The organism is Asaccharospora irregularis DSM 2635 (assembly GCF_900129815.1).
Classification (GTDB): domain Bacteria; phylum Bacillota; class Clostridia; order Peptostreptococcales; family Peptostreptococcaceae; genus Asaccharospora; species Asaccharospora irregularis.
Genome location: NZ_FQWX01000013.1, coordinates 1 through 57,671, shown reverse-complemented (window position 1 = coordinate 57,671; position 57,671 = coordinate 1). Strand labels below are relative to the sequence as shown.

At 30.2% G+C, this 57,671-nt stretch carries 53 protein-coding genes, 1 tRNA gene and 1 pseudogene (1 of these 55 running past the window's edge); 46 read left to right on the top strand and 9 right to left on the bottom strand.

Annotated elements, in window-relative coordinates; all coding sequences use genetic code 11:
• Positions 1-244: the 5' end (the start) of a hypothetical protein gene (locus BUB34_RS07075; protein WP_073125937.1), read on the bottom strand. Its footprint begins 770 nt before the window's first position; only the first 244 of its 1,014 coding nucleotides appear in the window; it begins with the start codon at positions 242-244; the stop codon falls past the left edge of the window.
• Between the two features lie 172 nt (positions 245-416).
• Between BUB34_RS07075 and BUB34_RS07070 the strand changes: the two genes are divergently transcribed.
• Complete coding sequence (locus BUB34_RS07070) at positions 417-1,646, top strand: exosporium morphogenetic protein CdeC (RefSeq protein ID WP_073125904.1); 1,230 nt, start codon at positions 417-419, stop codon at positions 1,644-1,646.
• Positions 1,647-1,735: 89 nt separating this feature from the next.
• Here the strand turns inward: BUB34_RS07070 and BUB34_RS07065 are convergent, their stop codons facing one another.
• From BUB34_RS07065 to BUB34_RS07055, 3 genes are read right to left on the bottom strand one after another with little or no spacing between them, the layout of a single operon-like run.
• Positions 1,736-2,392, bottom strand: coding sequence for a hypothetical protein (locus BUB34_RS07065; RefSeq protein ID WP_073125903.1), 657 nt, complete (start codon positions 2,390-2,392; stop codon positions 1,736-1,738).
• 9 nt (positions 2,393-2,401) lie between these two features.
• Positions 2,402-3,727 carry a polysaccharide biosynthesis protein gene (locus tag BUB34_RS07060; RefSeq protein ID WP_073125901.1) on the bottom strand — a complete coding sequence of 442 codons (1,326 nt, stop codon included), beginning with the start codon at positions 3,725-3,727 and terminating at the stop codon, positions 2,402-2,404.
• A 51-nt stretch (positions 3,728-3,778) separates the two neighbouring features.
• A complete protein-coding gene (locus BUB34_RS07055) occupies positions 3,779-4,573 on the bottom strand; it encodes a histidinol-phosphatase HisJ family protein (RefSeq protein WP_073125899.1) in 795 nt (264 codons plus the stop codon).
• 110 nt (positions 4,574-4,683) lie between these two features.
• Between BUB34_RS07055 and pdxR the strand changes: the two genes are divergently transcribed.
• The 3 genes from pdxR to BUB34_RS07040 all read left to right on the top strand — a co-directional run bounded on the left by pdxR (position 4,684) and on the right by BUB34_RS07040 (position 8,192).
• Positions 4,684-6,105 carry a MocR-like pyridoxine biosynthesis transcription factor PdxR gene (gene pdxR / locus BUB34_RS07050; RefSeq protein ID WP_084120264.1) on the top strand — a complete coding sequence of 474 codons (1,422 nt, stop codon included), beginning with the start codon at positions 4,684-4,686 and terminating at the stop codon, positions 6,103-6,105.
• A gap of 23 nt (positions 6,106-6,128) precedes the next feature.
• On the top strand, positions 6,129-6,338 hold the full coding sequence (locus BUB34_RS07045; RefSeq protein WP_073125898.1) for a DUF896 domain-containing protein: 210 nt from the start codon (positions 6,129-6,131) through the stop codon (positions 6,336-6,338).
• Positions 6,339-6,797: 459 nt separating this feature from the next.
• On the top strand, positions 6,798-8,192 hold the full coding sequence (locus tag BUB34_RS07040) for an aminopeptidase (protein ID WP_073125896.1): 1,395 nt from the start codon (positions 6,798-6,800) through the stop codon (positions 8,190-8,192).
• A gap of 85 nt (positions 8,193-8,277) precedes the next feature.
• Here the strand turns inward: BUB34_RS07040 and BUB34_RS07035 are convergent, their stop codons facing one another.
• The gene (locus BUB34_RS07035) at positions 8,278-9,183 is read right to left on the bottom strand and encodes a selenium metabolism-associated LysR family transcriptional regulator (RefSeq protein ID WP_073125894.1); all 906 of its coding nucleotides are present in this window, start codon (positions 9,181-9,183) and stop codon (positions 8,278-8,280) included.
• A gap of 358 nt (positions 9,184-9,541) precedes the next feature.
• On the opposite strand from BUB34_RS07035, the gene BUB34_RS07030 reads away from it, so the two are divergent.
• The 8 genes from BUB34_RS07030 to BUB34_RS06995 all read left to right on the top strand — a co-directional run bounded on the left by BUB34_RS07030 (position 9,542) and on the right by BUB34_RS06995 (position 20,511).
• Positions 9,542-10,270: a hypothetical protein gene (locus BUB34_RS07030; RefSeq protein WP_073125888.1), complete on the top strand. Its 729-nt coding sequence runs from the start codon at positions 9,542-9,544 to the stop codon at positions 10,268-10,270.
• A 241-nt stretch (positions 10,271-10,511) separates the two neighbouring features.
• The gene (locus BUB34_RS07025; RefSeq protein WP_073125886.1) at positions 10,512-12,212 is read left to right on the top strand and encodes an ABC transporter ATP-binding protein; all 1,701 of its coding nucleotides are present in this window, start codon (positions 10,512-10,514) and stop codon (positions 12,210-12,212) included.
• A gap of 74 nt (positions 12,213-12,286) precedes the next feature.
• The gene (locus BUB34_RS07020; protein ID WP_073125885.1) at positions 12,287-12,469 is read left to right on the top strand and encodes a hypothetical protein; all 183 of its coding nucleotides are present in this window, start codon (positions 12,287-12,289) and stop codon (positions 12,467-12,469) included.
• Between the two features lie 160 nt (positions 12,470-12,629).
• Positions 12,630-13,292 (top strand): TetR/AcrR family transcriptional regulator, encoded by a 663-nt coding sequence (locus BUB34_RS07015; RefSeq protein ID WP_073125883.1) that lies wholly within the window; start codon positions 12,630-12,632, stop codon positions 13,290-13,292.
• 128 nt (positions 13,293-13,420) lie between these two features.
• A complete protein-coding gene (locus BUB34_RS07010) occupies positions 13,421-15,502 on the top strand; it encodes an efflux RND transporter permease subunit (RefSeq protein ID WP_073125881.1) in 2,082 nt (693 codons plus the stop codon).
• 30 nt (positions 15,503-15,532) lie between these two features.
• Positions 15,533-17,479 carry a hypothetical protein gene (locus BUB34_RS07005; RefSeq protein ID WP_073125879.1) on the top strand — a complete coding sequence of 649 codons (1,947 nt, stop codon included), beginning with the start codon at positions 15,533-15,535 and terminating at the stop codon, positions 17,477-17,479.
• Positions 17,480-17,725: 246 nt separating this feature from the next.
• On the top strand, positions 17,726-18,853 hold the full coding sequence (locus BUB34_RS07000; RefSeq protein WP_073125877.1) for an SPASM domain-containing protein: 1,128 nt from the start codon (positions 17,726-17,728) through the stop codon (positions 18,851-18,853).
• Positions 18,854-19,206: 353 nt separating this feature from the next.
• Positions 19,207-20,511 (top strand): MATE family efflux transporter, encoded by a 1,305-nt coding sequence (locus tag BUB34_RS06995; RefSeq protein WP_073125876.1) that lies wholly within the window; start codon positions 19,207-19,209, stop codon positions 20,509-20,511.
• Between the two features lie 69 nt (positions 20,512-20,580).
• Here BUB34_RS06995 and BUB34_RS06990 read toward each other — a convergent pair.
• Positions 20,581-20,666, bottom strand: a tRNA-Leu gene (locus BUB34_RS06990).
• 260 nt (positions 20,667-20,926) lie between these two features.
• On the opposite strand from BUB34_RS06990, the gene polA reads away from it, so the two are divergent.
• The 26 genes from polA (at position 20,927) to rodA (ending at position 46,992) form a co-directional block, all read left to right on the top strand.
• The gene (gene polA, locus BUB34_RS06985) at positions 20,927-23,575 is read left to right on the top strand and encodes a DNA polymerase I (RefSeq protein WP_073125874.1); all 2,649 of its coding nucleotides are present in this window, start codon (positions 20,927-20,929) and stop codon (positions 23,573-23,575) included.
• Positions 23,576-23,583: 8 nt separating this feature from the next.
• On the top strand, positions 23,584-24,186 hold the full coding sequence (coaE, locus tag BUB34_RS06980; protein WP_073125872.1) for a dephospho-CoA kinase: 603 nt from the start codon (positions 23,584-23,586) through the stop codon (positions 24,184-24,186).
• Entirely contained in the window at positions 24,179-24,727 is a 549-nt protein-coding gene (locus BUB34_RS06975) for a lytic transglycosylase domain-containing protein (RefSeq protein WP_073125870.1), read from the top strand. The genes coaE and BUB34_RS06975 overlap by 8 nt, the downstream gene beginning before the upstream one ends.
• Before the next feature lie 4 nt (positions 24,728-24,731).
• Positions 24,732-26,441, top strand: coding sequence for an ABC transporter substrate-binding protein (locus tag BUB34_RS06970; protein ID WP_073125868.1), 1,710 nt, complete (start codon positions 24,732-24,734; stop codon positions 26,439-26,441).
• A gap of 32 nt (positions 26,442-26,473) precedes the next feature.
• A complete protein-coding gene (locus BUB34_RS06965) occupies positions 26,474-26,686 on the top strand; it encodes a heavy-metal-associated domain-containing protein (protein ID WP_073125866.1) in 213 nt (70 codons plus the stop codon).
• A 381-nt stretch (positions 26,687-27,067) separates the two neighbouring features.
• Positions 27,068-27,676, top strand: coding sequence for a hypothetical protein (locus BUB34_RS06960; RefSeq protein ID WP_073125864.1), 609 nt, complete (start codon positions 27,068-27,070; stop codon positions 27,674-27,676).
• Between the two features lie 103 nt (positions 27,677-27,779).
• Complete coding sequence (locus tag BUB34_RS06955; protein WP_330392760.1) at positions 27,780-28,535, top strand: endonuclease/exonuclease/phosphatase family protein; 756 nt, start codon at positions 27,780-27,782, stop codon at positions 28,533-28,535.
• A gap of 35 nt (positions 28,536-28,570) precedes the next feature.
• Positions 28,571-28,948 (top strand): VOC family protein, encoded by a 378-nt coding sequence (locus BUB34_RS06950; RefSeq protein WP_073125860.1) that lies wholly within the window; start codon positions 28,571-28,573, stop codon positions 28,946-28,948.
• 200 nt (positions 28,949-29,148) lie between these two features.
• A complete protein-coding gene (locus BUB34_RS06945) occupies positions 29,149-30,372 on the top strand; it encodes a C40 family peptidase (protein WP_073125859.1) in 1,224 nt (407 codons plus the stop codon).
• A gap of 134 nt (positions 30,373-30,506) precedes the next feature.
• Entirely contained in the window at positions 30,507-31,451 is a 945-nt protein-coding gene (locus BUB34_RS06940; RefSeq protein WP_073125857.1) for a hypothetical protein, read from the top strand.
• A 169-nt stretch (positions 31,452-31,620) separates the two neighbouring features.
• On the top strand, positions 31,621-32,958 hold the full coding sequence (gene rsxC, locus BUB34_RS06935; protein WP_073125855.1) for an electron transport complex subunit RsxC: 1,338 nt from the start codon (positions 31,621-31,623) through the stop codon (positions 32,956-32,958).
• A 20-nt stretch (positions 32,959-32,978) separates the two neighbouring features.
• Positions 32,979-33,959, top strand: coding sequence for an RnfABCDGE type electron transport complex subunit D (locus BUB34_RS06930; RefSeq protein ID WP_073125854.1), 981 nt, complete (start codon positions 32,979-32,981; stop codon positions 33,957-33,959).
• The gene (locus tag BUB34_RS06925) at positions 33,959-34,537 is read left to right on the top strand and encodes an RnfABCDGE type electron transport complex subunit G (protein ID WP_073125852.1); all 579 of its coding nucleotides are present in this window, start codon (positions 33,959-33,961) and stop codon (positions 34,535-34,537) included. The genes BUB34_RS06930 and BUB34_RS06925 overlap by 1 nt, the downstream gene beginning before the upstream one ends.
• Before the next feature lie 15 nt (positions 34,538-34,552).
• Positions 34,553-35,146, top strand: a complete 594-nt coding sequence (gene rsxE / locus BUB34_RS06920) for an electron transport complex subunit RsxE (protein WP_073125850.1) — start codon at positions 34,553-34,555, stop codon at positions 35,144-35,146.
• Between the two features lie 14 nt (positions 35,147-35,160).
• Positions 35,161-35,736, top strand: a complete 576-nt coding sequence (gene rsxA, locus BUB34_RS06915; RefSeq protein ID WP_073125848.1) for an electron transport complex subunit RsxA — start codon at positions 35,161-35,163, stop codon at positions 35,734-35,736.
• A gap of 19 nt (positions 35,737-35,755) precedes the next feature.
• Positions 35,756-36,727 carry an RnfABCDGE type electron transport complex subunit B gene (locus tag BUB34_RS06910; protein WP_073125846.1) on the top strand — a complete coding sequence of 324 codons (972 nt, stop codon included), beginning with the start codon at positions 35,756-35,758 and terminating at the stop codon, positions 36,725-36,727.
• Between the two features lie 249 nt (positions 36,728-36,976).
• The gene (locus BUB34_RS06905) at positions 36,977-37,591 is read left to right on the top strand and encodes a Maf family protein (RefSeq protein ID WP_073125844.1); all 615 of its coding nucleotides are present in this window, start codon (positions 36,977-36,979) and stop codon (positions 37,589-37,591) included.
• A 13-nt stretch (positions 37,592-37,604) separates the two neighbouring features.
• Positions 37,605-38,264 (top strand): RadC family protein, encoded by a 660-nt coding sequence (gene radC, locus BUB34_RS06900; RefSeq protein WP_073125843.1) that lies wholly within the window; start codon positions 37,605-37,607, stop codon positions 38,262-38,264.
• Positions 38,265-38,398: 134 nt separating this feature from the next.
• Positions 38,399-39,466 (top strand): rod shape-determining protein, encoded by a 1,068-nt coding sequence (locus tag BUB34_RS06895; RefSeq protein ID WP_073125841.1) that lies wholly within the window; start codon positions 38,399-38,401, stop codon positions 39,464-39,466.
• A gap of 6 nt (positions 39,467-39,472) precedes the next feature.
• The gene (gene mreC, locus BUB34_RS06890) at positions 39,473-40,369 is read left to right on the top strand and encodes a rod shape-determining protein MreC (RefSeq protein WP_242948847.1); all 897 of its coding nucleotides are present in this window, start codon (positions 39,473-39,475) and stop codon (positions 40,367-40,369) included.
• A 14-nt stretch (positions 40,370-40,383) separates the two neighbouring features.
• The gene (gene mreD / locus BUB34_RS06885) at positions 40,384-40,872 is read left to right on the top strand and encodes a rod shape-determining protein MreD (protein ID WP_073125840.1); all 489 of its coding nucleotides are present in this window, start codon (positions 40,384-40,386) and stop codon (positions 40,870-40,872) included.
• 11 nt (positions 40,873-40,883) lie between these two features.
• Positions 40,884-43,877 (top strand): penicillin-binding transpeptidase domain-containing protein, encoded by a 2,994-nt coding sequence (locus tag BUB34_RS06880; protein WP_073125838.1) that lies wholly within the window; start codon positions 40,884-40,886, stop codon positions 43,875-43,877.
• Between the two features lie 58 nt (positions 43,878-43,935).
• Positions 43,936-44,625: a septum site-determining protein MinC gene (locus BUB34_RS06875; protein WP_073125836.1), complete on the top strand. Its 690-nt coding sequence runs from the start codon at positions 43,936-43,938 to the stop codon at positions 44,623-44,625.
• A gap of 45 nt (positions 44,626-44,670) precedes the next feature.
• A complete protein-coding gene (minD, locus tag BUB34_RS06870; RefSeq protein ID WP_073125834.1) occupies positions 44,671-45,468 on the top strand; it encodes a septum site-determining protein MinD in 798 nt (265 codons plus the stop codon).
• A gap of 19 nt (positions 45,469-45,487) precedes the next feature.
• Positions 45,488-45,772, top strand: a complete 285-nt coding sequence (minE, locus tag BUB34_RS06865; RefSeq protein ID WP_073125832.1) for a cell division topological specificity factor MinE — start codon at positions 45,488-45,490, stop codon at positions 45,770-45,772.
• Positions 45,773-45,873: 101 nt separating this feature from the next.
• On the top strand, positions 45,874-46,992 hold the full coding sequence (gene rodA / locus BUB34_RS06860; RefSeq protein ID WP_073125831.1) for a rod shape-determining protein RodA: 1,119 nt from the start codon (positions 45,874-45,876) through the stop codon (positions 46,990-46,992).
• Positions 46,993-47,189: 197 nt separating this feature from the next.
• On the opposite strand, the gene BUB34_RS06855 is transcribed toward rodA, so the two are convergent.
• Entirely contained in the window at positions 47,190-48,383 is a 1,194-nt protein-coding gene (locus BUB34_RS06855; RefSeq protein WP_073125829.1) for an FprA family A-type flavoprotein, read from the bottom strand.
• A gap of 438 nt (positions 48,384-48,821) precedes the next feature.
• Between BUB34_RS06855 and BUB34_RS06850 the strand changes: the two genes are divergently transcribed.
• The 8 genes from BUB34_RS06850 (at position 48,822) to BUB34_RS06815 (ending at position 55,828) form a co-directional block, all read left to right on the top strand.
• A complete protein-coding gene (locus BUB34_RS06850; RefSeq protein WP_073125822.1) occupies positions 48,822-50,666 on the top strand; it encodes a TIGR03960 family B12-binding radical SAM protein in 1,845 nt (614 codons plus the stop codon).
• A 2-nt stretch (positions 50,667-50,668) separates the two neighbouring features.
• A complete protein-coding gene (locus BUB34_RS06845; RefSeq protein WP_073125820.1) occupies positions 50,669-51,367 on the top strand; it encodes a TIGR03936 family radical SAM-associated protein in 699 nt (232 codons plus the stop codon).
• 40 nt (positions 51,368-51,407) lie between these two features.
• Entirely contained in the window at positions 51,408-52,811 is a 1,404-nt protein-coding gene (locus tag BUB34_RS06840; RefSeq protein ID WP_073125819.1) for an Rne/Rng family ribonuclease, read from the top strand.
• 230 nt (positions 52,812-53,041) lie between these two features.
• A complete protein-coding gene (gene rplU / locus BUB34_RS06835) occupies positions 53,042-53,353 on the top strand; it encodes a 50S ribosomal protein L21 (protein WP_073125817.1) in 312 nt (103 codons plus the stop codon).
• Between the two features lie 13 nt (positions 53,354-53,366).
• On the top strand, positions 53,367-53,684 hold the full coding sequence (locus tag BUB34_RS06830) for a ribosomal-processing cysteine protease Prp (protein ID WP_073125815.1): 318 nt from the start codon (positions 53,367-53,369) through the stop codon (positions 53,682-53,684).
• Positions 53,685-53,697: 13 nt separating this feature from the next.
• On the top strand, positions 53,698-53,988 hold the full coding sequence (gene rpmA, locus BUB34_RS06825; RefSeq protein ID WP_073125814.1) for a 50S ribosomal protein L27: 291 nt from the start codon (positions 53,698-53,700) through the stop codon (positions 53,986-53,988).
• 155 nt (positions 53,989-54,143) lie between these two features.
• Positions 54,144-55,427 (top strand): GTPase ObgE, encoded by a 1,284-nt coding sequence (gene obgE / locus BUB34_RS06820; protein ID WP_073125812.1) that lies wholly within the window; start codon positions 54,144-54,146, stop codon positions 55,425-55,427.
• Between the two features lie 32 nt (positions 55,428-55,459).
• Entirely contained in the window at positions 55,460-55,828 is a 369-nt protein-coding gene (locus BUB34_RS06815) for a YhbY family RNA-binding protein (protein ID WP_073125810.1), read from the top strand.
• 226 nt (positions 55,829-56,054) lie between these two features.
• Here BUB34_RS06815 and BUB34_RS06810 read toward each other — a convergent pair whose 3' ends face one another.
• Complete coding sequence (locus BUB34_RS06810; protein WP_073125809.1) at positions 56,055-56,972, bottom strand: ribonuclease Z; 918 nt, start codon at positions 56,970-56,972, stop codon at positions 56,055-56,057.
• A gap of 512 nt (positions 56,973-57,484) precedes the next feature.
• Positions 57,485-57,671 (bottom strand): annotated as a pseudogene (locus BUB34_RS13405) (hypothetical protein); the annotation flags it as partial.

The following is a 57,671-nucleotide window of genomic DNA, read 5'->3' as shown; positions in this document are numbered from 1 at the left end:
CTTTAGGAATTTCAATCATAAAAAGAGATTCATCGTTATATATACCGTATATATTATCATCTTTATCTAATGATATGTAAAAATTTGTAAAATCAATATTTGTCTTTGGAAAAATTTTTTGGGATGATACCAACTCATTTTCACAGTTAAAATAATCAAACGTTATGCCATCTTCTAATCTTATGAAAAACATATCTTTGTTTGAACGTCTTATAATAGTTGAGCAATTATTAAAAAAACTCATATAGGTCCCCCTTACTAAGTATTTACATTATATGTATATTTAAGTAAAAAATATTTATTCTATTTTTAAGTAATTGCAGGTAAGTAACAAATATAAAGAAAAACGCATATTATTAATTAGGCAAGAAAAAGCCAGATAGTTAATAATTCGTTTAAGGGGAGGACAATATAAAATGCAAGATCTTAAAAAAAATAGAAGAAAAGTTATGAACAAACAAGTTGAACCAGTTGAAGATAGTGTTAGTACTGAAGAAGTATTAGAAGAAGTATTAGAAGAAGATATGTCAAGAGGAGTAAATAAATCCAAACATCACCATGGAGATAGTTGTGAATGCAATCATGAACATCATCATCACCATGATAATTGTGGTTGTGATCATGGGCATAGTGATTGCCAAGTTTATGAATGTACAATATGCAACTGCAAACCTAAACATGATGACTGTGAACCATGTGGAGTAGAATCAGCAGAGAATTGTTTTGATAATAAGTGTGGTCCAGAATGTTGTAGCCCTATAACTCCTCAAAAGCTATCAACATCTAATAGCATACCATATGCAATCGAGACAAACAGAGTTTTTGACACTATGGCATTCCAAGTATTTACTGATGCAACAGCTCCAAATGGAGAGCCATTAACTTTTGATATAGAAGTAGTAGAAGTTAATGGACCTGTTCCAAAATCAGGTCAAGTTAATGTAACTATAGAAAAAGTATGTGTAAATAGTACAGGTACAATAATAAATACAGGGGTAACAAGTTTAGAAGATTTTGATATAGATCCATCAACACCAATGGTTGGAGGAAACTGTGAAACTGTATTTGAATATGATGTATGTGGAGAAAGAAACAGCGAATGCTGCAGAAGAGGAAAAGGAACTTCAGTTTCTTACAAACAAAAAGGATTGACAATAACAGTAGAAGATTTAGTATTAGAATTAAGAGGTAAATGTGGATGTACAAAATTTGTTGCATTAGCATACCCAGCAGTTAAGGAAAGATCACATGGATGCTGTAAATGTAGAGTTGATGATGTTGAATTTACATTCAATACATTATCAGCACCAATATGCTTACCTTCTGATGGAAGATCAGTAGTTTTAAGACAAGAGTACAAAACTAACCTAACAGTAGATTGTATAGGTAAGGCATTCTTAAGTTGCAATTGTGATTGTGAATACGAACTATGTATACCAAATGATATAGACGTAGTGCTTTGTGTACAGGAAGTTGTTAGTACACTTATAAGTGAACAAATAGTTGTTCTAGGAGCTGCAAACCCAATTGAACCAAGAGTAGTAGATACTTTCTCTCAAATATGTGATTTCCCAATATGTGGACCTAATAGTAGAGAAGAAGGAAGAGAAAGAAAAAATTGTAGAGACAAACATTGTGATTGCTAAATTTAAGTAATCTATAAATATAGAATTTATATACAAAATGGTGTATTCATATGAATACACCATTTTAATTTAAACTATAAAATAGGCAACTATAATTTATAACTCAAACTATAACAATATTCAAATAAATCGTGCTTTATATTAGGTTTGTCGGAGCACGGTATATCTGATATTTCACTTGTTCTAAATAGTCTATTAGGTTTAATCCATGATCTAGATTCACTATTAAATACTATGAGGTGGTTATTTAAATCTTTAGTAGAGTAATCTAAAGAGTTATATTCAAAAATAATGTTAGATAAACTATCTATTTCTAATTTATAGATAGATTCATCGTATTTGTAGATGCTATTTATATTGTGTCTAGATACACTATAGTTTTTGTAATTGAAGTTTAAGTGAGAAACCCTATATATATCTTCTGCTATAGGGTATTGTTGAACTACAAATATATTTAAAAAGTTATTTATTATAAAAACCCTCATATTCTTTATATTTTTAACAGAGTTAGAAACCTTACACACAACTTTTTTTCTCCAGTAATTTTTATGACTCATAATATGTATGAGTTTTCCATTGAAATCTATACAACAGATGTGAATCCTCTTTTTATTATCTATATTTGCACAATATGAATGTATGTTATTTGCTAATTTTTCTGTATGTTCATTTATATTTTTTATGTAAAGACAATTTTTATCTGTATATATATAAAATGGCTTTAGATCTTTATTATTAAGATTCATTTTTACCTCCTAATGTTTGAAATTTTTTGTTGCCTTTACCAAAACTAGGGCATGTAATAAGCATGTAAGCATTGAAACTGCTGTAGCAGTATAAATATATGCATATATATTTAGTTTGGGTATTGGTAATAAGTAATATAGACAGACCAATTGGATAACCATCCCAACTACTGTATTTACACTTGCTATAAACTCTTTATTGATAGCGTGAAGTATACTTGATAAAGTCTGGTTTAGTGATAAGAATAAAGGGATTAAACACATGGATTTTAGATAATAACCAGCCAATTGATTCTTAAAAATACTTAGGCATAAATCATTTCCATAAAAGTAAAAAAATGTGCTTGATATTATTCCTACGAACAAAGTAAGTAGTATAGAGTAATTTATTTTTTTTGTTATATTATTATAATTATTAAGTGCCATCTCCTGAGATATACTAGGAATTAAGTTTACTACTAATGCAGAGCCAACTGTAAATGGAAGGTAAATAAAGGGCATTACCATCCCACTTATAATTCCATATATACTAAGTGCTTTATAATACGTAAACCCAGCCAAAACCAATCTAGAAGGAACTATAATAGAGCTAATTGAATGTAGAAATATATTTGACATACGGTTACAGGTTATGGGGAAAGATATTTTTAATGTCTCCAAAGATGAGTTATAAAATTCCTTTATATTTATAGTGTACTTATTACTAAAGTATGGTTTCTTGTATAGAAATATGAGCATATACAGGATACTTGCTATTTCCCCTAGCGATACTCCCAAAAGAGCAACATAACAATTCAAAAATCGATCATTTATATATAGGATAATTGAAAGTACTAGTATTATTCTGCTAACTTGTTCTATAATTTGGCTGATGGCTGGAATCTTTACTTTTTTTATGCCATAGTAATATCCTCTAATAACATTTGATATTGTAACAATAACAATAGCTGGGCAAATAGCTAATATAAGCAAACTAAAGTCAGAGTTATGTAGTATTTTAGATGATATAAATTTGCTATTTAGTGAAACCACCAAAGACATAGTCATTGATATAAAAAAGGCTATATATAAAGTTGATATAAAAAGAACATTAGAATAGTGGTTATCTTTTATAGCTTTTCTTTTTGCAACCAAACAACTTAGGGCAGTTGGTATACCAGTTGTAGTGAAAGCTAAGCATATCATCAAAAAATTAAATACTATATGATACATACCCAAATAGGTTTCACCCAGATATGTTGATAATAATACTTTATATAAAAAACCAAGTATACGAGCTATAAAATTGGATACAAACAGAATAATAGTTGATAATACGAGGTTAGGTAGTCTCAAAAAAATCACCCCCTTATGCTTAAATATATTCATAAGAGGGTGATAAAATAATTATATTTTTATAAATTCTGGCTTCATGCTATCAAATCTAGTAACATAATTAAAGCCCATTTGTTTTAATAGTGAATAGATATAATCAAATTTAGTAGCTATTTGATGTGTAGCGTGAGAATCGGATCCTGTAGTAATAATTTCACCGCCTAAATCCTTATACATCTGAAGTATGTATCTAGATGGAGTTAAATCAGGTAGATTGTATCTGTAACAAGAAGTATTTATTTCTATACCCTTGCCATCTTGTATAGCCTGTTTTAATATGGCTTCAATTATATCTGAGAATAGCTTATCATCTAATAGTTTGTCATAATTTCCATATCTTTTAATTAAATCTAAATGTCCTAATACAGAATAGTCCTTATAATTTTTTATAACATTATATACCTGCATATAATACTCTTCATAAGCTTGATGCTGAGTTTTATCTTTAAAGTAAGAGTCAAAATACAAGTCAAGTTTATTTATAGCATGAACAGAACAAATTATAAAATCAAAAGGATACTGGTTTGCTTCAATACTACATTTATCAACTATTTGAGTTTGAAGGCCAAATTCTAATCCCTTTTTTATTGATATTTCATTTTTATATTTATTTTTAAGAAACTCAAGTTTTTCAAAGTAGTCATTATAATTAATTCCAAAACAAATATCGGTTTCTAAGTCATAGTCTACATGATCTGTAAAACATATCTCCTTTAGACCCAACTCTATTGAATTTTTAACCATGTCTTCCATGTCTGTTTTACTATCAGCAGAGAAGCTTGAGTGCATATGATAATCATAAAACATAAATATTTCCCCTTTTTATAAAAAATTTTGGTATTATATATACATACTAAATAATATCAAATATAAAGAAAAGCATCAACAAAGTATGAAAAGTATAAGTGGTGATAATTATGCGAAAATATAATTTTGAATTAAAAAAAGATAAGAGCAAGTACTTGCAAATATATAACCATATAATGGATTTAATATTAAAAAAAGAAATACAGGCAAATGAAAAACTACCACCGATAAGAAAATTAGCTAAGTATATGGGTGTAAACAATACGACAGTAGTAAAATCATATGAGCTTTTAGAAAAAGAAGGATATGTATACAAGACTGTTGGAAGTGGGACATTTGCATCGAGCTTAAGCAACGAAAAACCAAATACTGTAACTGAAGGAGAAGATATTATACATCTTGATAATGGAAATCCTTCTACGGGTATATTTCCTATAGAGGACTTCAAAAGTGCCGTTAATATGGCTTTAACTCATGATGGAAGCTCTATATTCGAGTATGATGAGGGACTGGGATCAGAAGATCTAAGAGGGAAGATAGTTGAGTATTTGAAGACTAGAAATATAGATACTGAAAAGGAAAATATTCAAATAATATCTGGAGCTCAGCAAGGTATAGATATTGTATGTAAGGGACTAATAAATTACTCAGATGTAGTATTTGTAGAAGAACCTACTTATAATGGTGCAATAGAAGTATTTAAGAGTAGAGGTGCAAAAATAATATCAATACCTATGTTAGATGATGGGATTGATATAGGTATATTAAAGTTAAAACTCGAAAAAATAAAGCCAAAATTAATATATACTATGCCTAATTTTCAAAATCCTACGGGAATATCATATTCTACTTATAAAAAGAAAAAGTTGATAGAATTGGCAGAAGAGTATGGGTTTTATATAATAGAGGACGACTTTATAAGTGATTTTGCATTTAATTCGTTGGATAATAATCCACTTAAAAGTTATGATGATAAAAATAGGGTAATATATATAAAGAGCTTCTCAAAAATACTTATGCCAGGGCTTAGAATAGGTGTAGTAGAAATACCGAATGAATTACTTCAAAAGGTATTATGGGCGAAGTATTCATCGGATATCTCAACACCGGGTCTTATACAAAGATCTATGTACTACTATATGGAAAATTTTGACTGGGACGAGTATTTAAAGAACATAGAAAATATATATACTCAAAAGTATAATTTTGCACAAAGTCTAATAAAAGAAAAGTTATCCTCTAAATTAAACGTTAGAAATTCTAATGGAGGTATAAACTTCTTCTTAGAACTTCCAAGAGGTTATTTATCCAGAGATTTTACTGAGTTTATGCGAAAAAAAGGGGTATCAATGCTTCCAGGGACTTATTTCTTTGATAATTTAGTAGATGATAGATACTTTAGGATAAATATAGCAAGGGCAAGTATACAAGAGTTAGAAAAGGGAATATCTATAATAAGTGAAAATTTAGATGAGTTCCTAAAAGAATATAAAAACAAAATAAATTTAAGAAGTAATAGATTATTCTATTAGATTTATAAGTTTAGGAGGACAAAATGTTTGATCAAAAAAAATTAGATAGAATCAATGAGTTAGCTAAAAAAAATAAGGCAGAAGGATTAACAGAAGAAGAATTAAAGGAAAGAGAAGTTCTAAGAAAAGAGTATTTAGAAAATTTTAGAGCTCACTTTAGATCAAGATTAGACTGTGTTAAGGTTGTTTCGCCTGAGGAATATGAAGATTATATAAAAAATAATAAAAATTAAACTAATTAATATAAATATTAAATTAGACTGCTAACTTTGAAATGGGGTCATCTAACCTGGCAATTAGTCAAGATTGACCCTCATTTCACATTAGGGATATTTTAAAAATAGTAAATTTACGTTTAAATTATATATTGCGCGACAATAAAAATTATGCTAACATTCAAATTGATTAACTATTTTAATAATGCGATAATAGATATTAGTTAAGGAAAAATGTGAAAAAATATTAATTAAATACTGCATACACACTGTTTTACTTAATAATTTAGAAATATAACTATTTATATTTTTATTTTCCAGAGGGGTATTAATAAGCTCGATTGTTTATTTAGTAACAATATCTAGAGTATAATTAAATTTATAAGACTAATAATAAGCTTTATGAAAACGATAACCTATTGTCAAAGTATAAAATAGTTAATTAAAATAAAATAAAAAATAATTTGGAGGGTAGATATGGAATTAAAACATGAGTTTAAAAATGTATGGGAAGAAATATCAAAAAATGGAAATATGCAAGAAGTTTTAGAATACTCTAAGTCATATATGGACTTCTTGGATAAGGGGAAAACAGAAAGATTATCAATAAAAGAAATACAAAGATTAGCAACAGAAAAAGGATACATTTCTTTAGAAGAAGCTATGGAAAAAGGAAACATAAAATTTGGTGATAAAATATACGCTATAAATAAAGATAAAGCAATAGCACTGTTTTTAATTGGTAAAAATGAACTAGAAAAAGGTTTAAAAATTGTAGGAGGGCATATAGATTCCCCTAGAATAGATATAAAGGCTAACCCATTATATGAAGAAGCTAACTTAGGATTTTTAAAGACACATTACTATGGTGGAATCAAAAAATATCAATGGACAACTATACCACTTGCTATGCATGGTGTAGTTATATTAAAAGATGGTAAAAGAGTAGATATCTGTATAGGAGAAGATGATTCAGATCCAGTATTCTCTATAACAGATTTATTAGTTCACTTATCAGCAGATCAAATGCAAAAGAAACTTGGAGAAGGAATAAGTGGAGAGAGTTTAAATATATTAATAGGACATATGCCATTAGAAGGTGAAGAGAAAGAAGCTATAGAAGCTAATATATTAAAATTACTAAATGAAAAGTATGAAATGACAGAAGAAGACTTTTTAAGTGCAGAAATACAAATGGTTCCTGCTGGAAAGGCTAGAGATTTAGGGTTTGATAGATCTATGATATTAGGTTATGGACATGATGATAGAGTATGCTCTTATGCAGCAGTTAAATCTATATTAGATATAGATGCTAGCGATTATACATCAGTAGTTCTATGCGTAGACAAAGAGGAAGTTGGTTCTCAAGGTAACACTGGAATGCAATCTAGATTCTTTGAAAATACTTTAGCTGAACTTATAGAATTAGAAGGAAATTACTCTGAATTAAAGGTAAGAAGATCAATGGCAAACTCTAAGGTATTATCAGCAGATGTTTCAGCTGGTTATGATCCTAACTTTGCTGATGCTTATGAAAAGAGAAATTCAGCATATATGGGTAGAGGATTAGTTTTAAACAAGTATACTGGAGTTAAAGGTAAAGCTGGATGTAATGATGCAAACGCAGAATTTATGGCTGAGGTAAGAAGAATATTCAACAAAGAAAATGTAATTTGGCAAACTGCAGAACTTGGTAAAGTAGACCAAGGTGGTGGTGGAACGATAGCCTACATATTAGCAAATTATGGAGCTGAAGTTATAGACTGTGGTGTATCTGTTCTTAATATGCACGCACCATATGAAATAGTATCTAAAGCTGATTTATATGAAATGTACAAAGGCTACAAGGCATTTCTTAGTGTAAATTTATAAGAAAAAGATAAATTTACATAATAAAAAGAAACATGTAAAAAAAGAAAACTGTAAAAAAAGATAGGGGCTATTTTAAAAATAGCTCCTATCTTTTTAGTTCAAAATAGTCTGATAGCTTGTCTAAAAATTTATCTTCTAAAGGAGTAAAGGTTTTCTTTTTAGAATAAATAAAGTAAAATTTTCTAGTGAAGTCGAAATCTTTTACCCTGTAAAAATTTATTTTGCCTGAATTAATATAATCAATAGCTGATATATATGATATAAAAGAAACTCCAAGACCAATTCTAACCATTTCTTTTATTGCTTCGTTTGATTCAACATGGGCTACAGTATTTAATTTATTAACAGGAAAATCCTTTTGATCTAAAGTACTTAATATTAAATTTCTAGTACCAGAACCTTCTTTTCTCATAATAAAATTGAAGTTATAAAGTTCACTAACATCTATATAGCCGTTAGTATTTTCTATTTTAAAATTTGATGGAGTTATAAGAACTAGTTCATCATCCACCAAGTCTATATACTCTATTTGTGGGTTATTGATTTTGGAACCTACAAGACCAAAACTTATTCTTTCGTTTAAGATTTCTGATATAGCGTACTGAGAATCATAATGGCTGATGCTGAATTTCACATCTGGATATTTAGATGAAAAATTCTTTAGAAAATCAGGTAGTATATAGGTTTCAGGTATAGAACTACATGCCATATCGATAATACCTTCTATTTTACCGGAGTATTCTTTTATGTCGTATACAGCTCTTTTACAATTATTTAATATGTATATAGCATGCTCATAAAGAATTTTACCGGATTTTGTTAGTGTAATAATTTTGTTGCTTCTATTGACGAGAACAGTATCCAATTCTCTTTCTAAATTTTGAATATGTGCGCTAACTGTTGGTTGAGTCAAAAAAAGTTCTCTTGCAGCTTTTGAGAAACTTTGGTGTTTTACGACAGCAACAAATACTTCAAGTTGTTTAAAATCCATTAATAAATCCCCCTTAAATCATCTAATTACATTATAGCATAAATGTTAAATTAATAGTAAAGTCGTATGTTAAAAGTTATAAATAAGTGTAGTATTTTCAACTTCTTTGCGTATTGTGGAATAATTTGCTATAATAGATAAGAATGTTTACTTTAAATCTTTTAATTTTATATTATCTAAAATCAATCGAAACGATAAAATATTTCAAAAAAATTACAAAATTACTATAGTTGTTACTAAAATTTAAAAAGTATTATATAATTACTTTTAATAAATGAATATAGTTATATGTAAAAACAATTAAATATAATTTATCTATAGATAAATTATATTAGTTCATAAAAAGGAGGATTGATTTATGAAAATTAAAATATCATTGCTTATCACTATAATGAGTATACTTGTTGCTGGATGTAGCATTAATAATAAAGAAGATAATTATGTAGCGGATAGTGTTACCAAACAAAAAACTATGACAAAGGTACAAAATGATGCAAGTGAGATAATAGATAAGGACTATGACTATGTTATAAAAAATATGGGTATACCTCGTAGTATATTTTATTATATAAATCTTAGCGATGTAGAAAAGTCAAAAACAGTAGAGGAACTTATAGATGAGAAGACGTTTAAAGTTCTAACTTATCCTAAAAATACGGAAGATAGTAATATAGAAAAGAGTGCGTTATATATATCACTTGAGGATAACAAGGTTATAGATGTTGAGACTCGCGGGTTGTTAGAAGGATCAGAGGAAGTCTCTACTGATGATTCATATATTATTATAGAAAAACGAAGAGAAGAGGCAAAACTATTATCAAAGGACATAGAAGGTTTAGATTTTAAAAAATATATGGGCGTAAATATAAAAGATTTTGAGAGTTTGTTAGGCGATAATAGTTATGATTTTAAGATATTTGATAAAAGTAGAAAAGAAAATGTTATAGGATATCTGTTAAAGGAAGATAGCGGCGAAATAAAAAAAGCTTTAGTGATATCTAAAGAAGGCAAAAATATAAAAAATATTAAAATAATAGATAAAAAAAGTTCTGTAAATAGTATACTGGGATCTATAATAAGAGACTAGAAGGTTATACTAAAAAATATAATAAGTAACATATAAGGCAAAAGTATAAAAAATATACTTTTGCCTTTTTACGAAAAAGGTAAACAAGATTATACTATTTAGAATTTAGTGATTAATATCGTCTAAAATTGGATATTAAAATAATTATGAATAAATGATAAAATATTTTTTTATATTAAAATACTGACTTTATAGTATATAAAAAATAAAATATTAAAATAGATAGGTAGGGGAAAATAAAATGATAAAAGAATTTGTTAAGTATTATAAACCATACAAAAAATTATTTATATTAGATCTTTTAGCTGCATTTTTATTTGCACTATGTGATTTGGCTTATCCTATGATAGCTAGAAATATAATGGATGATGTTGTTCCAAACAAGGACATGAGGATGCTAATTGTATTTGTAGTTGCCCTTTTATTTATATTTATATCAAAATCTGCCCTTAATTACTTTATGCAGTATTGGGGACATGTTGTAGGTGTTAGAATGCAGGCTGATATGAGAGAGAAAGTTTTTACTCATCTGCAAAAATTACCTAATAGTTATTTTGATAACAATAAAACAGGTGTAATTATGTCTAGAATAATAAATGATTTGATGGATATATCTGAGTTAGCACATCATGGTCCAGAGGATTTATTTATATCTATAGTGATGCTTATAGGCTCATTTTTTATACTTTTAGACATAAATGTAACACTTACTCTTATGGTATTTATGGTAATACCTTTTGTGGTTTGGTTTGCAGCATACCAAAGAAAAAAAATGAATAAGGCTTTTATGGAAACTAGAGTAGAGACAGGAAGTGTAAATGCAACTTTAGAGAATAGTATTGCAGGAATGAAAATTACAAAGTCATTTTGTACTGAAAAAGAAGAATTTGAAAAGTTCTCTAAAAGCAATAATATATTTAGGCATGCAAGAGAAGGTGCTTATAAAGTTATGGCAGAATACTCTGCAGGTATGAATTTATATATGGATATTTTAGAACTTATAGCTCTTGGAGCAGGAGGATACTTTACGTATCTAGGCAAAATAAGCTTGGGTGATTTTGCAGCATACATACTATATGTAAAAATGTTTGTTCAGCCTATTAAAAAACTTATAAACTTTACAGAACAATATCAAAATGGTATGACTGGATTTGAAAGATTTACAGAGATAATGAAACAAGAACAAGAAAAAGAACCTAAAAATCCTATTGAACTAAAAAATGTAAAAGGAAATCTAGAAATAGAGAATGTTTCATTTAAATATGAGGATGAAACACAGGTTTTAGATGATTTAAGTTTATCAATTGAAGCAGGTAAAACTATAGCATTAGTAGGACCTTCAGGTGGAGGAAAAACTACTTTGTGTAATTTAATACCTAGATTCTATGATTTTGAAAAAGGCGATATAAAAATAGATGGAAAAAGTATAAGAGAAGTTAGTTTAAAATCATTGAGACAAAATATAGGTGTGGTACAGCAAGACGTGTTTTTATTTACAGGGACGATAAGAGACAATATTCTTTGTGGTAACCCAGATGCTAATGAAGAAGAATTAATAGATGCGGCTAAAAAGGCTAGAATACACGACTTTATACAAACACTACCTAAGGGGTATGACACTTATATAGGTGAAAGAGGAGTTAAATTATCTGGAGGACAAAAACAAAGAATATCAATCTCTAGAATATTCTTGAAAAACCCACCAATAATAATTCTTGACGAAGCAACATCTGCACTAGATAATGTAACAGAAAAGGAGATACAGTTATCTTTAGAGGAACTAAGTAAAGATAGAACCAATTTAATTGTTGCTCATAGATTGTCTACTATAAAAAATGCAGACGAAATAATAGTATTGACTGATAATGGAATTGAGGAGAGAGGTACTCATGATGAGTTACTAAATAGAGGTGGAATCTACAGTAAGTTACATCGTGAATAATAAAATAAGAATACAAAAAGCCTTTTTGGATAAATTAAAGATATAAAAAATTATATATCTTGGAGGCGACTGTAATGAATAACAACAAAAATAGACTTAAGGATAGACCAAAATCAAAAGCGGAAATGAGAAAAATGTACTCTGAACACGGTTCTGAATTAGGTGTAGAACACGGACAAAAAGTAGGAGCAAGAGATTCTGGTACTAATAAAACTAAAAGTGAGAAACTATACAATAAAGTAAAAAAAGAAGATTAAAAAAATATTTAAAGGGGTGATTAGTACTTGACAATCATCCCTTTTTGATACTAAATTATCAAGGTGCCTATTTACTTACAAAATCAAAAAGAATATAATTTTTATGATAACAAAATAGATTTAGTATTATCAACAATAAAAGTTTAAAGGGGATATATTTATGAAAATAGAAAAGTTGGCAGATATTAGACGGAAAATAATAAAGGAAGCTTCAAAATTATTTATATATCAGGGCTATAACAAAACCACTATAAGAGAAATAGCAAATGTTTCTGGAGTAGGGAGAGGTCACCTATACTATTATTTCAGGAAGAAAGAAGATATTTTGTTATATCTATACAAAGATCTCCTGGAAAGAATATATAAACTAATAAGCGAGAGTTACAATCATGGAAGTGAGCCATTAGTAAATTATGCAATAAGTCAGTGTGTATATACTCATATAATAGCCAGTTCCAAAGAGCTATTTAGGATGTATATAGAGGGTTCAAGCATAGATGTTGTTAGAAAAGAATATATAAATATACTAATAGATTTATTTAATGAAAAATTAGAAGGAACGGATTATAGTTTTAACAAAAAAGACATATATTTAAGTACAACTATAGGATGTTCAGGAGAAAGTGAGCTTTTAAATAGATACTATAATGGAGAAGACGAACTAGATTTAACAAGTATAGTCGAGAGTACAATTAAAACTAGATTATTATTATTAAATATAGAATCAAGCAAAGTTGAAAGTATTACAAAAGAGGCTATTAGAATATCAAATAGTTTAAATACCGAAGAGTTAATATCAATGCTTGGTATACTACATTTTTAAAAGGAGAAGTTATAAGCTCCTTTTTTTATGTAAAAGTTACAAAAATGTTATTGACATAATCTTGGGCGTGCCCTACAATATATCTATAATTTTAATTGGGCACGCCTAATTATATTGGAGGGATAATTATGAAGAAATTAGCTAGGAGTATAGCAAATCATAGCAAACTTATATTGATGATATCACTTATATTATTGCTTCCATCTGTTTATGGATTCATAAAAACAGATATAAACTATGATTTGCTAAGTTATTTACCGGACGATATCTCTACAACTAAGGCAGAAGCAATTCTAAAAAAAGATTTTGATTGTGGATCTTTAGCAATGCTTATAGTAGAGAATATGGAAGATAAGGATGTAGTAAAATTAAAAGAAAAAGTAGCAAAGGTAGATGGGGTAAAAGATGTTATGTGGGTAGATGACATAGCAGATTTATCTGTGCCCAAAGAAGTACTACCAGCGGATATTAGTAAGTTACTTTATAGAGAAAATTCAACTATGATGATCGTCAAGTTGGAAAAAGGTACAGCTGATATAAAAACTCAAAATGCTGTTGGAGACATAAGAGACTTATGTGGCAAGCAAGCATTTTTAAGTGGGATGTCAGGAATAGTAAAAGATACTAAAGATGTTGCAGATAAGGAAACACCACTTTATGTTTTAATTGCAGGAATTTTAACTATTATAATTTTATCGTTGACAATAGAGGATACTGCTGTTCCAATAATATTTTTAACTAGTATAGCAATGTCAATACTATACAACTTTGGTACAAATATAATATTTGGAGAGATATCCTATATTACAAAAGCACTTTGTGCAGTGCTTCAACTTGGAGTAACAATGGACTATTCAATATTTTTACTCCATAGATATGATGAGGAATTAGAATATACAGATGATAGAATAAGTGCGATGACTGAGGCGATATCAAATACAATCACAGCAGTATTTGGTAGTTCAACAACTACAGTAGCGGGATTTTTAGCTCTTTGCGTAATGCAGTTAGGATTAGGTAAAGATATAGGTTTAGTAATGGCGAAAGGTGTTCTTATAGGGGTTATAAGTACAGTTACAGTACTTCCGTCATTTATTCTCATGTTTGATAAGCAAATTCATAAATACAAACACAAAATTTTACTTCCTACTTTTGAAGGTACATCTAAGTGGATAGTTAGAAATTATAAAAAAATAGCTGTGGCATTTGTTATTTTATTTATACCAGCATTTATAGGGAGTCAAAAAGCAAAAGTTTACTACAACTTAGATGAAACTTTGCCTAAAGATTTGCCATCAATTGTTGCTACTAATAAATTAAAAAATGATTACGATATGAATAGTACAAATATAATTCTAATTAGAGATTCAATAGATGCATACAAGGTAGACCAAATGGTTGAAGAACTTGAAAATTTAGAAGGAATAAATTCAGTAATAGCTATAGAAAAATACCTAGGACCTGGGTTTATACAGGATATAGTTCCAGATGATTTATTAGGAAAACTAAAATCCGGTGGGTATGAACAAATAATGGTAAATTCAGAGTACAAAGCAGCTAGTGATGAGTGTGGAGTACAACTTGAAAAAATGAATCAAATAGTAAAAAAATATGATAAAGAAGGACTTATAGGAGGAGAAGCACCTCTTACAGATGATTTAATAAAAATAGCTGATAAGGACTTTAGAAACGTGAGTATAGCATCTATATTAGCCATATTTGTAATAATAGCTATTATATTTAAGTCAGTTTCTCTACCTATTATATTGGTGTTAGCTATTGAAGCTGCTATATTCACAAATCTAGGTATACCATACTATACAGGTACAGTTGAACCTTTTATAGCGTCAATAGTTCTTGGAACTATACAGCTTGGAGCAACTGTTGACTATGCAATACTTTTAACGTCTAGATTTAAAGAAGAGTTAAACAAAGGATATGATAAATTTACAGCTATGGAAATATCAATAAAGAATTGCTCTAGATCTATAGTTACAAGTGGATTATCATTCTTTGGGTCAACTATAGGGGTAGGAATTATATCTAAACTAGAAATGATAGGAGCCTTATGTAGTTTAATGGCTAGAGGGGCAATAATCAGTATGTTTATAATTTTATTTATGCTACCAGCTATATTGCTAGTATTTGAAGGGGTTATAGTCAAAACAAGCAAAGATTTTGGAGGAAGTAAGCCCACTATTGAAGCATAAAAATGGTTGTAATTAGAGGAGGTTATTAAAATGGATAAAAAAATTAAAAATAGATCAGCTGCATTATTTACAGCTATGATAATAGCAAGCAATGGAACATTTGTATTTGCCAATGATATTGAAAAGGATGAAACTGTTTATACAATACTAGATAGTAATGGGAAGGTAAACAAGAATATAGTTTCTACTTGGATAAAATCTGATTCTAAACTTGGAAAGTTTTCAGATACAAGTAGCCTAACAAATATAAAAAACTTAAAGGGAGATGAAAAGCCTGTTATAGATGGAAATAAGATTACTTGGGATGTAGACAAAGAAGATTTATACTATAGAGGAGAAACAAACAAACAATTACCTATAAGTGTAGATATAAAATACGAACTAGATGGTAAAATTGTAAACCCAGAAGAAATAGAAGGTAAATCTGGAGATGTAAAAATAACTATAAAATTAAATAACAACGAAAGTAGAGCTGTAGATATAAACGGAGAGTACAGAACTATTTATGTACCATTTTTAACTGCTACAGAAGTAGTTATGCCAAGAGAAAACTTTAAAAACATAAAATCTAATGAAGGTAAAATATTAGATGATGGTAAAAACTCCAGTATAACATTTGCATCTTTACCAGGACTTAAGGAATCTTTAAATATAGGAAGTGACTTAATAGATATTCTTAACTTAAAGGACACATTAGTTATAGAAGGAAAAGCAACTAATTTTAAAATGCCAAATATAATGGTAGCTGCAAGCCCAGAAGTAGGGGAAATAGATAAATTAGATAAAGATAGTTCTTTTGGGGATTTGAAAAAATCAATAGATGATCTACAAAAGGGAGCAGATGCTCTATTAGACGGGACAGAAAAACTAAGCAAAGGTACTTCAGAATTAAATGAAAAATATAAGTTATTCAATAATGGAGTAAAAACACTAGATTCAGGAGTTGGTCAATTAAGCCAAGGCATAGACAAACTAGGAAGCAGTGCACCACTTTTAAGCAAGGGAGCTAGCGATTTAAGCAATGGATTAAATCAATTAAGTACATCTCAAGATAAATTCACTGCTGGAGTAGCACAATATATAGGAAGTGCAAAAAAATTATATGGAGCATATGAAGGAATAGATAAAGGAATAGAAAGTGCAGCTGCCGGTTCAGCTCAATTAAAAGATGGATTTAATCAAGGGACAGAAGGATTAGATAGATTAATAAAATCTACTGATAATGTAAGTCAAGTAGCTGGTGGACTTGATGAAATATCTAGTCAGGTTGCAGCAGAAAATCCAGAATTAGCAGCCAAACTAAAAGGGTTAAGTGGAAACTTAAATTCTATATCATCACAACAAAGGGCAGGATTAGAAAGCGTAAAGTCTGGATTAGGTAGTGCTAAGGCTGGCGTATCATCATTAAATGACGGTTTGGCGAAATTAGACCAAGGTTCAAGTTCATTCTATGAAAACTTTAAAAAGTTTAATGAGGCAGGAACAACTTTGGCAGACAGTTCAAGTAAATTAAAATCTGCAACAGATACAATTTATACAGGAAGTAAGGATTTAGCAAATGGAAATAAACAATTGGAAGCTGGAAGTCAAGAACTCCTAAAAGGAGGAAAAACTTTAAAATCTGGGAGTTCAGAACTTAGTTCAAACTCAGATAAAATACTATCAGCTACAGAACAACTAAAAGAAGGATCTAATAAGCTTTATGAGGGAACTAAAAAGATGGAAAATGAAGTTCTAAATAAGATGCTTGGAAGTAAAAATATATCAGAAATAGAGGGAGCATTAGAGGCTAAAGACAAAATAATCGAAGCTTCTAAAGACTACAACAACTTCTCTGGTATAAGTGAAGAAATGCAAGGAAATGTAAAATTTATAATGAGAACAAAACATGAAGAAAAAGAAGAAACTAAAAAGAAAGTAGAAAAAGTTGAAGAAGATAAGGGAATAATAGACTGGATTAAGAATTTAGTAAAATAGGCATAAATATATATAAACATTATCTAGCTATATAATTTTCTTGAAATAAGCCTTGCTAAATGATACTCTAGTCATAAGGTATTTAAAAAACATGACAAATTATGTAATATATACACTAAAAAGGAATTATACCTATTTTTAATCGGTATAATTTCCTTGTATATATTAATAAATTTCCATATGAAAATAATACTACTAAGGGATCGCAGACTTGATTTTTATAAATTGAAAAATGGAGGTATGGGCGTGACAGAGTTAGAGGCTTATAATCATTTTTATGAGTTAATAAAAGACAAATATCCAAAGCTCAGAGAAGGAGTAAGGGTACATATTTGGCCAGAAAAAAATATTATAATAAGCACAGACTATAATTCGGACGAGATAAAGAGAAGTATAAGTTTTTTAGATACGGAAGAATTAATAATGCTAGCTGAATGTGATGGACGCAATACGAGCGAGGAAATATTAGAAAAATTGTGTGGTATGTACATAAATGTCCCTAAAATAAGATTAAAAGTTATGGAGTTCTTTAGATTATACCAGGACAAATACTTTGTATTTGAAGAGCAAAAACAAAACATAGTTAGTGTTTTTGAAATAACTGGTAGCAAGGGATTTTTTATACCTATATATTACATACTAGAAATAAATTTAGATGACACTGTTATCAGGCTGGATAAGTTATTAAGCATACTAAAGAGTATGTATGAACATGGGTGCAGATTTATAGAGATTTTAGGAGATGGTATTTTAAGTGATAAAAGCTCTAAGGAAATACTCAGCTATATTTTTAAATACTATGATTTAGTTTTTATTAAGATGAACGACTTTATTGCAAGTAGAAGTATAATGAACCTCATACAAGCTAATAGGGAAAAGGTTATCTTTGGGTTGAATACATATGATGAAAATAAATTTTTAAGGCTAAAAAAGGAAATTAACAAGATAGATTTACTAAAAAAAGGGTATGAGGTTGTTGAACATAGTGGTGAAAAAATCGTAAGTATGGGGGAAGTTATAAATAGAAAAACTGGTATATCATGCAATCAGAAAGATTTAATGTTGACTGAGATGTATATTAAATCTGATGGTAGAGTAAAACTAGTAAAATTGCCAAACTATGATTTTTTATTAGGCAATATTTTAAGGGAACCTATGGAGAGTATACTTAGGTGTAGAGAAGAACTAATAAGGTTATTGATGAAAATAAAAAGTGCAAATAAAGATATATGTAAAGATTGTGAAAATGTATCTAGTTGTGTGACTTATATTGATTCGATATGGTTTAATATTAAAAGTGACAGCTATTGTGAATGGGCTTTAAGTAATAATATAGAAAAATATATTAAGAAGATAGGCGAATTTATGATATAGATTTGGTCAATAATTCTAATGAGGTGGTTACTTTGTTAGAGTTATTAAATATATTTTTATATGATTTATTATTTAAACCTGTATTATTTTCACTCATTTGGTTGTTTAGAGAAGTTTCTATTAATATAAATAAAGAAAATATAAATAACAAATAGTATATAAAAGTATTTATATTGTATTAATAGGCACTCTCGAGGAGGGTGCTTTATTATTATAATAAATTACTTAGATATTTAAATAGTAGTCTAATTAGGATAATTAGTTTTAGTTAATAATAAAAAGGGAGATATATAGGTCATCTCATTATAAGTTTTAAATTTATAATGAGATGACCTATATAATACGGTAAAAAGATGACAAAAGAGTGCAAAGGAATAATTTCTAACTTAAATTATATAGCTATACCACTTATATTAAGTTCTATATCTGGAATTATTATGGGTATTATTGATCAAGCATTTGTAGGTCGGATTTCTATATATGCATATGCAGGGGTTGGGTTGGTTACCTCAAGTATAAATAGTTTGGTAGGGGTCTTAGGAGCTATGTCAATAGCATTTAATATATTGGGTTCACAATGTATTGGCAAGGACAATAGGGAAGAATTAAACGATAAGTTTACTATATATATTATTTTAAGTGTATTTATTGGTGCGGTTTTATCTATTCTTATAAATATATTTTGTAAAACAATCTTACAAACTTTGTTTGGGTTAAATGGACAAATTCTAAAAGAAGCAATTAATTTTATTAGAATTTATAGCATATCAATACTTTTAAATCTTATAATTTTCATCTATTCGACTGTATTTAAAATATTTAGAAAAACTGAGAATATTCTTATGGTAACTATTATTGCAAATATAATAAATGTTATATTAGATTATTCGCTTATATTTGGAAAGTTTGGATGCCCTAAAATGGGATCTATAGGAGCTGCTATAGGAACCATAATAGCATTGACTTTAAATTTAGCAATATATGTGTATATATCGCGTGATTTAGTTAAGATAAAGTTTGATATATCTAATTTAGCTATAAAAATAAAGGAAATACTAAACTTTTCAATATCTTTTATAGGTCAGGAATTTATGGAGGATATAGTTTTTGTAATAGGAATCAATGCAATTATATCTAGAATGGGAGTTTTGGAATTATCTACATATACGCTTATTCTTCAAATAATAAATGTTGTATTAATGCCAATGTTTGGATACTCAATGGCAAATTTATCCTTAGTCAGTGAGAGTTATGCTAGAGAAGATATGAAAAACTCATTAAATATAAGCAAGTATTCGTCTATAAATTTAGTGTTATTGTACTTTATCATGTTTGTTGCTATATTTGTTTTTAAAAATCATATACCTAGCATTATAACATCTGATAAGGAACTTATAGAATCAGCAAAAAAGTATATACCAGTTGGTATTTTGATACAGCTTCCTAATTACCTAATGTCTGTCTACAAATCCAGTATTCAAGCTATAAACTACCAAACTTGGGCATTGAAGGTCACATTTATAACAAATATACTTACTCTTATCATTATTTTGTTTGTAGGTAAGAGTTTGCATAGTGTTTACATGTTTGTTGGATTAAGTTATGTGCTTAATTATATCTTATTTTACTTAAAGTATATAAAGGAAGTAAAAGTTTAAATAAATCTATATATTTTTGCAAAATAAAAAGTTCTAATTAAATATTAGAACTTTTGTAATCTTTTTGGTTGGTGCCGGCGGTGGGACTCGAACCCACACGGCGTTTCCACCAACGGATTTTGAATCCGCATCGTCTGCCATTCCGACACGCCGGCTTATATGAAGTTGTACAAAACTAACTCACCTGTTAATTATAGCAAATAATTTTATAGATTGCAAGAATTTAAATTACCTTAATAAGAAAAAATATAGTTAATATCTCCAGTATAATCAAATTAAAACATTAGAAATATAATTATTTGAATTTATTTAACCTTAATATCCTATCAATATTATGGTAATATTAAATAATAACATATTTGTATATAATAACAGTTGCGTTATATGAAATACAGAAACTTTAGGAGTGATAAATTTGGATAAAAAATTAGTAATAATAGATGGAAACTCGATAATAAATAGAGCCTTTTATGCTTTGCCGGAAATGAACAACAAAGAGGGTTTAAAAACTAATGCTATTTATGGATTTACAACAATGCTATTTAAAATAATAGATACATATAAGCCTACACATATAAGTGTTGCGTTTGATAGAAAGGCACCTACTTTTAGGCACTTAGAGTATGAAGAATATAAAGCGGGAAGAAAGAAGATGCCAGATGAACTTAGGGTACAGTTTGAACCATTAAAAGAGTTATTAGATAAGTTCAATATAAATAGATTAGAGATAGACGGATATGAAGCTGATGATATAATAGGTACGGTTTCAAAGAAGGGTGAGGAGAACGGATATAAAGTTTATATAGTAACGGGAGATAAGGATGCTATACAACTTGCATCTGATAAAACTACTACTTTAATTACTAAAAAGGGCATAGGAGAAGTAGAGGAATATAACTTTGATTCTGTAATGGAAAAATATGAGATGACACCTACTCAATTCATAGATTTAAAGGGCCTTATGGGAGATAAGTCAGATAATATACCAGGAGTTCCAGGAGTAGGAGAAAAGACTGGGATAAAGCTTATAAAGGAGTTTTCAAGCATAGAAAACTTAGTTGAGAATGTGGATCAGCTTAAAGGAAGTGTAAAAAAGAAGATCGAAGAAAATAAAGAACTAGCTATAATGAGCAAAAGACTGGCAACAATCATAAGAGATGTTCCTATTGAGATAAACTTAGATGATTTAGAATTTGGAGACTACAATAAGTCTGATGTGTTAGATATATTTAGATACTTTGGGTTTAACAGCTTACTATCTAGAGTTTTAGAATTAGATGGAGGGTTTGAGAGTGAAGAGGAAGAAATAAATATAAATATATTAGACTTAGAAAATATAGAAGAATTTAAAAATGAAATAAACAACAAAAAAGAACTGATATTAAAAACAGTTAGAAAGCAAGGGAATATACTTGAGAAAAATATAATAAATATATTTATGAGCTTGGATGGAGAGAACATATACTGTATAAATGAGGATGCAATAGAAAAGTTTAAAGATATATTTTCAAGTAATGATATTAAAAAATATGGTTATAATTTAAAGGATGATTACTTAGCCTTAAGACCATACGATATAAAATTAGAAAATATGCAGTTTGATATAGTTATAGCTGAATACTTAATAGACTCAACTTCTTCAACGTCTTATGAGTGCAGTGCTATTGCTATGAAGTACTTAACAAAAAAAGTCAAATCAGAAGAAGAGTTATTAGGCAAGGGTGTAAAAGCTAAAAAATATGAGAACCTAGATTCAGCGCAATTAAAAGATCATATTGGACAAATAATCAACACCGTCAAAAATGTTATGCCTATTATGGAAGAAACTCTAACTGATATGAACATGGATGAATTATTTCACAGTGTTGAAATGCCTTTGGTTGAAGTGTTAGGATCTATGGAGTATAGGGGTATAAAGGTAGATAAAGATAAATTAAATGAACTAGGCATTGAGTTTAGAAAAATCATATCTAGTTTAGAAAGTGAAATATACGAATTGTCAGGAGAAACATTTAATATAAATTCTCCAAAACAACTAGGTGTTATTTTGTTTGAAAAATTAGAACTGCCTGTTATAAAGAAGACTAAAACTGGGTATTCAACTAATGCGGATGTATTGGAAAAGTTAAAAGACAGTCATCCTATTATAGACAAAATAACTGAGTACAGACAAATTGTAAAATTAAACTCAACATATGTAGAAGGGCTTTTAAATATAATAAACCCTATAAGCAATAGGATACACTCTTCATTTAATCAAACGATAACTACTACAGGAAGAATATCTTCTACAGAACCTAACCTTCAAAATATACCTGTAAAAATGGAGATAGGTAGAAAAATAAGAAAGGTATTTATTTCTGATAATAAATGTAAGTTAGTTGATGCAGATTACTCACAAGTAGAACTTAGGGTTCTTGCACAAATGAGCCAAGATGAAAATATGATAGAGGCATTTAAACACAATGAAGATATCCATACAAAAACAGCCTCACAAGTATTTAATGTAAATATGGAAGAGGTAACTAGTCAACTTAGAGCTGCGGCAAAGGCTGTAAACTTTGGAATAATATATGGTAAGAGTGATTTTGGATTAGCGGATGATTTAAATATACCTCTTAAAAAGGCTAAGGAATATATAGAAAGTTACTTTGCAAAGTACAGTAAAATAAAAGGTTTTATGGATGAGACTATAGAAAAAGCTACAGAAAATGGATATGTGACTACTATACTAAACAGAAGAAGATATATACCAGAGATAAAATCTAGCAATTTTATGGAAAGAAATAGAGGAAAAAGATTTGCCATGAATGCACCTATACAAGGTAGTGCAGCTGACATTATAAAAATAGCCATGGTCAATGTTTACAAAAAATTAGAAGAGAAAAATTTAAAATCTAAACTTATACTCCAGGTACACGATGAGCTTATAGTTGAAGCTTTTGAGGATGAACTAGAAGAAGTTAAGCAAATAGTAAAAGATGAAATGGAAAATGCAGTTAAAATGGATATAAATTTAGATGTGGATTTAAACACAGGCAATTCTTGGTATGAAACAAAGTAGGTGATTTAGTGTTAATATTAGGTCTTACAGGAAATATAGGGTGCGGGAAAACCAGCATATCATCTATATTCAAGAAAAATAATATAGATATAATAGATGCTGATATAATATCTAGAGAGATATTTGAAGATCAGTGTTTGTTGGAAAAAGTATTCGAACACTTTGGTCCAAGTGTAAAAAATGATGACCAAACATTAAATAGAAAAGCTTTAGGAAAGATAGTTTTTAATGATAATAATAAACTTTTAGAACTAAATAATTTGACGCACCCAAAAATAAAGGAAAAAATACTATGCAAGATAGATGAAATAAAAAAGAAAAAAAAGAAAGTTGCAGTAATAGATGCCGCCTTGCTGGTGGAGGGTGGCTATCTGGAAATAGTAGATAAGTTATTGGTGGTTACATGTAAACAAGAGGTACAAATCAAGAGAATACAACATAGGGATAACTGTACTATAGATGAGGCAATTCGAAAAATTAGATCACAAATGCCTCAAGATGAAAAGTCCAGATATGCGGATTATATAATAGATAATTCTGGAACAATAGACGAGTTGACCAAAATAGTATTAAAATTTATAGATTATATGAAGGAGAACTGGTGTGGGTAAGAAAATAGTGTTAATTTTATCTATTCTTGCGATTTTAATTGGGGCTTCATTGATGGAAAGTAAAACTATACATAAACTTATTTACCCAAAACAATACTCTGAATATGTAGAAAAGTATGCTGAAGAATTCGATTTAGATGAGAATTTAGTATATAGCGTTATAAAAGCAGAGAGCAAATTTAATGAAAAAGCAATATCTCATAAGGGTGCAAAAGGATTAATGCAGGTTAGTGATATTACCAGAGATTGGGCAATTGAAGAGCTTGAATTAGAGGAAGTAGATATTTTTGATCCGGAAACCAATATAAAGATTGGTTGTTGGTATTTAAATAAATTGTATAAAGAGTTTGGAAAGCTAGACCTAGTTATAGCGGCGTATAACGGGGGCTCAGGTAATGTTAGAAAATGGCTTGAAAACAACGACTATAGCGAGGACGGGGAAAAACTACATAATATACCTTTCCAGGAAACATCGACTTACTTGGAAAAGGTGAAAAATAATTACAAAAATTATAAAGAGATATATGTAGGGAAGGAATAAACAAATGAAAAGGATAAAAGTTTTAAGCATAATTTTAACTATAGCTATTATGGTAGTAGGTTGTAATCCAAATGGAGGTAAAGATACCTCAAATAAAGAAAGTAAAAGTGCTATTAATTCGGAATACATAAACCTAACTATGGTAAAACCGAAGACTATAAATCCTATAACAAATAAGGATAAATCAGTATCGTATATAACAAATTTAATATATGATGGATTGTTTACAATAGATGAGAACTACAATGTAGTTCCTCAACTTGTAGATCAGTATACTCTTTTGCAAGGTGGAAGAGGTATTAGAATAAAATTAAAAGATGCTAAATGGCATGATGAAGGTAAGGTTACTTCTGATGATGTAAGGTTTACTGTTGATTTTATAAAGAAAACAGGGGACAGCCCTTATAATAAGCTTGTAGAGAATATAGCGTCTGTTGATACAACTTCATCAGATGAACTCACTATAAACTTTAAAAATGCTTATGCGTTTTCTATAGAAAAATTAATATTTCCAATAGTATCACAAGATAAAATAGGAAAATCAGACAAGAAAGACATTGATAATAACAATAATAATTTAATTGGAAATGGACCTTATAAAGTAGAAAAGTATCAGGAAAGAGAAGGAATAACGTTAGTTGCAAATAAAGAATACTATGATGAATTGCCAGAGGATATAAGAAATATAAAGGTAAGTATAGTTCCTGACTATGATGCGCAAATTTCTATGGTTATGTCACTAGACAGTGATATGACTAATATATCTTTAGGGGACTTAAGTAAATTCCAAGAAAAAGAATTTAATATAACTAACTACGAAGGTCGAGATTTTGAATATATCATGTTGAATTACAACAACAAGTTTTTTAATAACTTGGACTTTAGAAAGGCTATAGCCCATGCTATAAATAGGGAAAACATAATACAAGAGGGATATATGGGCGATGCAACATTGGTTAATTTCCCACTAAACTCAAAGTCTAAGTACTACAATAAGGACATAAAATCATTAGCCTATGACAAGGAAAAAGCTATTAGTTATTTAGAAAAGGTTGATTTAGCAGATAATGTAAAGATTCAAAATGAAAATACTAAAACTAAGAATACAAAAAATATAAAGAATACCAAGAATACCGAAAACACTAAGAATAAAGATCAAAATAATAAGAAGTCATTAAAGAAAAATGATCCTAATTTAAAACGTGAAGCTGATAGTAAATTACAGACAAAAAAAGAAATAAAAGATTTGAATTTAAAAATAATAGTAAACAAGGACAATGGAGAGAGGGTAAAAACTGCCAATATAATAAGCGATAATTTAAAGGCTATAGGAATTAAATCTACTATTGAACAGTTAACTCCTGAGGAAATTCAATCAGCACTTGCAGGAAATGACTATGATTTAGCCTTATTAGGTTGGGAATTATCTATTACTCCTGATCCTGTTGAAATAATACAATCTAGTGGATATAGTGATGAAAAACTAAATAATTATATTTCATCGCTACTAAATTCAACATCTCAGGAACAGACTAAGTCTGTTTATAAGGCCTTACAAAAACACGTTGTAGATAATGTGGCATTTATAAGCTTAGGTATTAGAGACGAATATATTGTTAACAATAGACGTATAGAAGGGGAGTTATCTCCTAATAGTTTTGATGTATATGAAGGTATTTCAAATATAAGTATAAAAGAGTATAATACAAATTAAATATTAGGTATTGTTTATAAGGAGGTCTTTATATGAAAAAGAAGTTATTAATAGATGGTATGAGTTGTTCTCATTGTGTAAATCACTTAAAAACAGCATTTACAGAGGATATTGAAGGTGTAGAGGTATTAGAGGTTAGCTTAGAAGGGAATTTTGCAATTGTAGATATTCAAGACGGTATATCAGACATTGCAATAAAAGAAGTTATTGAAGATTTAGGGTTTGAATTAAAAGGAATAGAATAGAAGATAAACAAAAAGTACCGAAAATAATTAATAATTATTTTCGGTACTTTTTTTATGATTCATAGGAAATTATATTCTTACTTAAGATATAAAAAAAGACTTCTATTGGGGGAATAATAGAAGTCTAAATGGGGGAGATTGAGTATGTTTGATTTTACATTAATAGTATGTCCACGCTCAACCAAATATATACATTAAAATGAAAATAAATTTGATTATAAATTATAGGAAATTATATAGATAAAATAAAAAAGAGTATAATTTCCTATAATTTATAAAAATATTTAATGTATATAGATTATATTATGAAAATAGTCCAAGAAGTGAACTCACATTATGAAAAAATTTTGAATATAATATAGTATCTAAGGGGGGAGTATCATGGAATCTAGAGGGTATAAAGAAGATTTAAGAGAAATGATACTTGATATGGCCTACAAAGAACTTGAAAATTATGTATCCAAAAAAGGCGCACAAAAATACTTTGAAGGAAATGTTGATAAGATAATAAGTGAAAATATAAAAAAAGTAAATCAAGGTATAGATACATCTAGGGTATACTCAAGTGTCCTAAAAAGAGGATCATATCAGGAAAATATATCTTCAATAGGTAGGATTATAAAAAAAGAAGAATTATTTAAATCAAAAAATGAATTGATTAAGTTTGCAAGATATTTAGGAATAAAACTAAATGGAAGAAGTTCTTATAATCAAGTATTAAGAAAGATATCTAATCATATATATTTAAATAGATCTTTATATTCTAAAAAGTATTTTAAATATAAAAGAGGGGAATCTGAGTATATTTTAGAACCTGAAAAAATAAAGGAGCAACTAGTTGAAAGTTATAAGTCTAAGACTAGAGATGATATGAAATCGATAGCCAAACTACTGGATATCAAGGTTGATGATGAATATACAGCAGAGGAGATCCGAAAGAAGGTAATAAATCATATAATAAAAGAAAAGATTACAAAAAAAGGTAAATAGTAAATTTTGAGACGCTTATTTAATGGCGTCTTTAATTTTCGTATATGTATTTATATAAACTAGCATATACTATAAAAGAAATTGTATAAGGAGATGATGATTTATAAATGCTAGAAAAATATTTATAGTATTTTTATCGATAATCATAATTGCATTAGCATTTCTTATAGAGAATAATTTTCTTTTCAAAAAAAAAGAAGTTAAAATAATTAGTTATAATATACATAGTGGTGTAAATAAGGATATGTTTCCGACACTTTTTGATATAATTGATTTTCTAAGGGTATCAAAAGCAGATATAATATGTTTGCAAGAGGTAAATGAATCTGCAAAAGTTGGATTTCAAGTTAGTAGTTTGAAAGAGGAACTAGGAATGTATTCTCACTTTGGAGCTAATGTTGTAGATTTGGGTTTAAACTATGGACTTGTTACATATTCTAAGTACCCCATAAAAAGTGAAAAACACATATATTTAAGTAGCGATAGAGAACAAAGAGGAATACTACACACAGTGGTAAATATCGAGGGTCGAAACTTAAATATAATAAATGTCCATTTAGGGCTTGGGGAAGAAGAGAGAAAGGTGCAGGTCGAAGAATTAATATCTATTATCAAGTTATTAGGAAAAGAGCCGTATATAGTAGTTGGAGACTTTAATGAAGGAGATATAGATATTAATAAAAAAATTTTAAAAGATGTTGCTAAGGAGTTAGATAAATCAAACATACTTACATTCGCAACGGGGCTAGATAGGATAGACTATATTTTTGTATCTCCGAATATAGAAGTTCTAGATTATGAGGTATTAATAAAAAATATGTCGGATCATTATCCTATAATAGCAAAATTAAAAATATAAAATAGATATAAAAAGATAATCAGGAGGTATTAAAAATGAAATTTAATTTTGTGCACAATAACTTTAATGTAACTAACTTAGATAAGAGTTTAGAGTTTTACAGAGAATCCTTAGGACTTAAAGAAGTGGAACGTAAGGTTGCTGATGATGGTAGTTTTATACTAGTATATCTAGGAGATGGAATAACTTCTCACACTCTGGAATTGACATGGCTTAAAGATTGGGATAGACAGTATAATTTAGGGGACAACGAGTTTCACTTAGCATTAGAAGTAGATGACTTTGATGAGGCACACAAGCTTCACAAAGAACAAGGTTGTATATGTTTTGAAAATAAATCTATGGGAATTTATTTTATAGCTGATCCAGATAATTACTGGATTGAAATATTGCCAAAACAATTAGTCAAATAGAACTTTACAATTAGTAGGAAAATGATATATGATTAAATTAAATAATATTAATTGTAAATAAATGGAATTAATTTAGATTAATCCGATTTTTAACAAGATTAATTACATTAGTGGATTAAATTTAAAATGGAATTATTTAATAAAGTATATACGAAAAAGACAGCTATTTTTACAAAAGATAAGATTGGGGGATTAGGGCTATGAATAAGAAAACTATGGTAGCCATAGGGATTGGTGCTTTAGCAGTGTCATTAAATGCGGCAGAAGCTAATGCAATGGAAAAAGGAACAATATCAGCAAGTGCACTAAATATAAGAAGTGGTCCGAGTATCAAAAATAGTAAACTAGGCAAAGTATACAAGGGTCAGACTGTAGAAATTTTAGAAAAATCTCAAGGCTGGTATAAAGTAAAGGCATCCAATGGATTAGTAGGATGGGGAAGTTCAGAGTATATAAATATTGGTTCAAGTAATGAGAACAATTCTACTTGTGTCTCTACAGGTAATGCTAAGATAAAGGCGAGTGCATTAAATATAAGATTAGGTGCTGGAATTTCTCACGCTATAGTAGGCAAAGCTCTAAATGGAGAAACAGTTAGTTTGCTAGAAGAAAGCAATGGTTGGTATAAAGTTAAATTAAAAAATGGAATAACAGGATGGGCCAGTGGAAAATACATAGTAAAGGTAGACAAACAATCAACAGATAATACTGAAAGTCAGCAAACGGAAACTTTCCAAGATAAGAGAGGTAAGGTCATATCTAATTCAAGATTGAATGTAAGAAGTGGGCCAGGTATTAACTATCCTGTTCAATGTAGTATATCACCAGGAAGTGTGGTTGAGCTTAAGGAAAAGAGCAACTCATGGTATAAGGTTAAACTATCAAATGGGTTATCAGGATGGGCTACTGGAAGATATATATCTGAAACTACAGAGCCATTGACATCAAAAAACCAAAGTAGCCAAGAAAGTACTCCTTCTAAAAACCCAGTTGTAGATCAAAATAACACTAATAATAACAGTAACAACAATCCAACGGGGTCTGTAAATGGATCTGAAATTGTTAGTTATGCTTACACACTGATGGGTAAACCATATAAGTGGGGGGCATCTGGACCTGATATATTTGATTGCTCAGGGTTTACACAGTATGTATATAGAAATGCTGCAAATAAAAGTATACCGAGGGTATCTAGAGAACAAGCTAGAGCTGGCCAGTTGGTTGATAGAGGAAACTATAAGGCAGGAGATTTACTATATTTTGATACAAATGGTGATGGAGCAGTAAATCACGTTGGTATATATATAGGAGGCAATGAATTTATACATTGTAGCGGAACTATATCAAGACCGGATAAAGTAAAAATAACTAGTTTATCGTCAGCATATTGGTCTAAAGCTGTTTTAGGAGCTAGAAGATTTTAGATAAAAAAGGCAAGATTCTACTTAATTGTAGTCTTGCCTTTTATTTTTTATGAAAAGTATTTTCGTTTTTATCATAAAGGTACCCTTATATGAATAAATATTATTAATAATATAAATTTTTTGGGGGGAAACTAATGAATAGAAGAAGAAAAATATACAAAGGATTCAATAAGAGACGTAGAGTGAAAATAAATAGGTTTATTGTGGTTGGTATTTGTACTTGCATAATAGGGGGCTATACATATAACAAGATAAAGAATAGTAGTATAGTAGAGACCCTAAGCAATAAAGTATCCGCTATTAGTAGCATAAATCTTATGGATAAAATACCAATTATAAATAAATTTAAAGAAAAGGAAAAAAATAATAGTATTACTTATGAGGATATATCCAAAGAATTAGAAGAAATTGATGAAGGTAAAGAAAATGACAAAGAAGTTTCCAATGAAGTTAAACTAGGAGTAATAAATGGTTGGAATGTTTATACAATACAAGTTGCATCAATAGATAACCCTGTAGAAATAGAAAAGGTAAGGGAAAAGTTAGACACAAATAAAATTCCTTTTTCTATGTTGGAAAAAGACGGGGCAAAAAAAGTACAAACATATTCTTATTTTGATGAGAATATTACAAGAAATCATCTAGAACAAACTAAAAAAGTATTTCCAGATGCGTTTATAACTAAAATAGAGATTCCTACAATTTCTTTAGAGTATACAGAAAAATATGCATATGTAGAATCAGTATCTAAGGATTTAAATAATTTAGTAGCAAATTTCAAAGAAGAGTCACAATTATGGGCAAATGGTAGGGAAAATATGGATATGTCGAAATATAACATGATTTTAACAAAAAGAAAAGAAATCTTGCAGAAAATACAAAAAAATGCGAGTAAGATTGATTACAAAGAAATGAATAGTTTTAAAGAAAATTTATTGACATATACTAAGGAATTAGACGAAAAAATCCAAGTTTCGTCAAAAGCTGCCAATGAAGGTAAATACAACGAAAGTGAAAGTTTATTTTTATCTTGTATCCAGGGATATTTATTGTTTGTAAATTCAATTAAGGCAGTATAAAAAAGTTGTTTTTAAAACAACTTTTTCTGCTTTTATCTGTGGTAAAAAGTGTCAGAGATATTAGAAAATGCAGATATTTTTTTAACAATTGTTAAGCTTTTCTTGTATATATAGTATACTTAATATAGACTGAAAAAAATGTTTGATTTGTGTATAAGGGGGTAAGAAAATGAAACTCTTAACTTTCAAAGGAGGAATACATCCTCCATATAGAAAAGAGTACTCTAGCAGTAAGGCGATTGAAAAAGCTCAAGCTCCTAAGATAGTTTACATACCTCTTCAACAGCATATAGGTGCACCAGCAAAACCTATTGTTGAAGTTGGAGAAGAAGTAAAACTAGGGCAAAAAATAGGAGAATTACAAGGTTTTGTGTCTTGTAACGTTCATTCATCTGTATCAGGTAAAGTTATAGCAATAAAAGAACACGAGATTCCTGGTGGATCAGCTCAATGTGTAGTTATTGAAAATGACTTTAAAGAAGAGTTACATGAGAGCGTTAAGCCAAAGGGCGAACTAGAAGAACTAACTAAAGAACAAATAGTAGAAATAATAAAAGAAGCAGGGATAGTTGGTATGGGTGGAGCAACATTCCCAAATCATGTCAAAGTATCACCTCCGCCAAACAGTAAAGCAGAAGTGGTAATACTAAATGGAGCGGAATGTGAACCGTATCTAACAGCAGACCATAGATTAATGATAGAAAATCCAGAGGATGTTGTTTTTGGCTTAAGAGCATTAATGAAAGCTCTAGATGTAAAAAAAGGATTTATAGGAATTGAAGTAAACAAGCCAGACGCAATAGAGGCAATAAAAAATGTAGCAAAAGAATACAGTGATATAGAAGTTGTTAGTCTTGAAGTTAAGTATCCTCAAGGAGCAGAAAAACAACTTATATACGCATGCACAGGAAAAGAAGTGCCTTCAGGTGGTCTTCCAATAGCAGCAGGGGCAGTTGTTGACAACGTTGGAACAGCAGCTCAAATAGCAAAATCTATAAAGACAGGAATGCCTTTAGTAGAGAGAATAACTACTGTAACAGGAAGTTGTATAAAAGAACCTAAAAACTTAGTAACTAAAGTTGGTACGGTAGTTTCAGAAATAATAGAACAATGTGGTGGTTTTAAAGAAGACAAAAAAGTTGGTAAAGTTATAATGGGTGGACCTATGATGGGTATGGCTCAATATACTACAGATATTGTAACTAACAAAGGTTCTTCAGGTATACTGTGTTTAGATGATGAAGAATCACGTTTACCAAAACCACAAAGTTGTATAAGATGCGGTAAGTGTTTAACTGTCTGTCCAGCATTTTTACAGCCATTATATATAAGTGCACATTCATTAAAAAATGATTTTGAAAGTGCAGAAAAGTTTAACGCTATGGATTGTATAGAGTGTGGTTCTTGTTCATTTATATGTCCAGCAAGAAGACCGCTGCTTGAAAGTATAAGAAATGCAAAAAGAGAAATAGGAGCAAAAAGAAGAAAAGAAGCAGCTAAGAAATAATATAGTTAGGGGGAACAATGATGGAAAATAAATTGATAGTATCGTCTTCTCCTCACGTGAGAAGTGGTGAAGATACATCATATATAATGAAACAAGTTACAATAGCACTTCTTCCAGCTGCAATAGCAGGAGTGTACTTTTTCAGATTAAGTGCTCTTAGTGCGATATTTTTCTGTATACTTGGTTCAGTAGGATCAGAATTTTTATATCAAAAACTTACAAAACAAGAAAGTACTATAGGAGATTTCTCAGCAGTTGTAACAGGATTATTATTAGCATTTAACGTTCCTGCATCACTTCCTTGGTGGATGTGTTTACTAGGTGGAATATTTGCTATATTAGTTGTAAAAATGTTGTTTGGTGGAATTGGATGCAACTTTGTCAACCCAGCACTTGCAGCAAGAGCATTTTTACTTGCATCTTTCCCAGTTGCAATGACAGCTTGGACTAAACCAGGTGCAACGAACTGGATAGGTAAAAACATAGATGCAGTAAGTACAGCAACACCTTTAAGTTTCCTAAAAGCGGGAGCACCAGGATTGGGTGAATTAGCTAAGAATGGAATAAGCCTTTCAGATATGATGATAGGTAACATAGGTGGATGTATAGGTGAAACATCAGCAATACTATTGATATTAGGTGGAGTATACCTAATGTATAAAGGCATAATAAATTATGTTATACCAACTTATTATATAGCAACAGTATTTATATTAACTTTAATATTAGGTGGATTTAACTTTAACTTCGCTTTATATGAATTATTTGCAGGCGGACTTATGTTAGGTGGATTCTTCATGCTTACAGATTACACTACATCACCTATGACAACAAAAGGACAAATAATATATGCTGTTTTAGCCGGAATTTTAACTACTGTTATAAGATTGTTTGGAGGATATCCAGAAGGTGTATCTTACTCAATATTATTAGTAAATGTTATGACTCCGCTTATAGACAAATACGTTAAAGATAGAGTATTTGGGGAGGTGGCTAAGTAATGAAAGATATGGCTAAATTAGGCGTTATTTTATTTGCTATATGTGCTATAGCCGCATTAGCACTTGGTGCAACAAATCAGATGACAGCACCTATCATAGAAGAAAGAAATATACAAGCAAACAATGAATCAAGACAAAATGTCTTACCAGAAGCAAAAGAATTTAAACAAATGGATGATAAAGTTTTCAAAAAAGTTACTTCTTTAGAAGAAGGTTTAATAGCTGAAGTATACGAAGGAACTAATGGTTCTGAAACAGTTGGATACACAATAAAAACTCTTCCAAAGGGATATGGTGGACAAATAGAACTTATTGTCGGTGTATCAAAAGATGGTAAAGTAACAGGAATTAATATAGGAAATATGTCAGAAACTCCTGGACTTGGATCTAAAGCTGCAGAGCCAGCATTTAAAGATCAATTCAATGACAAGCCTGCATCAGAACTTACATTAGTAAAGGGAAGTGCTTCAGGAGAAGATCAAATACAAGCAATATCAGGAGCAACTATTACATCTACAGCAGTTACTAAAGGCGTAAATGCTGCTATAGAAGTGTTTAATAGTTCGCTTAATAAATAATAGGAGGGTTAATTTATGAATTTAGCTAAAGTCTTTAAAAACGGGCTAATAGATGAAAACCCAACGTTTGTACAAGTTATAGGTATGTGTCCAACTCTGGCTGTTACAACATCGGCTATAAATGGACTAGGTATGGGGCTTTCAACTACAGCGGTTTTAATTTGCTCGAACTTAGTTATATCACTTATGAGAAAAATCGTACCTGATAAAATAAGAATACCTGCTTTCGTAGTTGTTATAGCTACATTTGTTACAATCGTAGGAATGCTTTTAAAAGCTTATATACCAGTGCTTGATAGTGCACTTGGATTATTTATACCATTAATAGTTGTTAACTGTATAATATTAGCTCGTGCCGAAAGTTTTGCATCTAAAAACGGACCAGTAGCTTCGGCAGTTGATGGACTTGGAATGGGTCTTGGATTTAGTTTAGCGCTTACAATATTAGGTGCAATAAGAGAGATACTTGGAAGCGGTAGTTTCTTTGGATGGTCAATACTTGGTGCATCTTACCAACCAATCTTACTATTTATATTACCTCCAGGTGCGTTCCTAACATTAGGATTTTTACTAGCAGGATTTAATAAAATAAGAAGTAAGAAAGCGTAATGGGGGTGTAATGAATGAATTTAATACTTTTATTTTTAAGTGTTGTTCTAGTTAATAATGTTATAACATCTCAATTTATGGGGATATGCCCATTCTTAGGAGTATCTAAAAAAGTTGATACAGCAGTTGGTATGGGAGCTGCAGTTACATTTGTTTTAACTCTAGCTTCATTTATAACATATTTTGTACAAAAATTATTAGTAACAACAGGAAATGAATTTTTACAAACAATAGCATTTATATTAGTTATTGCATCTATAGTTCAGTTTGTTGAGATGGTAATTCAAAAAATGAGTCCATCTTTATATCAGGCATTAGGAGTATTTTTACCTCTTATAACTACAAACTGTGCGGTGCTTGGTATAGCATTAGTGAATGTTCAAAACAAATACAATTTAGTAGAAACTATAGTAAATGGTTTTGGAGCTGGAATAGGTTTTACTTTAGCTATAGTTCTATTTGCAGGTATAAGAGAAAGACTAGAATTAGCTGATATACCAGAAACTTTCAAAGGTTTCCCTATAACACTTATATCAGCAAGTTTAATGTCGATAGCTTTCTTAGGTTTCACAGGACTTATAAAGCTATAAAAATAGGGGGTGAAAATAAGTGTCTTTACTTAATTCTATATTAGTGTTAGGAGCTATGGGCTTAGTGTTTGGAGCAGTACTTGCTTATGCATCTAAGAAATTTGCCGTAGAAACAGATGAAAGAGTAGAAGCAATACTTGGAGCACTTCCAGGAGCTAACTGTGGTGGATGTGGATATCCAGGTTGTGGTGGTCTTGCAAATGCAATAGTAGAAGGAAAAGCTGCTATAAACGGATGTCCAGTAGGAGGAGCTGCCACTGCTGAAAAAATAGGAGAAATAATGGGCGTAACTGCTGAAGCAGGAGAAAAACAAGTAGCTAAAGTTATTTGTAAAGGAAACTGTGAAAGCTCTAAAAATAAATATGAATATCAAGGAATTAGCGATTGTAGAGCAGCGGCTGCTCTAAACTCAGGAGCTAAATCTTGTAAATACGGATGTTTAGGACTTGGAACATGTGTGAGTGTTTGTAACTTTGATGCTCTTTCTATAGTAGATGGAGTAGCAGTTGTAGATGAAGATAAATGTGTTCTTTGTGGAAAATGTATAGAGGTTTGCCCAAAAGGATTAATAACTAGAAAACCAGCGAAACAAGAGGTAGTTGTTGAATGTAACAGCAAGGACTTTGGTAAAACTGTCAAAGAAAAATGTAGCGTAGGATGCATAGGATGCGGAATATGTGCAAAAGCATGTCCTTTTGGAGCTATAGAATTTGAAAACAAATTGGCAAAAATAAATTACGATAAATGTGTAGGGTGTATGATTTGTGTAGAGAAATGTCCTACTAAAGTAATAAAAGGTGATTTGTCTAATAGAAAGAAAGTTACTATAGATGAAGATCTTTGTATAGGATGTACTATATGCTCAAAACAATGTAAGTTTGATGCTATAGAAGGAGAATTGAAACAAAAACATAAGGTAGACCAAGACAAATGTGTAGGATGTCACTTATGTGTGGAAAAATGTCCTAAGAAAGCTATTAAAATTATATAATGTGGATAAAATAAAGGTATGAGGGTTCTCATACCTTTATTTTTATGTAAAAAAACTAAAAAGATTTTTGATTATAAAATGTCTTTAAAAATATCACTAATTATAAATCAAACCCAACAAAACAAAGGCTTTGATTAATTTAAATATAACAATAGTGTAATCAAAAAGGTTCGACAATTGTGTTGAAATTTTTACAATATAGTGATAGACTTAATAGGTACAAATTCTAAGTACAGATGAGGTGAAACTATGAATATAATCCTAGCATCAGCTTCTCCAAGAAGAAAAGAAATATTGGAGAATACTAAATTAAAATTTGATATAATAAAAAGTGATATAGATGAGATTATATTGGAAAAAGAGGCACCTATACAAGCAGTTATGAGATTAGCTTTTGAAAAAAGTATGGATATAGCATCTAAAAACGAAGATGACCTAATAATAGCAGCAGATACTGTAGTTGTTTTAGATGAAAACATACTAGGAAAACCTAAGGACAAAGAGGAAGCATACAATATGATTAGGAGTTTATCAGGTAGAACACACGAGGTTATAACTGGAATCAGCCTAGTAAACTTAGGTTTAAGCAAAAAGATAATTGATTATGTAGTTAGTACTGTTAAGTTTAAAGAATTGTCAGATGAGGACATAAAAGATTACATACACACTAATGAATCACTAGATAAAGCTGGAGCCTATGGAATACAAGGGTACGGTGCAATGTTAGTTGAAAAGATAGAAGGAGATTACTTTAATATAGTGGGTCTTCCTATATCTAAACTTAGCGATTTATTAAAAAAGCATTTTAGTATAAATCTTTTTTATGGAGGCGATTTGGCTGAGGGAGTCTTTAAACACAAATAAGACAGTAAAAGACATGGCATTAAATGAAAGACCTAGAGAAAAAATGATTGTAAAAGGTGAAAAGAGTTTATCAAACTCAGAACTATTAGCAATAATATTAAGAACAGGTACTAAAAATAAAAATGCTATTGAATTGGCTAGTCATATAATAAATAGAGATATTCAAGGGATAAGGCATCTTCAGGAGATGACAGTTGAGGAGTTATGTACCATAGATGGAGTAGGTGTATCAAAGGCAACACAAATAAAAGCAGCACTAGAACTAGGAGTTAGAATAGCTAGTTATAAACCTATGAAATTTAAAGTGACTAATCCTTGGGATATATACAAATATTATATGGAAGGTCTAAGGTACTTAAAAAAAGAAGTTTTCAAGATAGTCCTTTTAAACACAAAAAATGAAATAATTTCTGATATAGATATATCTATAGGAACTCTAAATTCATCATTGGTTCATCCAAGAGAAGTTTTTAGAGAAGCAATAAAAAGAAGTGCAAATAAAATAATTTTAATGCATAACCATCCATCTGGTAGTGTAGAACCATCAAGGGAAGATAAAAATATAACATCTAGGCTAATAGAGTGTGGAAAGATAGTCGGGATCGATATAATTGACCACATAATAATAGGTGATGGAGTGTATTTTAGTTTTAAAGAGAATATGATAATTTGATTTTTATAATATTCAGGAAATTGTATTTACTTAATTCTTATTAATAAGTATAATTTCTGTATATATGTTTTAAAGAAGTCGATAAATTAGATGATAGAGAGTTGACTTTTATAAGGTAGGAAGGAGTATAAATTATGGCTAAGGAAAAGAAGGAAAAGAAAGAGAAAAAGAGTTTTTTTGGATTTAAGAAAATGACAAAGGACATGGGTATAGATTTAGGTACAGCAAATACATTAGTTTATATAAAAGGACAAGGTATAGTGGTTAGAGAACCATCTGTTGTTGCTATAAGAGATGATAGCAAGGAAGTTTTAGCTGTGGGAGAAGAAGCTAAAAAAATGATAGGTAGAACTCCTGGAAATATAGTAGCGATAAGACCTATGAAGGATGGAGTTATAGCTGATTTTGATATTACACAAGCTATGCTTAGTTACTTCATACAAAAAGCTGCGGCTAAAAAAGGTGTTGTAAGTCCAAGAATAGCTATCTGTGTTCCGTTTGGTGTAACAGAAGTTGAAAAAAGAGCAATAGAAGAGGCAGCTAGACAAGCTGGAGCTAGAGATGCTTATCTTATAGAGGAGCCTATGGCTGCTGCTATAGGAGCAAATTTAAAAGTTGAAGAACCAGAAGGTAATATGGTAGTGGATATCGGTGGAGGTACTACAGAAATAGCTGTAATATCATTAGGCGGAATAGTAACGGCTAAATCTATCAGAATTGGTGGAGATGAGTTTGATGAGGCTATAGTAAGTTACGTTAAAAAAGAGTATAACTTAATGATAGGTGAGAGAACTGCAGAAAATGTTAAAATAAGCATAGGTTCTACTTTCAAAGAAGATCAAGAAACTAACATGGAAATAAGAGGTAGAGATTTAATATCAGGATTACCTAAGACTATGGAAATATCTTCTACAGAGGTTAGAGAAGCTTTAAAAGAGCCTATAAGTTCTATAGTAGATGCTATAAAGTCTACATTAGAAAAAACTCCACCAGAGTTAGCATCAGATATAATGGAGAATGGAATAATGTTAACTGGAGGAGGAGCTTTACTTAGAGGTCTTGGTAAGTTAGTAACTCAAGAAACGGGAATGTCAGTACAAATAGCAGAAAACCCACTAGACTGTGTAGCACTAGGAACTGGAAAATCAGTTGAAGACCAAGAAATTTTTGAAAAAGTTTTAATGATGAATTCTAGAAAATAGAAGTTGGTGATAACTTTGAGATTCGATAAAAATAAAAAAGAAAAAAAGAGGATCAATGTTAAAGTGGTAGCAACAGGACTTGTTGTTATCACTTTAATTGGAATTGTGGGAATATCTGTGGGCAAGTATTCAGGGCAAATTCCAGTAAATGTAGGTGTAATTTCCGATAAAATAACCTTCGTAGGAGAGGGAATAAACAGCGGCTTTACTTTTTTAAAGGATAATTTTAAAGAAATATTGGACTATAGAAAAAACGCGAAAAAAATAGATGAGTTAGAAAAGGAAAATGAGAAGTTATCAGCTAAGGTTACTGATCTAAGCAACAAACTTTATAAAACTGACTCTTTAGAAGATTTAAAAAAGAGTTTGAATTTTATCGAAGAAAGATACAAAGCTAGAAGTGTATCAACTAGTGTTGTTGGTAAAAACGATGGAAATTGGTACACTAGTTTTACGATAGGTGCAGGTAAAAAATCAGGAGTAAAAAAAGAAAGTATAGTTTTAAATGGAAAAGGCTTAGTTGGTATAGTATATGACGTATCAGATGATTATAGCAAGGCAATATCGATATTAGATTCAAAATCATCAGTAAGTTTCAAATTATTAAAAGATTATAATTCTAAAGGGGTAATTACCCATGATACAAATATAAGTGACAAAGACTCTTATAATGAAAAAGGTTACTTACAAGGATATATGTTTGACTCAGCTTATGATGTTATACAAGGAGATATAATAGTTACATCAGGCTTGGGACTATATCCAGAGGGAATACCAATAGGAGAAGTTCATAAAGTAGTAGAAGACAAAAATAAATCTCTAAAGTATGTAGTTGTCAAACCCTATGCTGACTTCAAAAACGTTAATGATGTCATGATTATAGAGCCAAGGAATATAGGATAAAGGGGATAACTAAAATGAAAAAAATTTTACTTTGTCTTTTGGGTATTTTATGTATAATTACTGAAAACAGTATAACGAATTATATAGATATTTTGAATATAAGTATAAACCTCACATTAATATATATGACAATTGTAGCCTTATATTTAGATGAACTCGATGCAGGGATTTTAGGGGCTATATTAGGGATTTTAAAAGATATAATGATTGGAGGCGTATTCGGTGTAAATGCCCTTATTCTATTTATAATAGGATATGGAATAAGTTATATAAAAAAGAATTTATATAAAGAAAGTTATATAACGATATTTGCTTTAGTTCTTATATCTGCTCTAGTTGATTCTGTAATAAATATAGCTACTTTTAGCTTGATTTATAAAAACTACAATGTGTTGGTTTTAGGACTTAGAGGAATATTGCTTATACCATTAATAAACAGTTTAGCTAGTTTGGTGATTTATAGATTGTTTAAAAAGTCTATATTAAAACTTAAAGAAGATTAGTTGGTGATTTCATGGAAGAAAAGAAAAAGAGTGATAGGTTTAGTATAATAAAAAAAATAATACTGACAGTGTTTGTATTTATAATATGTAAAATATTATATATGACAACAATAAAACATGAACATTATAATGAATTAGCCGAAAATAAGACATACAAAAAGCTTTTAATAGATGCGCCTAGAGGAGAAATTAGAGATAGATATGGTAGATTATTGGCTGGAAACAAAAATTTATTTACTGTTAAAATCTCTGGAGACGATATTAAAAAGACAGATTCAAATGGAAAGTCAATGGCTAATGATATAGCATTAAAAACAATAAAATTGTTAGAAAAGAATAATGAAGAGTATGTAGATGAGTTTCCTATAGTTATAAAAAATGGAAAGTATTCTTATACCTTTGACAAAGAGATAAGAGAGTACAAGGAACAAAATAATATTCCTAAAGACTTAAATGCTAAAGAGAGTTTTTATTATTTAGTAGATAAGCTTATAGCTGAGGGAACATTATCAAAAGAAGATAAAAGATTGGAAGCAGGTAAACTACAAAGCAAGTTGAATGAAAATGGATACTATCCTCCGATACTTGTAAGCAAGTGGATGTTTACTGAAGAAAAAAATAAGGTAGACTGGCTAAAAAGCTACAAAATAGAAAATACAAATATAAATGCAAAACAAGCATTCAAAGAAGTGAGAAATAGCAAACTATACGAGATTGACAAAAACTTAAGTGACCAAGACGCAAGAAAAATATTGGTTGTAAGGGACCTTATAAAATCGCAAGGATATTCACAATATAACCCAGTTACAATTGCACAAGATATAAACGAAAAGACAATAGCTCAGATAGAAGAAAATGCTATTGAATTAGTAGGGGTTTCAGTTGTAATAGAACCAGTAAGAGATTATCCTAATAAGTCTTTGGCATCACATGTTTTGGGATATGTAGGTAAAATACCGTCAAACCAAGAGAAATCATATCTAGAAAAAGGATATATGAAGGATGATAAAGTTGGGTTATCTGGTGTTGAAAAAAGCTATGAAAAAGTTCTAAAAGGTACAGATGGGCACAAAATGGTAAAGGTAGATGCTTTTGGGAAAATCACCCAAGAAATTTCTGTCAAAGAACCTAAGTCTGGAGATACTGTATACCTAAGCTTGGATAAGGATTTACAAGAAGTGGCTGAAGAGTCTCTAAAACAAGCAGTAACTGTTGCGCGTACTGGCGGTGTATTTAAAAGTAAATTTGGTAATAAGACTGTTTCACAGACATCGGCAAATGCTAAGTCTGGAGCAGTTATAGCGATAGATCTTAACACTGGAGATGTGTTAGCTAGTGCTAGTTACCCTGATTTTGATCCTAATAAATTTGTGACAGGGATAAGCAGTGAGGACTATAAAAAGTTACAATCAGAAAATGAAAATGATATGTTAGCAGCTAGGCCTCTATCTAACCTGGTTACCCAAGGGGCATTCCAGCCGGGTTCAACATTTAAACTTATAACAGCTATGGCGGCACTAGACAATGGTCTAAGCCCTAACTATGCAATAAACGACCCAGGTGTTATAAGACTAGGAAATAGAAACTTTGCCGACTATACATGGCATAAAACAAAATCAAATCATGGATACACTAATTTATACAAGGCAATACAAGAATCTTGTAACGTTTATTTCTACACAATAGCTACAGGTAAAAACTGGACTGGCAAACCAGATCCAGGAGCTAAAATTGGAGCTAGTGATGTTTTAGAATATGCTAAATTATTTGGATTAGACGAATCTACTGGTCTTGACAAAGAAATACAAGAGTCAGAAGGAAAGGTTCCAAATCCAGGAGATAAATTAAAAAACACTAAAATAACGTTAAAATCAGCACTAACTAAAAAAATGAAAAATTACTTTACTGATATAACAAAGGACAAAGACCCTGTTGAATATGAGAAAAGAATAGATGAAATAGTTAGTTGGATGGATGAAGAAAAGACTCCAGGAAGAGTAGAAGCTATGAATCGTATAGCAAAGTTAAAAGTAAAGGAAGACAAAGTAGAAGAAGTAGCAGATTTAGCAGTATTTAGTTATTTTAACTTTGCAAAATGGAGTACAGCCGATACTTTCAACCTATCTATTGGCCAGGGTGAAAATGCATATACTCCAGCACAGATGGCAAGAGCTATTGCAGCAATAGCCAATGGAGGAAATCTAGTAGAATTATCGGTAGTAGATAAATCTGTATCTACAGACTATTCTGATGTAGATATAGATGATAATAAAAAACAAAAAATCAAGTTTAACAATGATGACAACCTTAAAGAAATAATAAAGGGTATGAAGCTAGTTAGTACTAAGGGGACAGGTAAAGGAGTATTTGCTAACTTCCCAGAAAGTGTTGCAGTAAAAACTGGTACAGCAGAAAAAAGTGGTAAAATACCTACAGTTGAAGAATATCAGTACCTGCTAAAACATATGTCATCATACGGTGTGGATTCTAAGGAAGCAGAGAAACTTGCTGAAAGCATGAAGAAGGCGAGAGAAAAAGAATTATCAAAAGAGAGAAAAGCTGAGATAAAAGCTAAGTTAGAAAAAAAAGATCTCAAAGAGGATGAAAGAAAAAGCTTAGAGTCTGAGCTTAAAGAAGGAGTAAAAGTAAAGCTTGAAAATTCTGATAAAGTTAATGCTGCTTACTTAAGAAAAGCTATCCATGAATTAAACCCTGATATAACTGATGAAAAAATAGATAGTTATAAGTCAGATTATGGATCATTTGGTTGGGGAGTTGCATTTGCACCAGCTGATAATCCAGAAATTGCTGTCGTATCAGTTATACCTCAAGGTAAAAGTAGTGCATACCCTCTTTTAGTAATGAGGGAAATACTAGGATCTTACTTTGGATTGTTAGATAAAGATAAAAGTGTTGAAAGTACAGATAAAAGTAGTAAAAACATAGACAAAAATAAATTATCAGAAGAAGGAAACATAAACTTTACTTCTCAAATGAAAAAATAAGAGGATTTAAAGTTTTTTTGAAGAATATATAAAATGATATATCACTCTGGAGGTTGTTATGTCTTTAAAAGAACTTAATACCCAGGGGCTCGTAGAGTTTAAGGGTAATAAAAGCGGTATAATAGTGAACATTAAAGGAGAAGCACCCTTTGAGGAAATAAAAAAAGTGATAATAGATAAATTAGAATCTTATGTTGGCTTTTTTAGTGGTGCTAAAATCTGTAAGATCAACTGTGATTACTTGGACGATATAGAAATATTGGATATAAAAGATTCTATTACATCTAAGTTTGATGTTGGTTTTATAGAGGATATCGAAAATGAAGAAATAAGAGAATTTAATACAAAATACGTGAATAATTTAAGGTCAGGTGAAGATGTTAGATTTGAGGGAGATGTAGTTGTGTTAAATGATATGAAGCCTGGATCCCAAGTGAACTCAACGTTAAATACCGTAGTCCTAGGGAATATTAGTCCGGGAGCTAGGGTAGTATCAGGAGGAAATGTAGTTGTAATGGGTGAGATAGAAGGATTTGTACATGCAGGTGCTAATGGAAATGAAGCAGCATATGTGATAGCCAGAAAGCTTAATCCAAAAATATTACAAATAGCAGGAAATATTGCTGAAGCTCCAGATGAGGAAGATACTTGTGTAGAAGAGGAAGATACACGTGAGGATAGAAAATTTAGTGGTCCAGAAATAGCCTTCATAAACGATGGAAGAATTGTTATAGAGAGTTATCTATAAGTTGAAATTAAAAATCTAATAACAGAAATATATGGGGGTAGTATTATGAGTGAGGTTATAGTAATAACATCTGGTAAGGGTGGCGTAGGAAAGACTACTACTGCTGCCAACCTAGGAACTGCTTTAAGCTTAGAAAATAAAAAGACAGTTATAGTTGATGCAGATATCGGTCTTAGAAACTTAGATGTAGTAATGGGTCTTGAAAATAGAATAGTTTATGATATAGTTGATGTTGTTGAAGGTACTTGTAGACTAAAACAAGCATTAATAAAGGATAAAAGATTCGAAAACTTATACTTATTACCTGCGGCCCAAACAAGAGACAAGAATGCTGTTTCAGTTGAGCAAATGAGAGATTTATGTGAACGACTAAAAGAGTCGTTTGACTTTATCATAATTGATTGCCCAGCTGGGATAGAACAAGGATTCAAAAATGCTATAGCCGGAGCTGATAGAGCTATAGTTGTAACCAACCCTGAAGTATCAGCAGTTAGAGATGCAGATAGAATAATAGGATTATTAGAGGCTAATGAAGTTGCTGAGATACAACTAATAATAAATAGAATTAGACACGACATGGTAAAAAGAGGAGACATGATGGGTAAACAAGATATAGTAGAAATTTTAGCGATAAAATTACTAGGTCTAGTCCCAGATGATGAAAGTATAATAGTATCTACCAATAGAGGAGAACCAGCTATACTTGATTCTAAGTCGCTTGCAGGTCAGGCGTATAAGAATATAGCTAAGAGAATATTAGGAGAAGAAGTAGAAATGTTAGAAGTTAATGCCGAGGACGGATTCTTTAAGAAACTAAAGAAGATGTTTGGTATGGCTAAATAGAGGGGAGGGGCACGTATCTATGTTTGATTTCTTTAAAAATTTTTCGAGTGAATCTAGAACTAGTAAGTCAGTAGCAAAAGAGAGATTAAAATTGGTTTTGGTACACGACAGAGTTGATTGCTCTCCTCAACTTTTAGACATGATAAAAACAGATATTTTAAAAGTTATAGCTAACTACGCTGAGATAGAAGATGAAGGAATTGAAATAAAAATGTCTAAATCCAGAGGCGAGAATGATAATATAGCAGTATCATCATTGCTTGCTAGTATACCATTAAAAAGTATTAAAGAGAGAAGAATGTAAGTGCTTAAGGGGGGTATATCTTATGGATATATTCTCCCTTGTTTAAGTTTGGACACTTTTATGCTAGATTTAGCATATTTGGCTAGAAAGATGGTGATTTTTTGATTAATTACAAAATAGCAGTTAAATTAATAAAACAACTAGATTGGAAGCTTATAACTACGGTTTTAATAATATTTGCATTTGGCCTTGTGATACTTAGTAGTGCTACACATGTAAACTCTACAGGTGTTTATGATCAGCTTTATAAACAAGGGTTAGCTTTTTTATTAGGATGCATAATGATAGGTTTAATATTATTAGTTGACTATAATTTCCTAGGAAAATATTATAAGATACTATACCTAGTAAGTGTAATACTACTGGCTATAGTATTGGTACCTGGTTTAGGAAAAGAAATGGGTGGTGCCAGATCTTGGTTAAATATAGGTCCGCTACATTTGCAAACATCAGAGATAGTTAAACTTACGTTTATATTAAGTTATGCTAAAATTGTTGAATCCAAAAGGGATAGGCTAGATACATTAAAAGATATAGCACCTTTAGTAGTATATGCATTGCCTTTTATTTTATTACTTCTTGCTCAACCAGATTTAGGTACAGCGATAGTATTTTTCTGTATAATAGCAGCGATGATTTTTACAGCCGGGCTCAATATAAAGCTAATAAAAAGAGCGGCAGTGATATTGGTTGTTTCTATGCCGATAATGTATTTGATGATGGCTCCCCATCAAAAAATAAGAATAGAAGCATTCCTTCATCCTGAGGATGTAACCCTTAAGGGTAACTATCAAGTTATGCAGTCTATGATTGCTATAGGCTCAGGAGGAGTGACAGGTAAGGGATTATACAACGGAAGTCAGAACCAAGAGAATTTCCTGCCGGTGCAAGACAGTGACTTTATATTTGCAGTTGTAGGAGAAGAGCTAGGGGTAGTAGGTATGGTTACACTTATAGCTTTATTTGCATTTTTCCTAGTTAGAATTATAGCGATAGCCCAAGAGGCAAAGGACTTCTATGGTACTCTCATAGTTATCGGGGTAATGGGAATGTTTGGATACCAGATAATTCAGAATATAGCTATGACGGTCGCTCTAATCCCTGTAACAGGGGTAACATTACCATTTGTAAGTTATGGAGGAAGTTCACTTCTTACATCACTTGCAAACTTAGGACTTGTTTTAAATGTTTGTATGAGAAGAAAGAAAATAAACTTCTAATAAAAGTTATCTTTTAAAGGTTTTAGAAAGAAAATTTTTTATAAATAGAAATAATAGGTTATATCTAATAGTAACTTAGGATACTGATTAGATATAACCTATTTTGATGTATTTGTATATAATCCATACAACCTAGTTAGCAAATACACATAAGATTTTAACTAACTTTTAAATGTCAGGTCTAATGGAAAAATTTATTATTTAAGTAATTTTGCAAATTCAGTACCAAAGTTGAAGCACTCATCTAAAGTATCTTCACTAGGTGAGAATTTCTTTTTAAGTGCAGGAACTGGAACCTTGAAAGACATTGCTTTAAGTAAATTCTCAGCCATAGTTATTCCTTCGCCACTCCATCCGTATGATCCGAATACTCCACCTATTTTACCTTGATTAGCCATAGGATCTATTACAGAGAATAAGTCCCACATAGGCTTAACCATAGTTTTATTTATTGTTGGAGAACCTAATAAAATAACTTTTGACATTAAAACAGTGTCATGCATTTCTTTTAGACTCATTTGTTCTAAATCATATAGTGTTACTTTTACATCTTGAGAATCTAAGCCTTCTTTGATTTTTTTACCCATTTCTAAGGTATTAGTATAAGCTGATAGATAGAAAATGGCAACTTGTTTTTGGTTAGTAGTATTTACTACCTCAGTAGACCAGTCTAAGTATCTTTTTACCGCCGCCATAGGATCTTTAGTAAGCATAGGTCCATGTGATGTAAGTATAGTATCAAATTCTAAATCTAGGCTTACAACCTTGTTTATAGCGTTTAATACATGCTTAGCAAAAGGCTTAACTATACAATCGTAGTATTGCTTAGATGACTTTAGATAGTCTTCGCTCTCAACTGCATCAGAATCAACATTTGCGAAGTGGCATCCGAATGCATCGCAAGTTAATAATGTCTTGTCCTCTCCTATATAAGTAAACATTGTATCAGCCCAGTGTAGGAATGGAGTAGTTATGAATTTTAAGGTTCTCTTACCTATATTTAAAGTTTCTCCGTCCTTTATTACATGACATTTAAATGGTTTATTTATTTGCTCACTTAAATACATTCTAGCTGCATTTGTACAATAAACTTCAATATCAGGGTTTATATCTAAAATATATTTTAAGCTACCAGCGTGGTCAGGCTCTGTATGATGAATTACTACGTAATCTATATCAGAAATATCAGTGATTTGAGAAAGATTATCGATAAACTCATCTTTAAAATTTGGCTTTACAGTATCAAATAAAACAGTTTTTTCATCTTTTATTAAATAAGAATTGTAAGTAGTACCAAATTCAGTTTCCATTATTATATCAAATATTTTTAAGTCTTTATCTACAACTCCCGTGAAGTAGATATCTTTTTTAATTTCAAATACCTTACTCATTAAAAATCCTCCTAAGTTAACATTATATAAAGATTATACCCACATAAAAGAAAATAAAACAAAATTATAATAGTATATGTGGTTTAGAATTATATTCTATTTATATACAATATAACATATTTATTTATACAATATAATATGTTATATTGCAAAAGATGTATAATTGAATATTATAGCAGAAAAAAATTTAAGGAAAAAGTATGTTTTTAAGGTATATACCCTAAAACATAAAACTATTAACACTAAAAACTTTAATTAATGATAAATATTTTAAATTTTGAAGTATACAACTTGTACTTGTATAATAACGGGATATGTTGGAAAAATATTAGATAGATTGTTTATAAAAATATTTATAATTTTGATAGATAATATCATATCGTGTATAATATTACTTATGGTTAAAAAGAATAAACTTACTGGAGGTTTTGATAATAGATGAATAAAGTAGACTTGAAGAAAATTTTGAAGAAGGTAGAAAAGCCTGCTAGATATCTTGGGAATGAGATAAACTCTATACACAAGGACACGAGCAACGATAATTTAATAAGATATGCCCACTGTTTCCCAGATCTTTATGAAGTAGGAATGAGTCATTTAGGAAGTCACATACTTTATGATGTAATAAATAGAGAAGAAGATGTTTTTTGTGAAAGAGTATACTCTCCTGCAGTTGATATGGAGAACATAATGAGAGAAAAAAACATACCAATGTTTGCATTAGAATCAAGAGAACCTATAACAAACTTTGATTTTGTAACATTTACGCTTCAATATGAACTTTCTTATACTAATATCTTAAATATACTGGATTTAGCGAATATACCTATATTAAAAGGAGAGAGAAAATTAGAAGATCCTTTTATAATGGTTGGAGGACCATGTGCATATAATTCTGAGCCTTTGTCTGACTTTGTAGACATTGTAATACTAGGAGAAGGTGAAGAAGTCAACCTAGAGGTTGTTAGAGAGTACAAAAAATGGAAAAAAAATAAAACGACAAGAGAAGATTTCTTATATACAATATCTAAAATAGAAGGTGTTTACATACCTAGTTTTTATGATGTTACATACAATGAAGATGAAACTATCAAAGAAGTTAAGCCAAACAAAGAGGGAATACCTACCAAACCACATAAGAGAATAATAAGAGATATGGAGACGGTTGAGTATCCAGAAAAATTAGTGGTTCCGTACATAGACACAGTACATGACAGAATAGTTTTAGAGTTATTTAGAGGATGCACTAGAGGTTGTAGATTCTGTCAAGCTGGTATGATATATAGACCAATAAGAGAAAAGAGTGTAAAAAGACTTCAAGAAATATTAGAAAAGTTGGTTAAAAATACTGGATATGATGAAATATCATTATCATCTCTAAGTACTAGTGATTATAGCCAGTTGTCTGAACTTACAGATTATTTAGTAGAAGAATATACACCTAAAAATATAGGTATATCTCTACCTTCTCTAAGACTTGATAATTTCTCTATGGAAATAGCAGAAAAAATACAGCAGGTAAGAAAAACAGGTCTTACCTTTGCACCAGAGGCAGGAACTCAAAGACTAAGAGATGTTATAAACAAAGGAGTAACAGAAGAAGATTTGGAAAGTGCTACAAGAAAAGCATTTGAAATGGGATGGAATAGTGTAAAGTTATACTTTATGATAGGACTTCCAACAGAGACATATGACGATTTAGATGGTATAGCTAAACTTGCATATGATGTTATAGATATATATAGGGATGTACAGGGAGGAAAGTTGAGAAAGAGTTTTGGAGTTACTGTGAGTACTTCTACTTTTGTACCAAAGCCTTTTACACCATTCCAATGGCATGGCCAAGATACTACAGAGTCTGTTGTAGATAAACAAAGACACTTAGTTAGAAAATTGAAGAACAACAATATAAAATACAATTATCACGACTCCAAAACTAGTTTAATGGAAGCTGTAATAGCTAGAGGAGATAGAAGAATAGGAAAAGTTATATACGATGCATTTAGAGATGGTGCTAAATTTGATGGATGGTCTGAGCATTTCAGTTTAGATAGATGGATAGAAGCTATGGAGAAAAATAATCTAAGTATATATTTCTACGCAAATAGAGAAAGAGAATACGATGAAGTTTTCCCTTGGGATCATATAGATGTAGGTGTTAATAAAAAATTCCTAATCAAGGAGAATGAAAAAGCTAAAGAAAATAAAATTTCTCCAGATTGTAGAAATAAGTGCAATGGTTGTGGGATAAATGCACATGACATTGGAAAGGGGTTATGTTAGTTATGAGTAAGATAATAAGAGTAAAGTTCAAAAAAGAAGGAGATATGATATACATATCACATCTAGACTTACAAAGATTATTACAAAGAGCTTTTAGAAGGGCTGAAATAAATTTGTCACATTCTCAAGGGTTTAACCCCCACCCTAAAATGAGTTATGGGAATGCATTAGCTTTAGGAACAGAGAGTCAAGGAGAGTATGTCGACATAGAAATAGAAGATGATTTATCTATAGATGAGTTTTTAGAAAAAATACAAATACAATTACCAGAGGGTATAGAGTTTATTCTAGCGAAGGAGATAACAAAGCAAACACCGTCTCTATCATCTACAATAGAATATGGAGAATACTTATTTAACATAGAGCTAGAAAAACCTATAACAAAAGAATTTATAAAGAAAAAAATAATGGACTTTATGGGAAATAAAGAGATAATAATCACTAAGAAAAATAAAAAAGGAAAACTTGTAGAAGTAGATATAAGACCTATGATTAAAACATTTGATATTTTAAATTTAGATGATAATCATGTTACATTTATAGCTACTATAGCTACAGGATCTAAGGCTAATTTAAACACTAATATATTAATACCTAAAATATTAGAAATGTTAGAACTAGATATAGATCCTTTAGATGTGGATATACTTAGAAGGGATCTTTATGTAGTAGAAGATGGACAATTAGTGACTCCTATGTAAGTTGGTTATTTATACAGGGTATATTATTAGGAGTGATATTATGAAAAAGATAATAGTAGAGTCTTTGGTATTATCTCAAAAAACAGCAGTCATTGAAGACGGAAGGCTGACAGAACTTTTTATAGAAGATAATTTAAATAACAAGATAGTATCCAATATATATAGAGGCATTGTAAAAAGGGTTCTGCCGGGATTAGATGCATGCTTTGTGGATATAGGATTTGAAAAACTAGCTTACCTTAGGCTTCCAAAGGATAAAGAGATAAAAGCAGGACAAGATATTTTGGTACAGGTAAACAAAGAGGAAATAGGAACAAAAGGGGCAAAATTAAATTTAGAAATAAGCCTTGCAGGAAGATATCTAGTATATATACCATCAAATGACAGGGTCACTATGTCCAATAAAATAACTAATGAGAAAGAGCGATTTAGATTAAAAAAGGTAATAAGCTCTGTAAACAAGGAAAACCTAGGCTTAATAATAAGGACGGAAGCCCAGGGATGCGAACATGAAGAACTAAAACAAGATATAGAAAATTTAAAACATAAATACGAAACTATACTCAAAGAATATAAACTAGGAATAGGGCCAAAACTACTATATAAAGAGGCGGACTTTTCTACTAAGTATGTAAAAGAAAATGTAAATGATAGTGTAGAAAAGATAATAACAAATAGCAACTCAAAATATGAAGAGTTAAAAAGAGTTCTTAAGTCAATAAACAAAAGTTATATAGATAAACTATTTTTAGAAGAAAATGAGGATATATTCAACCTATATAAAGTAGATAGTCAAATAGAAAAAGTATTGAATAAAAAGGTGTGGCTAAAGAGTGGGGGCTATATAATAATAGAAAGAACTGAAGCCCTTACAGTTATAGATGTAAACACTGGAAAATTTATAGGAAATGGAAAGCTTGATGAGACAGTATACAAGACTAATTTAGAAGCAGCTAAAGAAATAGCAATGCAGTTAAAAATTAGAGATATAGGTGGAATAATAATTATTGATTTTATTGATATGAACAAAAAGAAGTATCAATACGAAGTAATAAAAACACTTCAGGAAAATTTAGAAAAAGACAAAAGAAAAACAGAAGTACTGGGTATGACAAAATTAGGGTTAGTAGAAGTCACAAGAAGAAGAGACAAAGAATCTATAGATAAATATTACAATATTGAGTGTGTGTGTTGTAATGGAAATAATAACATAAAGTCTGTTAATTACATAATAGATAAAATAGAAAAAGAAGTAATGAGAATAAGAACACACACATCTTACAATGATATAAGGATACAATTAGGAAGTACTGTCTACAATACTATAAAAGAAGATTTTATGGAAATAATAGAAAAGATTATACAAAAGTATAGTGTCATTATAAGTTTGGAGCCAAGTGATAGTATAGACAATGAAAAGATAAACATTATATACAACAAATAAAGCATCAAAATAAGATTATTAATTAAAGTTTTAAAAAATAATATAATCCACATTAAATATATAAAAAATTGTTCTTTAAAGGTTTTATATAGAAAAATTTTTTGTAATACTTAGTTGACAAATAGAGCTAAAGATAGTATTATTAATAAATGTAATGCCGCACAGTAAAGGTTTAAATCTTCTTTGAAGTACCTTCTATTGGCGAGTTTGAGACCGAGGAGGTGTATTTAATGTACGCTATAGTAAAAACTGGTGGAAAGCAATATAAAGTTGCTGAAGGTGATGTATTATTCGTTGAGAAGTTAGAAGCTAATGCTGGAGATGTTGTAACTTTAAACGAAGTATTAGCTTGCTCTAAAGATGGAGAATTAGTATTAGGATCTCCAGTAGTAGAAGGAGCTTCTGTTCAAGCTAAAGTTGTTGAACAAGGTAAAGCTAAGAAAATTGTAGTATTCAAGTATAAAGCTAAGAAAGACTACAGAAGAAAGCAAGGTCATCGTCAACCATACACTAAGATAGTTATAGAAAAAATAAACGCTTAGTAAGTAGGGTAAGATGATAAAAGTTAATTATTATTATAATAGCGACTTTATGCTTAAAGGTTTTTGTTTAAAGGGACATGCTGACTATGCTGAAGCTGGTTATGATATAGTATGTTCCGCGATTACATCTAACGCTGTTGCAGTTATAAACTCTTTAGACAGATTACAAAAAGTTGAATTTGAAAAAGTAGTAGCAGAAGAAGCTCATATAGAATGTATAGTTAATGATACATATATCAAGGAAGCGCAGTTATTACTAGAACATTTTCAATTATTTATCGAAGAAATAAAACGGGAATACCCACAAAATATAAAAATCTTAAAAAAGTAGGGGGTGACTCCATATGTTAAAAATGAACTTACAATTACTTGCATCTAAGAAAGGGGTAGGATCTTCTAAAAACGGTAGAGATTCTGTTGCTAAAAGATTAGGTGTTAAGAGATATGATGGACAATTAGTTACTGCTGGAAGTATAATAGTAAGACAAAGAGGAACTAAGATACATCCAGGAACTAATGTAGGTAAAGGTGGCGATGACACTTTATTCGCATTAGTAGACGGTACTGTTAAATTCGAAAGAAAAGACAAGAAAAGAAAAAAAGTAAGTATATATCCAGTAGCAATATCTGAATAGTATACCAAAAGGAGTGTTGATACACTCCTTTTTCTAATAGATAGGAAATTTAAACTTTGAAATGTGCACGGATGAGAATTTATATATTGTTTTTGGAAAAAATAATATATAAATTCATTAAAAATAAAAAAGTCTTAATCAAGTAGGTGATTAATTTGTTTATAGATAAAGCTAGAATATTTGTAAAAGCCGGAAATGGTGGAAACGGAGCAGTAGCATTTAGAAAAGAAAAATATGTTCCAGCTGGAGGTCCAGATGGTGGTGACGGTGGACATGGCTCAAGTGTAATATTTGAGGTTGATTTAGGTCTTAGAACACTAATGGACTTCAAATACCAAAGAAAATATGTAGCACCAGCTGGCGGAGATGGTACAAAAGGAAAAAGAGCCGGTAAAAATGGAGAAGATTTAGTACTTAAAGTGCCTGCAGGAACGATAATTAGAGACGAGGCCACAGGTCTTGTACTAGCAGATTTAAAAGATGAAGGTGATAGAGCAGTTATAGCAAGAGGTGGAAGAGGTGGAAAAGGAAACCAACATTTCGCCAATGCCGTTAGACAAGCACCAGCGTTTGCTAAATCTGGTACAGATGGAGAAGAAAGATGGGTTGTATTAGAACTGAAAATGATAGCGGATGTAGGTCTTTTAGGATTCCCTAATGTTGGGAAATCTACATTTTTATCTGTAGTTACTAAAGCAAAACCTAAGATAGCTAACTATCATTTTACGACTCTAACACCAAATTTAGGTGTTGTTCAGACAAAATTTGGGGAAAGTTTCGTTTTAGCAGATATACCAGGTCTTATAGAAGGGGCGTCAGAGGGGATAGGCCTTGGCCATGATTTCTTAAGACATGTTGAGAGAACTAAAGTACTTATACATATAGTTGATATATCAGGACTAGAGGGTAGAACTGCTTTAGAAGATTTTGACAAAATAAATGATGAACTAAAATTATACAATGAAAAACTATCAGCTAGGCCACAAATAGTAGTTGCAAACAAGATGGATATACTAGAGGATCAAAGTATATTCGACGAGTTTAAAACAGAACTAGAAGGTAGAGGATACAAAGTATTTAGTATGTCTGCGGCTACTCGTCAAGGTATAGATGAGGTAATTTCTTATGTAGCTCAATTACTAAATGAAGTAGAAGAAGTAGAAGTAGTAAGTGAAGATGAAATGTATAGACCAGAATTAGACCAAAACAATGAAGGTGACGGTCTAGAAATTGAAATAGAAGAAGATGGAGTATATGTTGTAAAAGGTAAGGCACTTAGAAGAATAATGTACTCTGTAAACTTTGAAGATATGGAATCTATCCAATACTTCCAAAAGGCTATGGAAAGTCAAGGCGTTTTCGATAGACTTAGAGAGATGGGTATTGAGGATGGAGATACAGTTAGAATTTATGAATTAGAATTTGAATTCTACAATTAATATAAATGATATCAGAATAAAGAGGTGAAAGAATGTTAAAAGGAAAGCAAAGAGCATATTTAAGATCAATAGCCAACACTATAAAGCCTACTACTCAAATAGGTAAAGAAGGAGTTACAGAAAGCTTTTTAGAGCAACTAGATGACATGCTAAGAGCTAGGGAAATAGTAAAAGTAACTATACTTGAAAATGCAGGGCTTGATGCAAAAGAAACTGCAAACGCAGTATGTCAAGCTTTGAGAGCGGAATTTGTTCAGGCTATAGGATTTAAGTTTACTATATACAAAAAAAATATAGAAAACCCTAAGATAATATTCCCGGGTCAAGCTCCGGCTAAGGCTAAAGTTCAAAACGAAGGTGTTACTAAAAAAGGAAAACCTACTAAAAAATCAGCTAGATAAGCAATTTTGGATAGCTAGATAAATAATATAACATTAGAATAAAATAGCTGTATAACATAGCTGTATAACATAGCTGTATAATATTTAGCGTTGATGGTAATAAAAAATCCATAATTGTCGTTAGACAAAAATGGGCTGTATAATATTTAGCGTTGATGGTAATAAAAAATCCATAATTGTCGTTAGACAAAAATGGACTAATTACTATCAGCGCTATTATTTTGTATTAATTGGATTCAAACTTAAGACTTATTTTTAGTCCATCCTCCCCTATTATTGTATCGCTAAAAACATCAGTGGCATTCTTTAAGAAATCGTGAGGTGAACCAACTGAAGGGCTAAAATGAGTTAGTAAAAGTTTGTCTACATCGCCTAGCCTAGCTAGGTTGGCAGCCTCTCTAAAGGTCATATGCTTATTTTTAACTGCTTTTGATATATCCATATCATCACCATACATAGCTTCACAAATAAATAAGGAACTATTTTTTATAAATTCAGGTATTGAAAAAATAGGTCTAGTATCAGTGATATAACTTATCTTGATACCATTTCTTTCTTCTCCCAAAACCATATCAGATGTATATTTTTGATTTTCTAGATATACAAAATCAGATTGTTGAAGTTTTTGCCACAAAAACTTTGGAACGTTATTCTTGGTTGCTTTATCTAGGTCGAATTTAGGTTTTCTTTTGAAATACAAACTGTATCCAATGCACTCTGTAGAGTGGTCAAGCTGAATTGTTGAAATATCCAAATCGCCAAGGTTGCTATTTGCTGAAAAAGATTTTTGGGGATTTTCTATAATATTTATATTATAAGGCAAATATTCAACTAAAACCCTTATAGCAGAGATGGATTCACTTATTCCTATAGGACCTACTATAGTTAAATCTTCTGTCCTACCGCTGTTTCCTATAGTAGATAGGAGCCCTGGAAGTCCTAAGGTATGATCGCCATGTAGGTGAGTTATCAGTATCAGGGCGACATCTTTAAATCCGCACTTATTATTTTTCATGGAAACTTGAGTTCCTTCACCGCAATCTATTAGAATTTTTTGACCCTTGTAGTTTATAAAAAGGGAAGATAAAAATCTGTTGGGCATTGGCATATTACCTCCACACCCGAGTAAAACTAAATCTAACATAAAACTCTCCTTTGTATATTTTATATTAATATCGTTTTTCTTATAATGCATACAAGATTATTATTATATATAGAAAATTATATTTATTTCAAAGATTATCCTTTAAAGCTTCTAGATAGAAAATTTTTAACAAGTATATTTAACATATATTATAGTATACTTCCCTTTATTTAATAAAATAAATATAATAATTTATAGAAAATATGTATTTTCTGATATATTTCCAAGGAAATAGATGTTTATTATTTGGAGTAAATATGCTGATGCTGTCGGTAATGATGGTAAATACTATTCAAATAAAAGTGTACTGATACAATTGCTTAATTAATAAAAATTGTACATTATAGAACATAATTTTTGTATAATATCTTAAGATTGAAAAATAGACCAGCTAGTTAAAGTCAACAGTTTTTAAAAATATTTTATAATTATGTTTTTTCGTATAGCAAATAAACCATCAAATATACACGAATTTTTGATGGCTTATATGGAAAAATAGTTCATATTAGCCGTTAGGCTATATTAGGTAGACTTTTGTTTTCTAGATACATCTTACAGTGCAATTTAGGGTTACGTACTTCATATGGTTTTTGGTTGCGTAGCACAGAAAAAATATAGTTCATTAGCTTATGCATAATGGCAACTAGTCCAACTTTTTTGCTTTTACCATTCATATTATTTTTATAATAATTAAGCAAA

Excerpts from the sequence above, each read along its gene's own strand:
- BUB34_RS07065 (WP_073125903.1), bottom strand. The coding sequence starts at position 2,392 with ATGAATCTTAATAATAAAGATCTAAAGCCATTTTATATATATACAGAT.
- BUB34_RS06965 (WP_073125866.1), top strand. The coding sequence starts at position 26,474 with ATGAAAAAGAAGTTATTAATAGATGGTATGAGTTGTTCTCATTGTGTA.
- BUB34_RS07045 (WP_073125898.1), top strand. The coding sequence starts at position 6,129 with ATGTTTGATCAAAAAAAATTAGATAGAATCAATGAGTTAGCTAAAAAA.
- rplU (WP_073125817.1), top strand. The coding sequence starts at position 53,042 with ATGTACGCTATAGTAAAAACTGGTGGAAAGCAATATAAAGTTGCTGAA.
- minE (WP_073125832.1), top strand. The coding sequence starts at position 45,488 with ATGTTTGATTTCTTTAAAAATTTTTCGAGTGAATCTAGAACTAGTAAG.
- BUB34_RS06995 (WP_073125876.1), top strand. The coding sequence starts at position 19,207 with ATGACAAAAGAGTGCAAAGGAATAATTTCTAACTTAAATTATATAGCT.
- BUB34_RS06815 (WP_073125810.1), top strand. The coding sequence starts at position 55,460 with ATGTTAAAAGGAAAGCAAAGAGCATATTTAAGATCAATAGCCAACACT.
- BUB34_RS06905 (WP_073125844.1), top strand. The coding sequence starts at position 36,977 with ATGAATATAATCCTAGCATCAGCTTCTCCAAGAAGAAAAGAAATATTG.
- BUB34_RS06875 (WP_073125836.1), top strand. The coding sequence starts at position 43,936 with ATGTCTTTAAAAGAACTTAATACCCAGGGGCTCGTAGAGTTTAAGGGT.
- BUB34_RS07025 (WP_073125886.1), top strand. The coding sequence starts at position 10,512 with ATGATAAAAGAATTTGTTAAGTATTATAAACCATACAAAAAATTATTT.
- BUB34_RS07015 (WP_073125883.1), top strand. The coding sequence starts at position 12,630 with ATGAAAATAGAAAAGTTGGCAGATATTAGACGGAAAATAATAAAGGAA.
- BUB34_RS06850 (WP_073125822.1), top strand. The coding sequence starts at position 48,822 with ATGAATAAAGTAGACTTGAAGAAAATTTTGAAGAAGGTAGAAAAGCCT.
- rsxC (WP_073125855.1), top strand. The coding sequence starts at position 31,621 with ATGAAACTCTTAACTTTCAAAGGAGGAATACATCCTCCATATAGAAAA.
- BUB34_RS06840 (WP_073125819.1), top strand. The coding sequence starts at position 51,408 with ATGAAAAAGATAATAGTAGAGTCTTTGGTATTATCTCAAAAAACAGCA.
- BUB34_RS07040 (WP_073125896.1), top strand. The coding sequence starts at position 6,798 with ATGGAATTAAAACATGAGTTTAAAAATGTATGGGAAGAAATATCAAAA.
- rpmA (WP_073125814.1), top strand. The coding sequence starts at position 53,698 with ATGTTAAAAATGAACTTACAATTACTTGCATCTAAGAAAGGGGTAGGA.
- BUB34_RS06960 (WP_073125864.1), top strand. The coding sequence starts at position 27,068 with ATGGAATCTAGAGGGTATAAAGAAGATTTAAGAGAAATGATACTTGAT.
- BUB34_RS06895 (WP_073125841.1), top strand. The coding sequence starts at position 38,399 with ATGGCTAAGGAAAAGAAGGAAAAGAAAGAGAAAAAGAGTTTTTTTGGA.
- radC (WP_073125843.1), top strand. The coding sequence starts at position 37,605 with ATGGCATTAAATGAAAGACCTAGAGAAAAAATGATTGTAAAAGGTGAA.
- BUB34_RS07070 (WP_073125904.1), top strand. The coding sequence starts at position 417 with ATGCAAGATCTTAAAAAAAATAGAAGAAAAGTTATGAACAAACAAGTT.
- BUB34_RS06855 (WP_073125829.1), bottom strand. The coding sequence starts at position 48,383 with ATGAGTAAGGTATTTGAAATTAAAAAAGATATCTACTTCACGGGAGTT.
- BUB34_RS06950 (WP_073125860.1), top strand. The coding sequence starts at position 28,571 with ATGAAATTTAATTTTGTGCACAATAACTTTAATGTAACTAACTTAGAT.
- mreD (WP_073125840.1), top strand. The coding sequence starts at position 40,384 with ATGAAAAAAATTTTACTTTGTCTTTTGGGTATTTTATGTATAATTACT.
- rsxA (WP_073125848.1), top strand. The coding sequence starts at position 35,161 with ATGAATTTAATACTTTTATTTTTAAGTGTTGTTCTAGTTAATAATGTT.
- pdxR (WP_084120264.1), top strand. The coding sequence starts at position 4,684 with ATGCGAAAATATAATTTTGAATTAAAAAAAGATAAGAGCAAGTACTTG.
- BUB34_RS06830 (WP_073125815.1), top strand. The coding sequence starts at position 53,367 with ATGATAAAAGTTAATTATTATTATAATAGCGACTTTATGCTTAAAGGT.
- minD (WP_073125834.1), top strand. The coding sequence starts at position 44,671 with ATGAGTGAGGTTATAGTAATAACATCTGGTAAGGGTGGCGTAGGAAAG.
- BUB34_RS06810 (WP_073125809.1), bottom strand. The coding sequence starts at position 56,972 with ATGTTAGATTTAGTTTTACTCGGGTGTGGAGGTAATATGCCAATGCCC.
- BUB34_RS07020 (WP_073125885.1), top strand. The coding sequence starts at position 12,287 with ATGAATAACAACAAAAATAGACTTAAGGATAGACCAAAATCAAAAGCG.
- BUB34_RS06880 (WP_073125838.1), top strand. The coding sequence starts at position 40,884 with ATGGAAGAAAAGAAAAAGAGTGATAGGTTTAGTATAATAAAAAAAATA.
- rsxE (WP_073125850.1), top strand. The coding sequence starts at position 34,553 with ATGAATTTAGCTAAAGTCTTTAAAAACGGGCTAATAGATGAAAACCCA.
- BUB34_RS06940 (WP_073125857.1), top strand. The coding sequence starts at position 30,507 with ATGAATAGAAGAAGAAAAATATACAAAGGATTCAATAAGAGACGTAGA.
- BUB34_RS07030 (WP_073125888.1), top strand. The coding sequence starts at position 9,542 with ATGAAAATTAAAATATCATTGCTTATCACTATAATGAGTATACTTGTT.
- BUB34_RS07055 (WP_073125899.1), bottom strand. The coding sequence starts at position 4,573 with ATGTTTTATGATTATCATATGCACTCAAGCTTCTCTGCTGATAGTAAA.
- BUB34_RS07035 (WP_073125894.1), bottom strand. The coding sequence starts at position 9,183 with ATGGATTTTAAACAACTTGAAGTATTTGTTGCTGTCGTAAAACACCAA.
- BUB34_RS06845 (WP_073125820.1), top strand. The coding sequence starts at position 50,669 with ATGAGTAAGATAATAAGAGTAAAGTTCAAAAAAGAAGGAGATATGATA.
- BUB34_RS06930 (WP_073125854.1), top strand. The coding sequence starts at position 32,979 with ATGGAAAATAAATTGATAGTATCGTCTTCTCCTCACGTGAGAAGTGGT.
- BUB34_RS07010 (WP_073125881.1), top strand. The coding sequence starts at position 13,421 with ATGAAGAAATTAGCTAGGAGTATAGCAAATCATAGCAAACTTATATTG.
- BUB34_RS06970 (WP_073125868.1), top strand. The coding sequence starts at position 24,732 with ATGAAAAGGATAAAAGTTTTAAGCATAATTTTAACTATAGCTATTATG.
- BUB34_RS06925 (WP_073125852.1), top strand. The coding sequence starts at position 33,959 with ATGAAAGATATGGCTAAATTAGGCGTTATTTTATTTGCTATATGTGCT.
- BUB34_RS06945 (WP_073125859.1), top strand. The coding sequence starts at position 29,149 with ATGAATAAGAAAACTATGGTAGCCATAGGGATTGGTGCTTTAGCAGTG.
- BUB34_RS07005 (WP_073125879.1), top strand. The coding sequence starts at position 15,533 with ATGGATAAAAAAATTAAAAATAGATCAGCTGCATTATTTACAGCTATG.